Raw genomic sequence first — 57,671 nt, 5'->3', positions numbered from 1 at the left:
ACCTGGGTCACCTGGTCGTAGTAGAGCTCGGGCGGGTCAGGGCAGCGCGACAGCACGTCGGGCAGGATCCAGCCGAGGTGGCCGTAGTGGCGGCGCAGCGCCGCGGCAGGGTCCGCAGGGAGTGCCGGGTCCGGCTCGCGGCGCAGGAACAGCAGGGCGATCCTGCCGCCGCGCAGCGCATACGCGCCGGCCATGAGGCCGGGCTCGGTGAGCATCCGGTATCGGGTGCCGAGCCGGGCGCTGAGCTCCGCGTCGTCCACGACGTACGCCGCCACCTGGTGCCCGAGATAACGCGGCGCCACGTCGCCGAACACCAGCTCGCGCACCCGCGAACGCGTCCCGTCCGCGCCCGCCAGCAGGTCCACGCGGCGTGAGGTGCCGTCGGTGAGCCGCAAGGACACCCCTTCCGCGTCCTGCTCGACGGACTCGACGGTGGCGCCGTACGTGATGGGCGCCCGCACCTCGTCGGCGACGGCCCGCGCCAGGTCGCCGCGCGGCAGGCTGACCACCCGCTCCAGGCCGGACGTCAGCTTCAGCCGGCTGGTCCGCCGCCCGGAGCGGTCGACGTAGCTGAGCTCGTCGACCTGATAGCGGGCCGCTTCGAGCCGGGCCGACAGCCCCATCTGCTCGGCGACATCGAATCCGGGCCCATAGAAGTCGATCATGTATCCGCCGTCGCGGAACGCCGGCGCGCGCTCGACCAGCTCCACCTCCCAGCCGGCGCTCTCCAGGTGCCAGGCCAGCGTGAGACCGGCGATGCCGGCGCCGCAGACGAGAGCCTTCACGGTTGCGTCCTTTCGCTCGTCGTGCCTTCAGTCGTCGTGCCTTCGCGGGTCGTACCGAACATCGCCCGCAGCGGCCCCGCCAGCGCGGCCGGGTCGAGATCGGGGTCCAACGCACGGTGCAGCATGACCCCGTCCAGGGCCGCCGCCAGCGCCGCGGCCGCGACCGCCGCGTCGCCCTGGTAGCCGCGCTCGGCCAGCCACGACGCGACGCACGACCGGAACCCGGCGATCTGCTCACCCAGCCGCTCGCGCAGCTCGGGCAGCCGCGTCGAGGCCAGGAACATCTCCATCACCAGGAGCGAGGCGGGATCCGCCCCGCTGTAGCGGCTCAGCTCGCCCAGCAGCCAGTCCACCCCCTCGCCGACGGTGGGCCGCGCCGTGAGCTCCTTGGCCAGCTGGTCGAGGAGCGCGCCGCTGAACCCGGTCCCGGCCGCGACGAGCAGGTCCGTCACCGACGCGAAGTGGTAGTGCACCACGCCGGGCGCCACCCCGGCCCGCTCGGCGACCAGCCGGGTGGTGACGCCGCCCCAGCCGAGCTCGGGCACGAGCGCGACGGCCGCGTCGAGCAGCCGCTGCCGGGTCTCCTGGCCGCGGGACGCGGAGGTGGTCGCCATGATCTCTCTCCTGTTTGGACGATCGACTTGGTCAAGTGTCCAAATACTACATGATGGCAGCCCGGGGCCGGTGCCGTGATCCGTGATGCGCGCGGCTAGTCGTACGGATGCGACCGTGTGACACCGACCAGGCGACTCGGAGGCAGGCCGCGGACGCGTTTGAAGGCGTTGCTGAAGGCGAAGCCGTCGGCGTAGCCGACGCGCCGGGCCACCGAGGCGACCGTGGCGCCCGGCGTGCGCAGGAGGTCGGCGGCGATCGCCATCCGCCACTCCGTCAGGTAGACCAGCGGCGGCTGTCCGACCAGTTCGGCGAAGCGCCGCGCGAACACCGCCCGCGACATCCCCACCTCGGCGCCCAGGGCCGCGACCGTCCACGGGTGGCCGGGGCGTTCGTGCATCAGGCGCAGCGCCCGCCCGATCCGCGGGTCGGCCAGCGCCCGGTAGCCGGGCGGCGGCTCGGCGTCGGGCCGCGCGAACCACGACCGCAGGGCCCGCACCAGCAGCAGGTCCAGCAGCCGGTCGAGGATGACCTGCTGACCTGGCTCCTCGCGGTCGATCTCTACGGCCAGCAGGTCGAGCAGCGGCGCGAACTCGGGCTCCGACGGGATCACCGCCACCTCGGGCAGGGCCTTGAGCAGGCGCTCGGACACGTCGCCCCGCAACGGGTACTCGGCGGTGACGAACAGGTCGGAGCCGTCCGCACTGAACCCGTACGTACGAGGCCCGAGCACGAGGTCGTCCCGGGGGCCGTCGGCCGTCGTCCAGCAGCTGTCCGCGCCGTCGATCACGACCTGCGGCGCGGTGTCCGGCCGGTCGGCCACGGTGAACAAGCGCAGGCCCCGGACCAGCACCACGCCGCCCTCCCGCACGTGGACGGGCTCCGCTTCGTCACGGACGATCCAGGACTCACCGCGCAGCATCGCGCCCAGCGCCAGCGGGGCGGGGTCGCTGAACCGCACCGCCCACGGCGGCTCGGCGACCGACTGGCAAAAGACCGCGCCACGCGCCCGCACTCCCGCGAGGTAGTCCTCCAACAGATCCATGCCGAGACGATCTCACATGCGAGAAAGACACTTGGCCATGGATCGTCTCCAGTAGCACCTGATGTGCTGGCCACATGTCCGTTTCACCCATTCTCGTGCTCGGCGCCCGGGGCAAGACCGGCCGCCGTGTCGTCGCCAGACTCGACCACCTCGGCCACCCCTTCCGCGCGGCCTCCCGTTCCGGCGGGACGAGGCTCGACTTCGCCGACCGTGACACCTGGGGTCCGGCCCTGGCCGGCGCAGGCGCGATCTACCTCATCCCGATGAACGAGTCCGTGCCCGCCGCCACCGTGGTCGAGTTCCTGGGCGCCGCGTCGGAGGCCGGTGTCCACAGGGTGGTGCTGCTGTCGGCCCGTGGAGCAGGCGGAGCGGCGGACCCGTACCAGGAGCCGGTCGAGCTGGCGCTGCGCGCCACGGACCTGGAGTGGACGATTCTGCGGGCGGCCTGGTTCGCGCAGAACTTCAGCGAGGACATGTTCCTGGAGTCGCTGCTCTCCGGCGAGCTGGCGTTGCCGGCCGGCGAGGGCCGGGAGGCGTTCGTCGACGCCGAGGACATCGCGGACGTCGCGACCGCGGCGCTCACCCGGGACGGCCACGCGGGCGAGATCTACGAGTTGTCCGGCCCCGAACCGCTGTCCTTCCGCGCCGCCGTCGAGATGATCGCCGAGGCGAGCGGGCGGTCGATCCGCTACACGCCGCTCGAAAGATCCCAGTTCACCGCCGCGCTGGAGGCTCAGGGAGTGCCGGCGGAGGCGGCCGATCTGGTGGCCGAACTGCTGGGCAGGATCCGCGACGGCGTCGGCGACCACGTCAGCGACGGCGTACGCCGCGCCCTGGGCCGTGACCCCCGCCCGTTCGCCGCGTACGTGAAGACGGCCGCCGCGTCGCGAGCGTGGTCTGTCCGGTAATTCGGTTGCTCTCGCGGCGGGCGCTCTGGTGTGCTGGCCACGCCAGACGAGGGCGAAGAGGAGCGGAAATGCTGACGACTTTCATGTCCCCCCAGCGAAAGGACAGGTCTATCCGAGAGGGACATGACGTTCGTTGCGTACGCTCAATTTGGGGATCCTGGCGCATGTAGACGCCGGCAAGACCAGCCTGACCGAGCGGCTGCTGCACGCCGCCGGCGTCATCGACGAGATCGGCAGCGTCGATGACGGCAACACCCAGACCGACTCGCTCGCCCTGGAACGCCGGCGCGGCATCACCATCAAATCCGCCGTCGTCTCCTTCGCCGTCGGCGACACCACGGTCAATCTCATCGACACACCCGGCCACCCTGACTTCATCGCCGAGGTGGAGCGGGTCCTCAGCGTGCTCGACGGCGCCGTTCTGCTCGTCTCGGCCGTCGAGGGCGTGCAGGCGCAGACCCGCGTGCTCATGCGCACACTGCGCCGGCTCGGCATCCCTGCGCTCGTCTTCGTGAACAAGATCGACCGCCGCGGCGCGCGGTACGACGGCCTGCTGGATGACCTGGCCGCCAAGCTCTCCGTCCCGGTCGTCGCCATGGGGTCGGTCGCCGGGCTGGGGACGGCCGGGGCCTCGTTCACCCCCTTCGGAGGCGGCCAGGGGTTCGTCTCGCGGCTGGTCGACGTGCTCGCCGACCACGGCGACGAGCTGGTGGAGGCGTACGTCGAGGACGAGGACTCGATCACGTACGCCAGGCTCCGCGCCGAGCTCGCGGCCCAGACCGGTCAAGCGCTGGTGCACCCGGTGTTCTTCGGCTCGGCCATCACGGGCGCCGGCGTGGAGGCGCTGATCGCGGGCGTCCGGGAGCTGCTCCCCGCCGCCCAGGGCGACCCTGCCGAGCCGGTCTCGGGGACCGTCTTCAAGGTCGAGCGCGGCCCGGCGGGCGAGAAGATCGCGTACGTGCGGATGTTCTCCGGCGCGATCCGCACCCGCGACCGGCTGCGTTTCTCGGACGGACGTGACGGCAGGGTCACCGCGATCGGCGTGTTCGAGCAGGGCTCGGACGTCCGCCGCCAGGAGGTCGCGGCAGGCCGGATCGCGCGCCTGTGGGGCCTGGCCGACGTCCGCATCGGCGACGCGATCGGCGAGCCGGTGAAGGGCGCCTGCGAGGGGTACTTCGCGCCGCCGACCCTGGAGACGGTCGTGGTCCCCGCCCGGCCCGCCGACCGGGGCGCGCTGCACCTCGCCCTCGCCCAGCTGGCCGAGCAGGACCCGCTGATCAACGTGCGCCAGGACGACGTGCGCCAGGAGATCTCCGTCTCGCTCTACGGCGAGGTGCAGAAGGAGGTCGTCCAGGCGACGCTGCACGACGACTTCGGCCTCGACGTCACCTTCCGCGAGACCACCACGATCTGCGTGGAGCGGCCCGCGGGCACCGGCGCCGCGTTCGAGCTCATCGGCAAGGACCCCAACCCGTTCCTGGCGACCGTCGGCCTGCGCGTCGAGCCGGGGCCGCCCGGCGGCGGAGTGGATTTCCGGCTGGAGGTGGAGCTGGGCTCGCTGCCGTACGCGTTCATGCGGACCATCGAGGAGACCGTGCACGAGACGCTGCTGCAGGGCCTGCACGGCTGGCAGGTGATCGACTGCGTGGTCACCCTGACGCACACCGGCTACTACGCGCGGCAGAGCCACATGGGCGGCGGCTTCGACAAGAGCATGTCGAGCACGGCAGGCGACTTCCGCAACCTGACGCCGCTGGTGCTGATGAACGCGCTGAAGCGGGCCGGGACCAGAGTGTACGAGCCGATGCACCGCTTCCGGCTCGAGCTGCCCGCCGACACGCTCAGCGACGTGCTCCCCGTGCTGGCCCGGCTCGGCGCGGTCCCGCGCGCCCAGACGTCGTCCCTGGTCGAAGGGATGATCCCGGCGGCCAGGGTGCACGAGCTCGGACAGCGCCTGCCGGGGCTGACCCGCGGCGAGGGCGTCCTGGAGACCGCCTTCGACCGCTACCAGCAGGTACGCGGCCCGGTCCCGGAGCGGCCGCGCACCGACCACAATCCGCTCGACCGGAAGGAGTACCTGCTGCACGTCGTACGGCGCGTCTAGGATCCGTCCTTGTCGGAGTCGGCGGCGAAGACGATGGCGCCCAGGTAGCCGTCGCCGTCCTCGGTCACCTTCATGAGCATGCTGTCCTCGTAGATGTTGTCGTTGTCGTTGAACGTGTCCCGTCCCTCGTGCTCCGAGTACGGCGCCATCGCCATGATCTTGCTGTTCGCCGTTTCGTCGAACATGATCTGCGTGGTCAGCACGCGCTCGTTGCTGAAGTGGACCATGGCGTGGATGTGGATCGTGCGCCCGCGGTACCAACCCGGCCAGATGGTCGTGAACTCGACGATGCCGTCGCTGTTCGTGACCTGGGCGCCGCGCAGGTAGCGCTTGTCGTCGGTGGGCGTCAGGTCGGCCATGTCGCCGCCCCCGCCCGTCCCGCGGCTCGGCGGGGCGCCGGTGGGGGGATTGCCGCTCGGCGGATTGCCGGCGCTTCCGCCGCCCTGGCCCTGCGACGCCGCCTCCGCTCCGGAGTAGAGCCCGGCCGCGTCGCAGTGCCAGATCTCCACCACCGCGTTGGGCAGCGGCTTGCACGTCTCGCTGTCCTGCACCTTGATGGCGACCCGCAGCCGCGTGCCCTGCCTGTCCTCGCGGATGTCGCTGCGGACCTTGTCGGCGTCGAAGTAGTAGGGGCCCTGCGTCGTGGTGGCGGTCAGCGTGCAGGTGTTGGCGTCGGCGAAAAGGGCGGTGAGGTCCTTGGCCGTGGTGGCCTCCGGCGTGACGGTGGCCCCGGTGGAGGTGGTGACGGCCTGCGTCGTGCCGGAGTCGCCGCTGCAGGCGGCCAGGAGGCTGCCGAGCCCGATGGAGCTGATGCCTGCGAACAGCCGGCGCCGGCTGACGCGCTGCCCTTCGTGATCGTGTCCCACTGCGTCCTCTTCGGTGTGGTCGGGGGATGTTGTGCTCCACACCGTAGGGGTTGCTTCTTTGGTGTCTCCTTTGTCCTGGATGAAGTTCTCATGAGTGCGTGTCCGCCACCATGTGACATCAGTCGCTCGGGAGGCGCGGCCCGTGCCACTCGAACAGCAGGACCGTCGCGTCGTCCTCCAGCCGATCCTCGTGGTAGGCGAGGATGTCCTTGATCAGCCGGCGCAGCGTCTCGGGCACCGGAAGCCCGGCCGTGGAGTGCCGGATGATGAAGTCCACGAACCGCGCGACGCCGAACTCCGTGCCCTGGCGGCCGCCCGCCTCGATGATCCCGTCGGTGTAGAGCAGCAGCCGGTCGCCGCATTGGAGCTGCTCCTGGCAGGTGGTGACCGGCAGGTCCAGGCCGAACCCCAGCGGATGGGCGGGCGGGCACTCCAGTGTGGTGACCCACCGTCCGCCGCGGATCAGCACCGGGGGGTGGTGGCCGCGGTTGACCCAGGTCAGCATCCCCGTACGCAGGTCGAAGTCGGCCAGGATCGCGGTGAGGAAGCGCGCGCTGTCGCCGAACTCGCCGAGCAGCAGCGTCTCGATCGCCTGGCTGTTGCCGGCCAGGTCCATGCCCTGGCGGCGGTGGTTGCGGCAGGCCGTCATCGCGAGGTTTGCCGCGAGCCCGGCCGCCAGGTCGTGGCCCATCGCGTCGAAGATCGACAGGTGGACGAGGTGCTCGGCCACCGAGTAGTCGAAGGCGTCCCCGCCGATCTCGTACGCGGGCTCCATCACGCCGCTGATCGTCACCTCTGCGTTGGCGAACGTCAGCGGCGGCATCAGGTGCCAGAGCATCTCGGCGGCGACGTTCATCGGCCGGCTGCGGACGAGCCGGGCGTAGCAGTCGCTGTACGAACGCCGGCTGACGACGATGAGCGCCAGGAGCGAGGCGAGCCGGCGAATGGCGGCCTCCGTTTCGTCCTCGCGGGGAAACCTGGTGTGAATGCGCAGGGCTCCGAGGCGCTCGGTCCCGTCCATCAACGGAACCCACCAGCAGCTCATCCCGGATTCATTGCGTTTATGCAGGATGCGCACTTCTCGGAAGGCGCGCCCGCCATAGGTGGAGTCGATGCGCAGCTCGGCCGGCGGGTCGTCGGGGCCCACTGCCGCGCCCGGCGCCGCCAGCCGCCGCAGCATGTTCTGCTGCAGGTCGGCCAGGTAGATCGTCACCTCGTCCAAGCCCGCCTCGGGGGCGAACTCGGCCACTTTGCGAGGCAGTTGTTCGAGGGTGGCGCTGCGAATGGTCTCCAGCAGGCCGGTCATCATGCGTTGGAAGTCGTAGGGGCTGTCCATCGAGATTCATCGCCCAATTCGCCGTTTCTTGAGGCGATTATCCGCACCGTCCGTTATCGGGCGCTTCAAACGGTGGCATGGGCCCGGTTAAAGACTGAATCCAAGCCCGGCGGGAGGGCTCGGCGGGGTGACAGGTCCGTGACGGACAAGGGCCACTCCTGTCGAAAGCCTTTTCGGTGATATGAAACCGTGACCAAACGCTCGCTTGCTGATCAGCGGCGGTGCTCGACTGGAGATGCAGGTCAGCGCTTATGTACATGGTTGCAGTGCGCGATTGACAGGCCCCGTCCTCCCGATTTACGTTCCCGAAAACCTTTCAGGTTGACCGAGTCGTTCCGGATCAGTGATGTTAGCGCTAACACACCAAGGGGCACCCTCATGAGACGACGATGGGCAGCGGCCCTCGCCGCGGCACTCCTCGCCCTCCTCACCACCGCGCATCCCGCGCTCGCGGGCCCGCCGATCACCACCGCGATCTACACGGCCGACCCGGCCGCACTGGTCGTGGGCGACACCCTGTACGTCTACACCGGCCACGACGAGGCCCCGCCCGGCGGCACCAACTTCGTCATGCGCGACTGGCACGTCTTCAGCTCGACGGACGCCACCACCTTCACCGACCAGGGCGCCAAGCTCTCGATCTCCAGCTTCCCCTGGGCGGGCGCCGACGCCTGGGCGAGCGAGGTCGAGCGCGGCGCGGACGGCAAGTACTACTGGTACGTCTCCATCAACGGCAACGGCCCCGGCTGGATGAACATCGGCGTGGCCGTCGGCGACAGCCCGACCGGCCCGTTCCGTGACGCCATCGGCGGCCCGCTGATCAGCGACAGCACCCCCAACTCCTCGCCGCTCAACATCGACCCGACCGTGTTCAGGGACGACGACGGCCAGGTCTACATGTACTGGGGCTCCTACTGGGGCCTGCGGGCCGCCCGCCTCAACGCCAACATGACCTCGATCAACGGCTCGGTGATCACCCCGAGTGGCGTGTCGAACTTCTGGGAGGCGCCCTGGATGTTCAAGCGCAACGGGATCTACTACCTCGCCTACGCGGCCAACGACTCCGGCTGCTCGCAGCCCAACTACGCCTGCATCCGCTACGCCACCGCCAGCAACCCGCTCGGCCCGTGGACGCACCGCGGCGTCGTGCTCGACCAGGTGAGCTCGACCACGAACCACCCGGCGATCATCGAGTTCAAGGGCCAGTGGTACATGGTCTACCACAACGCCGGCGCTCCGGGCGGAGGCAACTTCCGCCGATCGGTGACGCTCGACAAGCTGTACTTCAACGCCGACGGCACCATGCAGAAGGTCGTCCAGACCGGCGGCCCGACCACGCCGGGCAACCTGGCGGCCAGTGCCACCCCGTCCACCTCGTACGTCTCGCCGTGGGAGACGCTCGCCGCGATCAACGACGGCTACACCCCGGCGAACTCGGCCGACCACAGCCACGGCGCCTACGGCAACTGGGACCACCGGGGCACCGAGTGGCTCGAATACCGCTGGCCCACCGCGCAGACCATCTCCAGGTCCGAGGTCTACTGGTTCGACGACGATCTCGGCATCGACCTGCCGGCCTCCTGCCAGCTGCAGTACTGGAACGGCAGCGCCTACGTCAACGTGCCCGGCTCCTCGGGCTGCGGCGTGGCCGCCAACACCTTCAACACCACGACGTTCACCCCCGTCAGCACGACCCGGCTGCGGCTGAACATCACCTCCAAGTCGACCCATTCAACCGGCGTGCTCGAATGGAGGGCCTTCTCATGAGACGTGCCTTAGCAGCCCTGTCACTCCTGGCGGCCATGGTCGTCGCCGGCCCGCCCGCGCAGGCCGACCAGACCATCGGCTACCCCACCTTCGGCGGCCCTGCCGTCCCCGCCGCCCCCGGCACGTACACGACCGGCAACATGATGCAGGCCATCTACGACGCCGAGAGCTCGGGCACCGACTTCTGGATGGACCGGCTGCTGGCCCGCCCCGGCAACGACCCCGCCGGCACCTGGCTCATGACGCGCGGGCGGGCGCTGTTCATGAAGACCCACACACCCGGCACGCTCGGATTCGCCGGGCAGGCGGCGTACTGGGAGAGCATCAGCAACAACAACGCCTTCACCGTCTCCGTCAGCCCCGGCACCTTCACCGAGCAGGTGAGCTCCCGCTGGCAGGCGCCCAGCCACTGGAAGAGCCGCCACACCAGCGGCTCGATCACCGTCAACCAGACGAAGTTCATCACCGAGAACAACGTCGCCGTGGCCAACCTGGCGATCACCAACGGCGGTTCCGCCTCGACGACGCTGCAGCTCAGGGCCACCTCGCCGTACGCCACCACAGGCAGCGGCAGTGAGCTGACCGGCCAGGTCAACGCCTACAACAACCTCACCACGATCTTCCCCCGGCTGACCGGCGACGGGTTCACGGTCTCCAGCGGCGGGCTCAACAGGTCCGTCACCGTCGCCGCCGGGGCCACCGTGACGGTCAAGGTCGTCATGGGCTTCGTCACCAACGAGATCCCGGCCTCCCGCACCGAGTACGACGCCTACGCCGGCTACACGCCCGCCACGGCGTTCGCCACCCACGTGCGCGCGTACAACAAGTGGTGGGCCGACAACGTGCCCTACACCGACGTGCCCGAGCCGGGCATCAAGAAGAACATCTACTACCGCTGGTGGCTGATGCGCTACAACCACCTCGACGCGGACATCCCCGGCCAGACCTTCCAGTTCCCCACCTCCATGGAGGGCGTGCTGGGCTACAACAACGCGATCGCGCTGACGCAGCCCATGCACATCGACGACCTCAAGTACCTGCGCAACCCGATCTACGCCTACGGTGACTGGCTGAGCGTCGGCCAGATCTCCAAGAACGGCCGCTTCCTGGACAATCCCGGCGACCCCGAGAACTGGTCCAACAGCTACACCCAGTACATCGGCGAGGCGGCCTGGAAGAGCTACCAGATCCACGGCGGCCAGCCCGCCATCGCCGCCAACCTGGCCCGCTACGCCGAGCAGGACGTCAAGGGCCAACTCGATTTTTACGACACTGACGACAACAAGCTCATCGAGTACGACTGGGGCGCCCTGACCGGCAACGACGCCGACGCCGTCTCCTTCCACTGGAAGCCGGGGCGCATGGACCGAGCCGAGGCCGCCTACCAGTACAGCGGGGCGCTGGCCGCAGCGCAGGCGTACGAGGCCATCGGCAACACCGCCAAGGCGAACGAGATGCGCACGCTCGCCACGCAGATCCAGAACGCCATCGTCAACGTGCTGTGGAACCCCGGCAGGCAGCTGTTCGAGCACCGGCTGAAGTCCACCAACGAATGGGTGCCGTGGAAGGAGATCAACAACTACTACCCGTTCGCCGTCGGCGCGATTCCCAACACCGCCACCTACAAGCAGGCCCTGCGCCTCTTCGACGACCCGGCGCAGTATCCGATCTTCCCCTTCTACACCGCCAACCAGGCCGACAAGGCGGCCTCGGGCACCGGCAGCAACAACTTCTCCACGATCAACTCCACCGTGCAGTTCCGACTGCTCTCCTCGGTGCTGCGGAACTACTCCAACGAGTGGATCGACACGACCTGGTACAAGAAGCTGCTCTACTGGAACGCCTGGGCGCAGTACGTCAACGGCAACACGCAGTGGCCGGACGCCAACGAGTTCTGGGCCGACTGGAACGGCTCCTCGATCACCTACCGCTCCTGGATCCACCACAACATCCTGGGCAGCAGCAACTGGACGGTCATCGAGGACGTCGCCGGGCTGCGACCGCGCAACGACGCCAAGGTGGAGCTCTCGCCGATCAACATCGGCTGGACCCACTTCACCGTCAACAACCTGCGCTACCGCAACGCCGACCTGACCATCGTCTGGGACGACCCCGCCGACGGCGTCGTCCGCTACCCCGGCGTGCCCGAGGGCTACTCGATCTACATCAACGGCAACCGGGCGGCCACCGTGTCGTCGCTGGTGCCGTTCACGTGGGACCCGGCCACCGGCGCCGTCACCACCAGCGGCACCGTCACGCACAACGTCGCCGTCCCCGGCCTCCAGTCGCCCACGCAGGTGAACCACAGCAGCGCCCGCATGGTCGACCTGCTCGCCAAGGCCGGCGTCGACCTGACCGCCAACCTGACGAACCTCGCCGCCGACGCCACCCCCACCGCCTCCACCACCGCCTCCGGCAGCTCCACGGCGGGGGCGAAGGACGGGTTCCCGATCAATGAGCCGTTCTGGGGCGGCACCACCGCCGGCCAGGACTGGTACGAGCTGAACTTCGGCGCGTCCCGCACGTTCAACGAGGTTCGGCTCTACTTCAAGGACAGCCGCCCGGCCAGCTCCACCTACCGGGCCCCGGCCTCCTACACCATCCAGTACCACAACGGCAGCGCCTGGGTGGACGTGCCCGGCCAGGCCAAGACCCCGGCCGCGCCGCGGGCCAACTACAACGTGGTGCAGTTCTCCGCCGTCAGCGCGCAGCGGATGCGGGTGCTGACCACCGCCGCCTCAGGGGCCAGGACCGGGCTCACCGAGATCAAGGTCTTCAACCGGGGCGGGGTCCAGCCGGAACCCAACCCCAACCTCGCGCTGCAGGCCACGCCGTCGGCGTCGTACACCTCGTCGTGGGAGAGCGTCGCGGCCGTCAACGACGGGATCGACCCGCCGTCGTCGAACGACACCGTGAACCCGCGCTGGGGCTGCTGGCCGGAGACCGGGCAGCAGTGGGTGGACCTGACCTGGTCCTCGGCCCGCACGCTCAACCGGGCCGAGGTGTACTTCTTCGACGACGACCAGGGGATCGACATGCCGGCGTCGTGGAAGCTGCAGTACTGGAACGGCAGCGCGTACGTGGACGTGCCGGGCGCGTCGGCGTACACGCTGACGAAGAACGCCTACAACAACGTCACCTTCACCGCCACGAACACCACCCGCCTGCGGGTGCTGCTCACCGGCAACGGCAGCAGCTCCGTCGGCCTTCTTGAGGTCAAGGCCTACGGGACGTGAGCCGCGGGGGCGCGTCCACGGGGCGCGCCCCTTTCCCCGGTATCGAGTAGGCACTTTCTCACTTCCCGTGATGTACCCCGGCGGAATCCGGCAAGCTGCTCTCGGAACCGGGTTCGATCGGGTGAGGATCACGATGGCAGGTAAGTGGCAGGCGGGGAACCTCCCCTCGGAGCTGACGAGCCTGGTGGGCCGCCGCACCGAGCTGGACGAGATCCGGCGGGCCTGCCGCCGCTCCCGCCTGGTGACCCTCACCGGCGTCGGCGGCGTCGGCAAGACCCGGCTGGCGCTGCGCACCGCGGCCGACCTGCGGCCCGAGTTCTCCGGCGGGGCCTGGCTGGTCGAGCTGTCGCCGCTGGACGACGGCGTGCTCCTGCCGCACGCCATCGCTGGGGCGCTCCGGCTCACCGACCAGACCACCCGGCCGATGACCGACGTGCTGGCCGAGCACCTGTCCGGCCGCGAGGTGCTGCTCGTGCTCGACACCTGTGAGCACCTCGTCGACGCCTGCGCGCACACCGTCGAGACGCTGCTCGCGGCCGTTCCCGGGCTGCGCGTCCTCGCCACGAGCCGCCGCCCGCTGGAGGCCGCCGGCGAGCTGGTGTACGTCGTCGACCCGCTGCCCGTGCCCACCGAGGACGCCAGGGACGTCGCCGGACTGGACGCGGTCGCCCTGCTCGCCGCGCGCGCCGCCGACAACGTGCCCGGCTTCACGGTCGCCGAGCACAACCAGGCCGCCGTGGCCCGCCTGTGCCGCCGCCTGGAAGGCATCCCCCTCGCCATCGAACTGGCCGCGGCCCGGCTGCGCGACCTGCCCGTCGAGGCCCTGGCCGACCGGCTCGACGACCGGTTCGCCACGCTGGAGACCGGCGCGGGCGCGGCCGCCCCGCCGTGGCACCGGGCGCTGCGCACGGCCGTCGGATGGAGCCACGAGCTGTGCGAGCCCGCCGAGCGGCTGCTGTGGGCGCGGATCTCGGTGTTCGCCGGCGACTTCGATGCCGAGGCCGTCCGGCAGGTGTGCGCCGACGAGCGGCTGCCGGAGGCCGACGTCGGGCTGCTGCTCGACTCGCTGGCCGACGAGTCGATCCTGACCTGGCTGCCGACCGGCGCGGGAGAGCGCTACCGCATGCTCGACACGCTGCGCGAGTACGGCGCCGGCTGGCTGCGCGTTCTGGGCGAGGAGCAGGAGCTGCGGCGGCGGCATCGCGACCACTACGTGGCGCTGGCCGCCCGCGGCGCCGCCGGCTGGCTCGGCCCGGGCCAGGCGTCCTGGTACGACCGCATGATCGCCGAGCACGACAACCTGCGGGCCGCGCTGGAGACCGCGCTGGCCGAGAAGGACGCCCGGACGGCCGTTTACCTGGCCGGGACCCTGGTGTTCTTCTGGTTCGGCTGCGGCCACGTCAAGGAGGGCCGCCACTACCTGGGGCAGGCGCTGGCCCTCGACCACGAGCCCGGCCCCGCCCTCGTCCAGGCGCTGTGGGCCGACGGCCTGCTGGCGGCCACCCAGGGGGACGCGGACCTCGCCGAGGCCAGGGCCGCTCAGTGCGAGGCCGCCGCCGACCCCGGGGGCGCTTACGCCGAGACGTGCGCCAGGGCGCTCAGGGCGTCCGCCGGCGTCATCCGCGGCGACGTGCCGCAGGCGATGAGGGAGTCGGAGCACGCCTACCGCACGCGCTGGAGCGATGAGGGCCCCACGCTGGCCGGGCTGCAGGGGCTGCTGTGCCGCGCCCACGCGCTGACCGTGGACGGCCGCGTGGAGGAGGCCATCGGTGTGCTCGACGACCTGCGCGCGCTGTGCGACCAGTGCGGCGAGCAGTCGATGCGCTCCCACGGCGACCTGCTGCGCGGGCAGGCCGAGCTGGCCCGCGGCCACCTCGACGCCGCCGTCGCCTACGGCCAGGCGGCCCTGCGGGCCAAGCGGCGGCTGCACGACAGCTTCGGCATCGGCCTGACCGTGGACCTGCTGGCCGTCGCGGCGAGCGCGGCGGGGCGGGCCGAGCGCGCCGCGCGGCTGCTCGGCCTGGCCAAGCGGATCTGGAGCACGCACGGGCGGGCGCAGGCAGACGTGCCCGCCTGGGTGGCCGCGCGGGCGGAGTGCGAGCGGCAGGCCCGCGGCACACTCGGCGACGACGCCTACCGCGAGGCCTTCCGCACCGGCTTCAACAGCGACATCGAGGCCGGACTCGCGTTCGCACTGGAGCCCGAGGGCCTGACGAACGGCCGCTGACCGCAGCGCTGCGGCGGATGACGACCTCGTCGCCTCCGCCCCTTCCCGGCCTCCCCTCAAGGGACCCGCACGAAGTGCGGCTTTCCCCAAGGAAGAGCTCCGCCGAGGACGGCGGTGGCGGGCAGCCAGGGCCAGGCGTGGTGAGGTGCGGGAATGGGGGCTAATCGGCGGCGACGGCCTCGATCTCCAGGAGCCAGCGGCTGTCGTAGATCTCGGCGATGATCACCGTCAGGGCGGGGCGGTGGCCGCCCAGGATCTCCCTGCGCACCGCTCCGTTGACGTCCGCGTAGCGGCGATCGGACAGATACGTGGTCACCTTGACGAGGTTGGACACGTCCATGTCCGCGGCCCGCAGGGCGGCCAGGATGTTGCTCCAGACGAGCCGGCACTGGGACTCGAAGTCGTCCGGCACCTTGCCGTCCCGGGTCTCGGGGATCTGGCCGCTCACGAACAGCAGCTTCGACGCGCCCTCGACCGCGAGGGCCTGGGTGTAGCCGCCCTGGGGCTCGGGCGCGTCGAGCGGATCGATGCGGGTGTACGTCGTCATGCGATCTTTCTACCAGCCCCCGCGCCCGCCGGGACCAGGGCCTTCAGAGCCTTGGCCGGGTGGATGCGCGTGTGCGGGGACGGGGTCCAGCCGGCGTCGGCGCCGAGCGTCGTGCCGTTGGCGGCGTTGTACGCGCCCACCAGGTCGGTGGGCACGCCGTCCACGAGGTTGTCCTCAGCGGTGATCGCCGTGCCGCCGAACACCGTCAGCACCTTCGCCGCCGCGATGCCGTCGAAGGCGTTGCTCTCGGCGTAGACCTTCGAGCCGAAGCCCACGCCGATGCTGTATCCGTGCGTGGCGCCGCCCGTGTAGTAGTTGTTGTACACGTGGACCTGGCCGAAGCGGACCCGGGGAGCGCGTTGTCCCAGGCCCTCGAAGTAGTTGTGGTGCAGCGTGACCTTGAGCTTGTCCGCCTCGCCGTAGCGGGCCGGGTTGTCGGTGTTGCCGATCAGCGTCACCTTGTCGTGGCCGCTCAGGTGGTTCCAGGAGAGCGTCACGTAGTTGGAGCCGCGGACGACGTCGAGGAGCCCGTCGTGCACCTGGAACGGGCGGCCGAAGTACGACGGCTGGCCGGAGTCCGGGTTGTCGCCGTCGTTGAGCGTGTTGTGGTCGAGCCAGACGTGGGTGGAGCCGGAGACCTCGACGTTGTCGAACGACGCGTTCCAGTTGCCCTCCGCGCCGTCGGTCGGGTCCCACTGCGGGAAGCAGTCGGAGGTGTCGGTGATGGTGAGGTTGCGGACGATCACGTTGTCGGCGTTGCTGATCCGCAGGCCGAAGCTCTTCAGGGCGGCGTCGCGGCCCAGGCCGACGATGGTGACGTTGGAGCCGATCGCGACCGTGACATGCTGGGCCATCTTGTTGTACGACGCCCGCCGCGCGTCCTCCAGCGGGCCCGACGGCACGCTGGTCCTGCCCCATACGGCCGGGTCGTACGCGGCCAGGTAGGCGGGCAGGCTGTAGCCGTTGACGGCGTAGTCGGCGCAGGTCAGCGGGGCGCCCGAGTCGGAGGTGTCGGCGTCGATCCCGCCCTTCAGGTAGATGATCTTGGGGGTGTTGTCGGCGGGGTCGCCGAGCGCCGCCCGCAGCTGCGCCCTGGTCGACACGACGTGCACGTTCTCGGGACGGGCCGCCGAGCCGCCCGTCGTGCCGGTCGTGGCCGCCGCCCAGCCGTCGTCGCGGAGGAGGACCTCGCGGCCCAGCCGGTTCGGCTCGGGGCGTGGGTGGTGGCGGCGGACGGGGTTCCAGCCGTCGCTTCCCGCCAGGTACCTCTCCGGCGTGAAGGCGGCGGCCTGCTCGGCGGTGAGCTGCGGCCGGTCGTCGTTGACGGTGGCGCCGGGGCCGTGGTTCCGGTATTCGGACAGGCGGGCCTCCCGCCAGTTCAAGCCGGACATGTCGGTCCAGGGCGCGTCCTTGATCTGCTGCCCCAGCCATGACTCGCGCACCAGCACCTGCCCGCGGGCCGTCGCCGAGCCGCCGGCCGGCCACGGGCGGCCCAGATGGACCGTGCGGGCCGGGGCGTTGCTGGTCAGGTGGCTGCGGTAGATCAGGAAGCCGTACGGGTTGCTCAGCTCCGTGCTCGCCGCGGTGACGTAGCCGTTGTTGTCCGCGCTGCCGCGGTTGAGCGCCTTGATCACGCAGTTGTCGAAGACGGCCGTGGCGCGGCCGAAGATGAAGTCGACGTCGCCCTCCACATAGCAGTCGCGGAAGTACTGGCGGGCGACCGTGGTGGCGGAGGGCGTGTTGGCGTAGAGCGTGTCCTGGTTGCCGATGAACCTCACGTTCTCGTACACCTGCCGGTCGCCGGTGGTGCGCACCGCCACGGCCTGGCTGTTGCCGTGCGCGGCCTCGTCGTAGGCGTTCTCGAAGGTGAGGTTGCGGGCGGTGAAGTCGGGGGCGCTGATCACGTACGAGGCGCTGCCCGACGTGCCGTAGGTGCCGGAGCCGTCCGGTTTGGGGGTGGAGGCGGAGACGTCGAACGTGAGCACCACCTCGCGCGGGTCACGCGTGTCCCCGACCAGCGAGATGTGCGGCTTGTCGGCGGGGATCACCACCTGCTGCCTGTACGTGCCCTTGCGGACGAGGATGGTGACCGGTCGCTTGTTGCCGGAGGGCACCGCGTCCACCGCGGCCTGCACGGTGGCGTGGTCGCCGGTGCCGTCGGCCGCGACCACGATCGTGGCGGCGTGATGATCGGCCACCGCGGGGGTCGCCATCAACGAGAGGAGTAAAAGAAGTCTCATATGCGACCTCGCCCAGTGGTGCGGCAATCGGTTGCATGAAACGGTGACGTAATGGCGCTGGCACGTCAACGGATGCAGTAAAACTGCACCACTTCTGCAACAAACGGTTGCAGCGCTCATTGACGGGCGAACCACGCGGGCTCTACAGTCCGCCTGATATTTATCGGCATGTTTCTGAAACTTTCATTGGGAGCACCGTGCGCACCCTTCGAGCCCTGGTGGCCGCCGCCCTGTTATGCCTCGTGCCGGTGCTTCCCGCGCACGCGGCGCCCGACATCACCTACGACTTCGAGGACGGGACGACGCAGGGCTGGGGCCCACGCGGCGACGGCGTCTCCGTCGCTGTCACCACGGACGCGGCCCACGGCGGGACGAGCGCCCTCCTCACGACAGGCAGGACCGCGAACTGGCACGGTGCCTCGATCGCCCCGCCGTTCGTCAAGGGCGTCACCTACCGGGTGACCGCGTACGCCCGGCTCGTCACCGGACAGCCGGCCAGCACGATCGCGCTCACCGTGCAGCGCACGCCCACCGGAGGCGAGACCACGTACGAGCGGGTCGCTGCGGCCACCGTGACCGACGGCGAGTGGGTGCGGCTCGCGGGCACGTATCTCTTCAGCGCCGACTCCACCGACCTCCAGCTCTACGCCGAGAGCTCCGACCCCACCTCGCAGTACTACCTCGACGACATCGTCATCAGCCCGCAGGGCGACCCCACCCGCGAGCCGATCAGCACCGACTTCGAGGACGGCACCACGCAGGACTGGTCGCCGCGCGCCGCCGCCACGCTCGAGTCCAGCACCGCCGCCGCCCACGGGGGCGCCCGCAGCCTCGCGGTGACCGGCCGGTCGGCCTCCTGGGACGGGCCCGCGATCAACGTGCTCGGCAGGATGGGCAAGGGCGACAAGTACGCCCTGTCCGTGTGGGTGCGCCTCGGCCCCGACACCGCGTCGGGCCGGCTGGGCCTGTCGATGGAGCGGCGGAGCGCCGGAACGCCCACCTATGAGCGCATCGTCCCGCCCAAGGACGTGCCGGCGGGGCAGTGGGTGCAGCTCGCGGGCACGTACACGCTCGCCTACGACGTGGACTTCCTCAGCGTGTACGTCGAGTCCGACAGCGGGGCCTTCCCCTTCCACCTGGACGACTTCACGATGACGTACGTCGCGCCGAAGCCCATCCAGACCGACATCCCCGCGGTCAAGGACAAGGTGCCGTTCGTCATGGGCTCGGCGCTCACCAGACCCGACACGCTCGGCGTGCACGGCGAGCTGCTGGCCAGGCACTTCAACGGCATCACCCCCGGCAACGAGCTGAAGTGGGACGCCACCGAGCCCCGGGAGGGCGAGTTCGCCTTCGCCGACGGCGACCACCTCGTGGACTTCGGCGTCGAGCACGACATGACCATCCGCGGGCACACGCTCGTCTGGCACAGCCAGACCCCCGCCTGGGTGTTCGAGGGCGCCGACAAGGAGACGCTGCTGCGCCGCGTGGAGAACCACGTTCGCACGCTGGTGACCCGCTACAAGGGCAAGATCTCGGCCTGGGACGTCGTCAACGAGGTCATCGACGAGAACCAGCCGGACGGGCTGCGCCGCTCCAAGTGGTACGAGATCGCCGGTCTCGACTACATCCGCACCGCCTTCCGCGTCGCCCGCGAGGCCGACCCGGACGCCAAGCTGTTCATCAACGACTACAACACCGAGTTCCCGCGCAAGCGAGAGGCCCTGTACGCCCTGGTCAAGCGGCTGAAGGACGAGGGTGTGCCGATCGACGGCGTCGGCCACCAGCTGCACCTCAACATCGAGCAGCCGCCGGCCTCGTACGTCGAGGACACCATCGAGCGCTTCGCCACGCTCGGCGTGGACCAGCAGGTCACCGAGCTGGACGTGAGCATCTACACCGACTTCGTCTCCTCCTACCCGTCGATCCCGCCGGAGCTCCTGGCCGAGCAGGGACACCGGTACAAGGAGCTGTTCGACGTCTTCCGGCGGCAGGCGGGCAAGCTGAGCTCGGTCACCGTGTGGGGCGGGTCCGACGACGTCAGCTGGCTCAACACCTGGCCGATCCCGCGGCTGAACGCGCCGCTGCTCTTCGACCACGACCTGCAGGCCAAGCCCGCCTACTGGGGCGTCGTGGACCCGTCCAAGCTGCCGCCGCTCGTGCGGAAGCTGGAGGCGCCCGCCGGGACGGTCAAGGTGGACGGCAGGCGGGACCTGCAGTGGGACCTGCTGCCGGACGCGCCGATCGCCCGCGTGGGAAACGTGTCCGCCGCCTTCCAGGCCCGCTCCGCCTCCGCCGGCCTGTACGTGCTCGCGGAGGTCACCGACCCGACCGTCAACGCGACGGACCGGGTGACGTTCACCGTGGACGGCACCTCGCACACCGTCACGCGGTCCGGCGGGCCCAAGGCCGCGGTGAAGCGGACGGCGACCGGCTACCGCGTCGAGGCGCTGGTCAAGAAGGGCACGGACGTCGACGTGACCGTGCGCGACGGGTCCACGACGACCTCGTGGACCGGCAAGGTGACCGCCGTCCCCGCCGTCAAGCTCACCGCCGCCGCCCACCGCACCCCCGTGCTCGACGGCGTCGCCGACCCCGTGTGGCGGGCCGCGCCGGAGATCATCACCGCGACCTGGATCCAGGGCAGCACGGGCGCGACCGCCCGGGTCAGATCCTTGTGGAGCGGCTCCACGCTGTACGTGCTCGCCCAGGTCGCGGACCCTGACCTGAGTGAGCAGTCGGCCAACCCCTGGGAGCAGGACTCCGTCGAGATCTTCGTGGACCCGGGCAACGGCAAGACGAAGGGATACACGGACGACGACGGGCAATACCGGGTCAGCTTCTCCGGCCGCCTCACCGTCGGCGGGACCTTCGACGCGGCCGGGGTGAAGGACAATCTGTCGGCCGTCGCCAAGGTCGTGCCGGGCGGCTACGTCGTCGAGGCGGCGATCAAGCTGCCGACTCTTCCGTTGGCGGAGGGGACGTTGCTCGGCTTCGACGTGCAGGTCAACGACGCCACGGGCGCGGCTCGCACCGCCGCGGTGACCTGGAACGACAGCACCGGCCGCAGCTACGTGGACACCAGCCACTGGGGCGTGCTCCGCCTGGCCTCGTAACGCCCCTGAAAGATGGTGCTCCTGGCAGGTGGTCGAAGGGGCAGAGGTGACGCCGGAGGCTTCGGACGACCGTTGGTTCAGGGCCGGGTGGAGATCCGGTCCTGAACTCTCCCTGCCCGACTACCATGTGATCGTGAACGCGAGCCCCCGACATGCCCGTAAAGGGGCCGCCCCGAGCATCCGTGACGTCGCCGCCGAGGCCGGCGTCTCGCACCAGACCGTCTCGCGCGTGCTGAACGAGTCACCCAGGGTGCGGCCCGCGACCCGCGCCGCCGTGCTGGCCGCCATCGACCGGCTCGGCTTCCGGCCCAACAGGGCGGCGCGGACGCTCGGCTTCGGCCGCGCCAGCGGCGTCACCGTGGTGACCTCCAACACCACGCTGTACGGCTACGCCTGCACGCTGCAGGGCATCGAGGAGGCCGCCAGGACGGACGGCGTGGCCCTGGGCATCAGGGTCGTGGAGTCGGCCGAGGTGCGGCAGACCGTCGACTACGTGAGCGACCCGAGCGCGGGCGGGCTGATCGTGATCGCGTTCGACCCGCTCGGGACCGCCGTGCTGGAGGCGCTGCCGGGCCACATCCCGGCCATCGTCGCCGCCGAGCCGGGCGCACCCGATCTGGGCCGGGTGGCGATCGCCCTGGACGAGCGGCGCGCCGCCGCCGACGCCACCCGCCACCTGCTGGAGCTGGGCCACCGGACCGTGCATCACGTGGCCATCCCGTCCGAGGGCCGCTCCGGGGGCCGGCAGGCGGGCTGGCGCGACGCGCTCACCGAGGCGCGGGCCGAGATCCCCGAGGTGCTGGGATGCGGGTGGGACGTCGCGTCGGCGTACGTGGCCGGCCGGCAACTCGCCGCCCGGCCGGACGTGACGGCGATCCTGTGCGGCAACGACGACATCGCCCAGGGCGTGCGGCGGGCCCTCTACGACGCGGGCAAGGACGTGCCGGGGGACGTGAGCATCGTCGGCTTCGACGACATCCCGGGCTCGGCGTTCTGGACGCCCGCGCTGACCACGGTGCGGATGGATTTCGCGGGGTTGGGCCGGGCGTGCTTCCACGCTGCGGTGGCCGAACTGACCGGCCGGCCTCAACCCGAGATCTCCCTGGTGCCACCCCGCCTGATCGTCCGAGAGTCGACGGCCCCTCCGCGTCATCGGTAGGCGGACCTCAAGGCACGGGAACTCGTCGCCTGTTTCTAGACCTTGAGCCACTGGATCTGCCGTGCTCCCAGATCCGAGAGAGCTCGTACTCATCGACGATCTCGCCTGTCTTCGTCAAAGCGAGCCAGTGTTGGGCGGCTTCAACCATGGAAGCGGAGAATTCACCGCGGCCGACGCGCGCGTCGATCTCGGCGGCGAGCTGTTCCGGCCCGCTGATGGCCTTTTTGACCTTCGGGCCGGGTATCTCATGGGCGCTATAAAGCGCGGCCGGGTTGACTCCGAACAGTCGGGCATGGCGCCTTTCGCGGTGTGACGGAAGCTCTACCGCACCATGTTCCGGCCGGGTGGGCGGACGGAGTCGCGGACGACGATGTGGGTGCCGAGGACCACGTGCTGGCGCTCCTCGCGGTTGAGCGCCAGGCGCACCGCCGTGCGTCCCAGCTCCTCCGTCGGCACGTGGACCGTGGTGAGCGCCGGAGTCAGGTCGGCGGCGAACGGGATGTCGTCGTAGCCGGCCAGCGACACGTCCTCCGGCACCCGGATCCCGGCTTCCCGCAGCGCCGCCAGCACGCCGATGGCCACCATGTCCGTGGCGGCGAAGACCGCGGTGAACTCGGCACCGAGCGCGATGAGCCGGCGCGTGGCCGCGTAGCCGTCGGCGCGGCCGAAATAGGCGGGGATGACCAGGTCTGGGTCGTAGGGCACGCCGAACGACTCGTGCGCCCGCTCGAATCCGCGGACCCGGTCGAGCTTTGTGGTGCTGAGGTCGTCGGGGGTGGAGGCGCCCACCAGGGCGATGCGCCGGTGCCCCTGCGACAGCAGGTGGCTGGTCATCGCGTACGCGCCGCCCTCGTTGTCGTATTCGACCACGGTGGTCGGCACGTCGTCGCCGAGCGGCGGCCGGCCGCACAGCACGAGCCTGGAGCCAGCCTTGTCGAGGGCGTGCGCGAAGTGCGACATGCGCTCGCGGTAGGTGTCGTCGAGCGAGCCGCCGCCGACCAGGATGACCGCGTCGGCCCGCTGCTCGCGCATGGCCTCGACGACGGCCAGCTCGCGGGCCGGGTCGCCGTGGGTGGTGCACACCATGCACAGCCGCCCCTCGGCGGTGGCCTGCTGCTCGACGCCCTTGGCGACGTACGCGAAGGACGGCCCGGTGACGTCGTCGAGCACGAACGCCACCATCTTGGTGCTGGCCCCGGACAGGGCGCGGGCGTGCACGTTGAGGACGTAGTCGAGCTCGCGCATGGCGCGCAGCACGCGGGTGCGGGTGGACTGGGCCACCGGGTAGTCACCCTTGATCACCCTGGAGACGGTGGTGGCCGACACCCCGGCGCGCGCGGCCACGTCGCGGATGGTGACGCGCTCGTCGTCCGCGCCCGCTTCTCTCGGGCTTACTCTTCGCGACAAGTCAGGCCCCTCACGGTGGTCGACGGGGGAAAGCATGAGAGGTTCGCGACCTCACCGCAGTCTATGGCCAGCGAGATCCGCTCGGCATCCCCAACGGCGCCGGTCATCGCCGTTGCCCGCGCTCGCGTGGCGAACGGCGTCGGGCATCCGGCGGACGACGCTGCATGGCGTTGGGGCACGGGCGGAAAGTCTCCGTTCGGGAGCGCAGGTGTAGAAACCGGTGTCTACGGTATGAGCATGGCGGACTCCGGGTCAACGGCCTACGCCAGAAACGCGTCCTGGCAGGGAGATGGCGTGGCGCCGGACGGCTAGGTAACGTATTCGTAACACGTTCTTGTGGTCATGGCCACGCGGCCGTAGCGTTCACGGCGATCGGTTTCTGTAACTGCGCCGTCGAGTTGAGGTCATGATCCGCAACCCCGTCCTACCCGGCTTCCACCCCGACCCGTCGATCCTGCGCGTCGGCGACGACTACTACATCGCCACCTCGACGTTCGAGTGGTATCCGGGCGTGCGCGTGCATCACTCGCGCGACCTCGTCCACTGGCGGCCCCTCGGCGGCATCCTCACCGACCGCCGGCTGCTCGACCTCAGCGGCGTGCCGGACTCCGGCGGTGTCTGGGCGCCCGACCTCACCTACGCGAACGGCCTGTTCCACCTGGTCTATGGGGTGATGGACAACTACGGGCACGGCTTCAAGGACATCGCCAACTACCTCGTCACCGCACCCTCCATCGACGGCCCCTGGTCGGACCCCGTGCCGCTGCCCGGCCGCGGATTCGACGCCGCGCTGTTCCACGACGACGACCGATCGTACCTGCTCAGCATGATCTTCGACTCCCGGCCGGGCCACGGATTCGCCGGGATCGAGATGCGGCCGCTCGACGGCGGCGAGGCGAAGCTCATCCTCGAGAACCGCAACGTCACCGAGGGGCCGCACATCTACAAGATCGACGGCTGGTACTACCTGATGGTGGCCGAGGGCGGCACCGGCTACGAGCACGGCGCCTCCGTGCTCAGGTCCCGCTCGCTGGAGGGCCCGTACGAGCCGGACCCGGCCGGGCCGATGCTCACCTCCCGCCACGACCCCGGCCTGGAGCTGCAGAAGGCCGGGCACGGCTGCCTCGTCCAGACCCAGGACGGCGACTGGTACGTCGCCCACCTCGCCGCCCGCCCCTACACCACGCGCGGCCCCTGCGTGCTGGGCAGGGAGACCGCGATCCAGCACGTCGAGTGGGTGGACGGCTGGCCGCGGGTGGCCGGGGGAGTGCCCGCCGTCGAGGTGCCCGCGCCCGCCCTGCCGCCGCACCCGTGGCCGCCCGCGCAGGAGGAGTGGAGCACCCTGCGCCGGCCCGCCTCGCCCGACTGGGTGACCTTCGACGGCGACAGCGTGACGATCACGGGCGGGCAGTCCCCGTACGGGCTGCGCACCCCCAGCCTGATCGCCCGCCGCGTCACCAGCACGAGCTGCGTCTTCGAGGCGAGCGTGACGGCCGAGCCCCGCACCGTGCACCAGTCCGCCGGCATCACGGCCTACTACAACTCCCGCAACTGGTACCACCTCGCGATCACCACCGACGGCCTGGTCCTGACCGGCAGCGACCGGGGCGCGCGCACGATCCACTACAACGGGGGGCCGGCGACCCGGCTCGGCCTCGAGTTCGACGGCCCCGTGCTGCGCTTCACCTGCGACGGCAAGCCCATCCCCGTGGAGCTCGACGCCACGATCCTGTCCGACGAGCACGCCGACGACATCGTCGACGGCCAGATCCGCGCCTTCGGCTTCACCGGCGCCTTCGTCGGCCTGTGGGTGCAGGACCTCGCGGGCGAGGGCGGCCAGGCGACCTTCCACGACGTTCGCTACGAGGCGCGTTAACGCTCACACACCCCGAGGAGAGCACATGAAGACCCCGGGCGTCCGCACCCCGATCTCACCGGCCGCCGGCCACTCGCCGTCCCGCTTCTCCTTCCGCGACCGTGGCGCCGGGCCGGGCTCCTCGCCGACCCCCGGCGACGGCCCGCCCGGGGCGCGGGAGTACGGCGCCGGGGGTCTCCGATGAGCTCGCCGAAGCTGACCATGATCGCCCGCGAGGCCGGGGTGTCGCCGTCCACCGTGTCCAAGGTGCTCAACGGGCGGACGGACGTCTCGACGCCCACCCGGGCCCGCGTCATGGACGTGCTGCGCCGCCGCGGCTACCAGCGGCGCACCCCGCCCAACCACTGGCTGTTCGACCTGCTCATCGACGACCTGGCCGCGCCGCACGCGCTCCAGGTCGTCGCGGCCTCCGAGCGGGCGGCCCGGCAGGCCGGCGGCGACCTGGTGGTCTCCGTCGCCGACGGCACGCCGGGCGAGAGCTGGCTGGGCCGGCTCGCCGGGCGGGGGAGCGCCGGGGTGCTGCTGGCGGGCACCGGGCTCACGCCCCTCCAGGAGGCGTGGCTGCGCGACCGCCGCCTGCCGGTGGCCACGGTGGACGTGTCCGGGCGGCCGCTGGAGGACCTCTGCGCGGCCGCGCTGGACTCCCTCGTCACACGCACCCCGGTCCGCAATCCCGCCCTGGAGCTCGAGCTCTAGCGGCCGGTGGCGCCGCCCTCCCGTTCGGAGAGCCACTGCGCGAGGAGCGCGGCGTAGGCCGCCGGGCGTTCCAGGTGCAGGAAGTGGCTCGTGCCCGGCCAGGTCTCCACCCGTGAGCCGGGCGGCGCAGGGATGGCCGACTCCCAGGCCGCGGGCTCCGCGCGGGCGTGCAGGGACAGCACCGGGCAGGGCCGCCGGGCCAGGTACTTCTCGGCCGCGCGGCGGGTGCCGAACGCCTCGTCGGTGAGGTACATGCCTTCGTAGCAGGCGGCGAGCACGTGGCCGGGGGTGGCGAGGAGCTGGTCGCGCACGTCCGGGGGCAGGGCGTCGGCGCCGAGCTGGCGTACGGCCGCCGCCGCTCCGCCGGCCCGCAGCGCCGCCAGCCGGGCGGCGAAGAGGCGCTCCTCGTCCTCGTCCGCGCCGTAGGCCGGGTCGATCACGGCCAGCGCCCGCACGCGGCCGGGATGCTCGACCGCCAGCGCGGTCGCGACCTGGGCGCCCATCGAGTGACCCACCGGGACCGCCGCCTCGACGCCGAGCCGGTCCATGAGCGCCACCAGGTCGGCGGCCAGCTCGGCGGGGCGGTAGCCGGACGGGGGCGCGGGGGAGCGGCCGTGGCCGCGCAGATCCGGCGCCACGACGCGGAAGCGCGGCGGGAGCGCGGCGGTCACCGGCGCCCAGGCCCGCCCGTCCCCGCCCCAGCCGTGCACGAGCAGCAGGACCGGGGCGTCCCGCGGGCCCTCGTCGGTGTGGTGCAGCATCGGGGCGCTCCAGAATCGCATAGAAACCGTTGGCTACCGATGCTAGGCGAACCTTCCCGCGCCCGGTCCGGGTGGTGGTCAGTTCTGGGCGGGGCAGGGGAGGGAGTAGGGGCGGCCGGGGATGTATTGGGCCCACTCGGCGCGGGTGATCGACATCCCGGACGTCTCGCACGTGGTGGCGGTCGCCTGCTCCACGTCCAGCCCCCACAGCTGGGCGGCCGTGTCGGAGGTGGCGGCCAGGAAGGTGCCGTCGGCGCCGAACTCCACGTCGTCCACCGCGTACGGGCTCGCGAACACCGCCCACAGCGACGGCTGGGCCCGGTTCGCGATGTTCCACACCCGGATGGTGCGATCCCGCGACGCGGTGGCCAGCGAGCGGCCGTCCGCGCTGAAGGCGACCGCGGCCACGTCCGACAGGTGGCCCTGCAGGATCGACAGCCGCTTGGGCTGCTCCGGCCTGGTGACGTCCCACAGCCGCGCCGTCCCGTCCGAGGCCGTCGTGGCCAGGGCCTTGCCGTCCCGGCTGAACTGCAGGTCGAGCACGCCCGCCGCGTGCGCGGAGAAGTCGGCCGCAAGACGCGGCTTCGCCCGGTCGGACAGGTCCCACAGCCGTACGGAGGCCGTGCCCGAGCCGGTCGCGAGCATCCGCCCGTCCGGCCGGAACGCGGCCGCGGTCAGCCGGTCGTCGGCCGCGTCCGGCAGCGCGAGCCGCTTCGGGCTGCTGGCCGCGGAGACGTCCCACACCAGGGTCCTGCCGTCCTGCCCGGTCGTCGCCACGAGCGCGCCGCTGCCGCTGTACACCGCCGACCGCAGCCCGCCCGTGTGCCCCTGGAGGGTGGACACCAGCTTCGGGCTGGCGGGCGTGGAGACGTCCCACATCCGGGCGGTCCGGTCGAGCGAGGCGGACACCAGGTGGCGGCCGTCGGGGCTGAACGCCGCCGACACGACGGCCGCGGTGTGCCCGCGCAGCGTGGCCACCGGCGTGGCCGCCGCCGGATCGGCGACGTCCCACAGCTTGATGGTCTTGTCGCCCGAGACGGTGGCCAGCGTGCGGCCGCTCTTGGCGATCGTGAGGCCGTTGACGAGCGCGGTGTGCCCGGTGAGCCGGGCGCGGGCGGCGACCTCGGCCGGATCGGCGACGTTCCACATCCGGGCCGTGCCGTCCGCCGACGACGTGGCGAGGTTCTGGCCGTTCGCGCCGAACGCCACCCCGGTCACCGCGCCCGCGAAACCGTTCAGTATGCCTGCCGCCCGGGGCGAGTTCGGGCTGGTGACGTCCCACAGCCGCGCGGTGCCGTCGGCGGAGGCGCTGGCCAGCACGTTGCCGTCGGGGCTGAACGCCACGTCCCGGACCGCCGAGGCGTGCCCGGTGGCCGTGCCGATGACTCTCGCCGTGGCGATGTTCCACACGTGCAGGGCGCCGGTGGTGGAGGCCGTGACGAGGTTCTGGCCGTTCGCGCTGAACGCCACGCCGGTGACGCCGCCGCCGTCCGTCGGCTTCAGCGACGCCAGGCTGGCGGGCTTGGCGGGGGTGAGGACGTCCAGGAGGGCGACGCCGCCGGCCGAGGTGACCGCCAGCATGCGGCCGTCGGGGCTGAAGGCCACGTCCGTGGGGGTGGTGTCCTGCTTGAGCACGGCGACCGCCTGCGGTTTGGCGGTGTCGGCGATGTTCCAGAGGCGTACGGACTCATCGGCGCCCGCGGTCGCCAGGAGGTCGCCCTTGGGGTTGAACGCCACCGCGCCCACCGGCTGCTCGTGGCCCTTGACCGTGGACAGGGCGCGCGGCTGCCCGGTGTCGGAGACCTCCCAGAGGCGCGCGGTCTCGTCGGCGGAGCCGGTCGCGAGGACGCGGCCGTTCGCGCTGAACGCCGCCGCCGTCAGACCCTTCGTGTGGCCCTTGACGACGCCCGCGCTCTTGGGGCGGAGCGGGTCGGCGACGTTCCACAGCCGGGCGGTGTTGTCGCCGGAGACGGTGGCGACGACCCGGCCGTCGGGCCGGTAGGCGACCCGTTCGACGGGCGCGGTGTGGCCGATCATGCGGGCGCCGACCGGGCGGGAGAGCGTGCCGAGCAGCGCCCCCCGGGCCTCGGCGGTGGGGGAGATCCGGTACGCGCTCAGCGCCAGCTGGGCGGCGAGCGACGTGTCGGGAAGGGTGGCGGCCGCCATGGCGAGCTGGCGGGACAATGCCTGGTCGCGTTGCGTGGCCGCCGCGCCGGCCCGCGTGTTCGACTGCGCCGACTGCCACAGCGCGAGCCCGCCGCCGCTCAGCGCCGCCAGCAGGAGCACAGAGAGGGCGGCGATGACGGCGCGGCTGATCGTCGAGCGCCGCCGCTGCCGCCGCCGCGACGCCGCCAGGAACGCCCGCTCGACGTCGGTGATCGCGCCGTCTCCCGGGCCGCGCTGCACGGGCGCGCCCGGGCGTGCCGGACCCCGCGCGCCGGCCGGGCCGCCCGTCGCCGGACGCGGGCCGCCGGGCGCCGGCAGGGCGGCGACCATGGCCTGGGCGGTCGCCAGGCGGCTGTCGGTGTAGAGGAGCGCCGGGTCCTCGCCCTCTCGCCGCCACGCCGCCGCGTCCTCGGCCAGGCGGTGGCGTACGAGCAGTCCGGCGCGCCGGGCGTCGATCCACCCGCCGAGCCGGGGCCAGGCCCGGATGAGGGCCTCGTGCGACAGCTCGGCCTCGCCGCCGGCCACCACGACCAGCCGCGACCTGACCAGCTCCGCCATGACCTGCCCGCCCACGGACGGCGCCTCGGGCGCCAGCTCGGCCAGCGTGACCCGCTGCGAGGTGCCGCCGAGCTGGTCGTCCACGCGTACCAGCCGCAGCAGCAGGTCCCGCGCCAGCGGCTCGAACTCCGCGCCGAGCCCGCGCAGCGTGTCCTCGGCGCTCATCGCCACGGCCCCGGTGACGCCGCCCGCCGACCGATAGCCCGCCATGGTCAGCACGCCGCCGGAGCGCCGCTGCCAGGTCGCCAGCAGGGCGTGCGACAGCAGCGGCAGCAGGCCGCCCGCCCGCTCCAGCGCCGCCTCCTCCGCCCGCAGGTCCTCCAGGATCAGGTCCGTGAGCCCCGGCTCCAGGCTGAGCCCCGACCTGATCGCCGGCTGCTCGATCACCTCGCGCAGCTCGGCCTCGGTCATGGGCATGACGATCTCGGGCCGCCGCATCGTCTCCACCAGCCCCGGGTACGCCGCGCAGCGCCCGAAGAACTCGGCGCGTACGGCGATCACCACGGCCGCCGACCGGGACAGCTCGGTCAGCGCCTCCGTGAAGCGCCGCCGCGCCACCGCGTCCGCGCAGGCGGTGAACACCTCCTCGAACTGGTCGACCACCAGCAGCAGCCGGCCGGGGACCAGGCGCCGCGCCGCCGCGGGATCGGACTGGAGTATCGCGCGGAACCGGGCCGGGTCGCCGCCGCCGAGCGCGGCCAGCTCGCGGGCCAGCGTCCCCAGCGGGTCGACGCCGGGCGCCAACACGACGCACGACGCCTCGTCGCCCGCCTGCCGGAGGGCGGGGATGAGCCCGGCACGCAGCACCGACGACTTCCCGCAGCCCGACGGGCCGGTGAGGACGAGCGGGCCGCCGGTCTCGAACGCCTGCGATCCGATGACGACGGGCGGCCCGCCCGCTCTGAGCGCCTGCCGCACCCGCCTGGTCAGCGACCCCGTCAGCTCGTCCCGCCCGAAGAACAGCTCGGCGTGCTCGGGCCCGTACGCGGCCAGGCCGCGGTAGGGGCTGGACAGGTCGCCGGGGGATCTCATCGGCGGGTTCGAGCGCTTGACCGGCTCCTTGTGCGCGGGGTTGGCGGCCAGCGGCGGCCGGTCGCCCACGTCGGTGGCCTGCCGCCGCGGCTTGGGGAACCCGGCGCCGGGCAGCGTCTGGGCCAGACGGTGGTAGGCCTGGTCGAGCGTGAAGGCCGGCGGCCCGTCCGCCTCGCCCTCGTTCAGCAGCCTGAGCAGGGCTCCGCTGAGCGCCGTGTGGCGGACGCCGGGCAGCGCCCATCCGTTCTCGTCCTTGCACGAGGAGGCCAGCACGTACGCGCTGCGGCCCAGGCCCTCGAAGACCCGGTCCATCGCCTTCGTCGGCATCGGCCGGCCGCCCCCGGTGAAGCAGCAGTCCAGAACGACGACGACCAGCTCGGCGGGCGACTTCGACAGGATGCCGCGGACCACGCTGTAGGGGAGCGCCTGGTAGCCGGGCACCCCCTGGGCGAGGTCCACGGTGGCGCGCGTGGCCAGGTGCAGCTCGCCGTCGGGGGTGAAGACGCCGTGACCGACGTAGTAGAACACCAGGACCGACGTGGCCTCGCGGGCCGCCTTCTCCAGCGCCTCGCCCAGGTTGGCCGGGGTCGCCGGGTCCAGCAGCACGGTCAGGCCGGCCTGGGGCAGGCCTGCTCGCTCGACCAGGGCCTGGGCGACGTCGTTGACGGTCGACGGGACCGCGGGGACCTCTGGCAGCCGCGAGGAGGGACGATGCGCGCCGGTGCCCGCCACCAACACGCGGGCGCCGTCGGACGACAACAGCAGCGGCGGAATGTCCCGCCGGGGCCGCACGACCCTGGTCGTCTCCAGCGTCGTAGATTCGTCCTCGGTCATCCGGAGCTCCCCCGGCGTGGTCGGCCGCAGTTGTCGGGGTTGTTAGGGTACGGAAGTCTCCGCGCCCCGTCGAGTTGGGCTCTCGTCACCTCACCGCCACGGTTCACGCGCACCGCGCCCTCCAAGGGCGGTCCATGAATATGCCTGAGTCCCGTGCTGCCCGAGAACGACGGAGACCGGCGGCGCACCGGCGACCGGTGGCCGGGGCGGGTGCGCCTGGTGACCGGCCGGGGGACCGGCCTGGCCATGAGCGCGGTCGGCGCGCCGCCACCGGCCCGCGGGAGGGTGGGCTCACCAGTTGGCCGGCAGGCCCGGGGTCGTGGCGGGCAGGGGGTGGCCCGGCGGGTGGATGACGTACGTGATGCCGCCGCTGCTGGAGCTGCGCAGCCAGACGTTCTCGAAGTCGGCGCGCGGATAGACGCGCCGCACGGCGTCGTTGCTCGGCGACGCCGGATCGTTGGCGATCACATCGCCGGTCGCGGTGAAGCCGACGACCGCCATGAGGTGGCCGTTGGTGCCGTATCCCGCACCGGGCAGTTCGCTCTTCTTGAAGGACTGCGAAGTGATGACCGGAACGCCCGCCTTGATCAGCTGCTCCAGCTCGGTCAGCGACCGCAGCCTGGTGACGAACCCGTCCATGCCGTAGCGGCCCGCGTAGGCGGTGTTGAACGGCCAGTTCCCCGCGCCCTGGTAGGCATGGTCGTAGGTGTAGCGGGCGGCGTAGTCGACCTCCGGGTTGGGGTCGGACGGATCGACCCACGCGGTGTCCTGCGCGCTCGGCCACTTGCCCCAGTAACCCAGCACCATCGTGGTCGAGGTCGGGCTGCACCACGCCTCGCCGCCGCCGTCCCATTCGGGGTAGTGACCCTCGTGCACGTTCTGGGAGCGGCGCGGCACGTTCAGCTCGATGCCCCAGGCGCCGCCGCCCGGGCTGACCGGCACCGTCTTGCGCTCGGGCACGTTGGAGGCCATGGCGCCGGACGTACGCACCCGCGGTGTGATCGACGAGCCCGGCGTGCGGTAGAGCGTGAGGCGCAGCTGGTAGGCGCTGAACGGCTTGCCGGCCGCCGCCACCAGCGTGTCCACGGCCACGGTGGCGTCCGCGTCGCCCTGCCCCGGCACCGACGTCCGGCGGATGTCGCCCTCGGCGTACGCCCAGCGGCCCAGCGAGTACCACTTCGTCAGCCCCTCGGCGTTCCTGGCACGGGCCTCGACCTGCAGCCAGCTGCCCGCGGGCAGGTCCGCGGTCCAGGAGGCGACCAGCTCGGTCGCGGAGAAGCCGACGGCCCGCTCGGGGCCGGTCCAGCGGGCGTACTCCCAGGTCTTGGTGCCCAGGGCGTCGGTGTAGGAGGTGGTGCCGGCGGGCGAGCCGAACGACAGGCCGTCACCGGCCGTCGTGCCCTCCGCCGTGCCGGTCGTGAAGTCGGCCCGCTGGAAGACCACGTCCGCCGGCGCGGCGGGCGCCGGTCTCGCGGTCGCGGACGGGGAGAGGGTCGTGATCACGAGGAGGGACGACAGGATCACGGTCAGCGCACGCATGTACCCACCTTCTCGCCAGGGCGCTCGATGGGCCACAGAGTAGGCACGCCGGGCAGGCGGAGCATCGGGAAATATACGTATCCGTCGGCGCAGCCATTCCCCTCCGTTCATCGATCGAGGCTATTCCGGCGACGCGCGGAAAATCCCGTCCCCACGCCGGGCGAAATCAGGCGCATGGACGGCGAGAACACCGAGAACGCATATGCGGTGGCAACGCGCGGCTTCCCAGGGTGGAGCCTGGATGGGATGGTGACGATGCTCGAAGATGACATGACCGCGAGAGTGATGAGACATGCGGAAATACGTGATCATGGGTGTGCAGGGGAGCGGCAAGGGCACGCAGAGCCAGTTGCTCGCGGCCGACCTCGATCTGGTCCACATCAGCGTCGGCGACATCTTCCGCTGGCACGTCAAGAACCACACCAAGCTCGGCGCCCAGGTCCGCCGCCTGGTCGCGGCGGGCGAACTGGTGGGCGACGACCTCGTCGAGGACGTCGTCAGGGACCGGCTCCAGCTGCACGACTGGAACTACGGGTTCGTCATCGACGGCTTCCCGCGCAACCGGCGGCAGGCCGAGTTCTTCCTGGAAAGCTACGACATCGACGGGGTGATCCATCTCGACCTGCCGGACGACGAGGTACGCCGGCGCGTCCTGGCCCGGCGGCTGTGCTCGCGCTGCGGCATGGACTACAACCTGATCGCGCACCGTCCGGAGGTCGAGGGCCGATGCGACGTGTGCGGCGGGGAGCTGGTCACGCGGGCGGACGACACCCCGGAGGCGCTGGCCAGGCGGCTGCGCGAGTACCACAGCAAGATCGATCCGGTGATCGAGCTGTTCCGGCGCAAGGAATATGTGATGACCGTGGACGCGCGGGCCGACAAGGTCACCGTCCAGCAGACCATTCGCGCCCGCTTCAACCTGCCGCCCTACGACCCGGCGCGGACCGACGACCCAGCGGAGGCCCGGCCGTTTTCCTAGTGCGTCGCGCTTTTATGAAGCGCGCGAAAATGGCCGCCAGTGGACGAATATGATTGTCGGGCGTCAATTGCTGTTACGGTTTCCTCAACGGAGAAATGTCGCTCTTGACGCATCTCAGCACCAGATACACCGGGAACTTCGCCGCGTCCGCCCGGGTGGCGGCCCATTCCGGGGCTGGCTCCGGCTCGGCCATTTCGTCCAGCCAGAGGCCGTGGCGGCGCAGCGTGTTGAGGTAGGTCGAGAGGGTGCGATGGTTCGCGCCGACCTGGCGGCGCAGGGACGACAGCTCGCCGTCGGCCCGCCACCAGCCCTCCGCGTGGTAGCGCGCGTCCCCGGGCCAGGAACCGGAGACGCCCAGGCCGCCCGGGAAGCACGGGTGGAGGATCGAACACGCGAACACGCCCCCGGGCCGGAGGGCGCGGACGGCCCCGGCGACGGCGCCGTCGAGGTCGTCGATGTCGGACAGGCCGAAACTGCACACCACGGCGTCGAACACGGCGGGGCCCGGCGCGGTCGCAGGGATCCCGGTGCCGCTCGCGCCCGAGCCCTCCGGCCCGGGCGCACTCCCTTCGAGGAAGCCGGGCCTCGTCACGTCGGCGTGGACGTAGTGGACGCCGAGCGGGGAGTCGCGTTCGGCGGCGCGGGCCTTTTCGATCAGGGCGGAGGAGAGGTCGACGCCCACGACCTGGGCGCCCCGGCGGGCCAGCGCGCGGCTGATCCGGCCGTGGCCGCAGGCGAGCTCCAGGACCCGGCGGCCCGCGACCGGCTCCAGCAGGCCGAGCAGGCGGACGGAGGCGGGGTCGTCGACGGCGTCGGTCCAGCGGGCCGCGTAGAAGTCGGCGATGTCGTCGTAACGGGCGGCACCTGGCATGGTCCCGACACTACGCCCGCCGGAACGCCGCGTTCGGCGATGTTCGTCGAGCGCGGAACGATCCGGTCGCGTGCCCCACGGCAAGGACTCGGTCATGGAAGCGTCTGGCTCCGGTCTGATCGCCCCTGCGCGTGGGCCGGGGGAAGGAGGATCGCTCCGGGGTCGAGCAGGTACGGCACGTTCACGCGGGGGGACGAAATGCGCATGCCGGGAATCGCGGCGGTCGCCGCGCTCGCGGCGCTGGCCGGTGGCGGCTGGAGCGGCGGCCATCCCGAGGGGGCCGCCCCCGGACCCGAGCTCCGGATCACCACGACCGTCACCCCGGACCCGTTGACCGCCGGCGGCGAGTCCATCCACACGGTCACCGTCACGAACACGGGCGGCCGGGACGCCGAGGGCGCCACGATCACCGACACCCTGGCACCCGGCACGGCCGCGGGTCTCCTCCCGGGCGGCTGCTCCCTCGCCGACCGGACCGTCACCTGCGGCGGACCGGACCTGACGATCCCGGCCGGACGGAGCGTGACCTACGAGATCCCGGTCATGGTGGACCCGTCGCTCCCCGACGGCACGACGGTCTCCACCCGCGCCCACGTCACCGCCCCGCACACGCCGGGCGACACGACGCAGGTGATCAGCCGGATCCGATCCATGGCCGACGTGGAGATCGCCACGACCGGCCCGGCCGCCGTACAGGAGGGCGACGGCATCGCGTACACGGTGACCGTCACCAACAAGGGCCCCTCCCCGGCGGTGGACGTCACCGTGCAGCACCCCGTCGAGCGGACCACGGTCACCGGCCGCCCAGCCGAATGCCCGGGCGGCGGCCCCACCCTGACCTGCCCGCTCGGCACCCTCGCCCCTCGTGAACGCAGGACGCTCACCTTCACCGCCGCCCCCGCCGCCACAGGCCCGATCGGCAACTGCGCCACCGTCGTCACCGGCACCCGCGAGGAGAACACCGCGAACAACCGCTCCTGCACGTCCACGGCCGTCGAACCGATCCGGCCGACCCCGGAGCCGAGCCCTTCCCGCGTCCACACGCACACGGTCACGCCGACGGAGGAGCCCGCCCCCGTGCGGGCGTCCGGCCAACCCGGGCAGGCCGGCGACGGCCCGCGGGAGCCGCGCCCCGCCTCCGCCACCGAGGGGCCGGGCGAAGGGCCAGGCGGAGGGGAAGCCCCGGTCGAGCACGAACCGCTCGACCCGGCCGAGCCCGTCGCGGCCCCGGCGAAGGCCGGGGCGCCGCCTCCCCAGCCCGTCCGCGAGACCATCCCCATGGCCGGCGTGTCGCAGTGGCTGATCGGACTCGGCGTTCCGGTGCTGCTCGCCGTCGGCCTGCTCGTCCGCTACCTCTCGCGCCGCGAGCAGGAGGAAACAACCCCCTGACGGCCTCAGCCGGCGCCGGGCGCCAGCGCCTCCCGGGTCCACGACCCGAGCACCAGCAACGTCTTCGTGCCGGTCACGTCCCCGGCCCGGCGCAGCCGGTCGATGACCTGCTGCAGGTGCCCGAGGTCCCGCACCCGTACGTGGATCAGCGCGTCGGGATCACCGGCGATCGTGAACACCGCCTGCACCTCGGGCACCTCCGTCGCGGTGCGCACGATCTCGCTGACCGGCGTCGTCCCCGGATAACGCAGCTCGGTGAACGCCTCGATGCCCCACCCGAGCTTGCCGTAGTCGATCTGCACGGTGAACCCCTTGATCACGCCGATCTGCCTGAGCCGGTCCACCCGCCGCTTGACCGCGGCCACCGACAGCCCGACCAGCTCGGCCATCTCCGAGAACGTCCTGCGCCCGTCCTCACGCAGCAGCCGCAGCACGTGGTGATCGATCTCGTCCACGTCAGGCACGGCGGAACCCTCCTTCAGGCGCAAAGAACATCAACCAGGAAGTTGAACTCCTCATATTGTTTGCGTCTTCTACGCGCTTTCTCATCTAATACTTGCGAATGTCCTGCCCACGTTGCTGTGCTGGGAATCACACGTACGACGCCAGGAGGTCAGCGTGAGCGAGACGCCCGTGTCGCTCGACGACAAGTACACAGCCCTGGACGGCCGGGTGCTCATCTCGGGCATCCAGGCGCTGGTCCGCCTGACGCTGGAACAGCGCCGCCTGGACCGGGAGCGCGGGCTGGACACGCGGGCCTTCGTCTCCGGCTACCAGGGCTCGCCGCTCGCCGGCGTGGACCTGGAGATGGGGCGGGCGGCGCGGTTCCTGGACGGGGCGGGCGTGGTCTTCCAGCCCGGGCTGAACGAGGAGCTCGCGGCCACGTCCGTGGCCGGGACCCAGCTGCTCGGCCAGGTGCCCGGACGCCGCCACGAGGGCGTGACGGGCTTCTGGTACGGCAAGAACCCCGGCCTCGACCGGGCCGCCGACGCCATCAGGCACGCCAACGTGGCCGGCACCGCACCGCTCGGCGGCGCCGTGGCCTGGATCGGCGACGACCCCGGCTGCAAGTCCTCGACGCTGCCCAGCTCGTGCGAGCCGATGTGCCAGAGCCTGTCGATGCCGCTGCTGGCGCCGGGCTCGGTCGCGGAGATCATCGAGTTCGGGCTGCACGCGGTGGCCATGTCCCGCGCCACCGGCCTGTGGACCGCGCTGAAGATCGTCGCGGACATCGCCGACGCCGCCGCCACCGTGGACCTCGGCCCTCTGCGCGCCGGCATCCCCGTCCCCGGGCGCCGCCCGGTCGAGGCGCCCCCCATCCTGCTGGGCGCGGCCGCGCTCGACGCCGAGCACGACATGCTCACCCGCCGGCTCGACCTGGCCCGCGACTACGCCCGCACGCACGGGCTCAACCGGGTGATGTCCGGGGCGGGCAACACCGCCCTCGGCATCGTGGCCTCCGGCACCACGTACGCGGTGGTCCTGCGGGCGCTGGCGGACCTCGGCCTGGACGAGACCGCCATGGACGACCTGGGGCTGCGGCTGATCAGGCTGGCGATGCCGTTCCCGCTGGCCTACGACGACCTGGCCGCCATGACCGCCGACCTGGACCGGGTGCTCGTGGTCGAGGACAAGGTGCCGTTCCTGGAAGGACAGGTCAAGCAGGCGTTGTACGGCCGCGAGCGCGTCCCGGCCGTCTCCGGCAGGGACCTGCTGACCGCGCGCGGCACGCTGGGCGCCGAGGACGTGGCCAAGGCCGTCGCCGCCTGCCTGGGCCCCGACCGGCTCCCCCGCAAGCCCGTCCTGGTGACCGGGCGCCGCTCGCTGCCGCTCGTGGCCGCGCGCACGCCCTATTTCTGCTCGGGCTGCCCGCACAACACCTCCACCCGCACGGCCGACGACACGCTGGTCGGCGTCGGCATCGGCTGCCACGCCATGATCGCGCTGGACGGGCACGGGCGCGGCACACAGGTCGGCATCACGCAGATGGGCGGCGAGGGCGCCCAGTGGATCGGACTGGCGCCGTTCACCGACGACCGGCACTTCGTGCAGAACCTCGGCGACGGCACCTTCCACCACTCCGGCTCCCTGGCGATCAGGGCCGCCGTCGCTGCCGGGGTGACGATGACGTACAAGCTGCTCTACAACGACGCCGTCGCCATGACCGGCGGGCAGCGCGCCGAGGGCCGCCTCGACGTGCCCGCGCTCACGCACGAGCTGGCCATGGAGGGCGTGCGCCGCATCGTGGTCACGACACCCGAGCCGGAGACGTACCGGGGCGTGCGGCTGGCCCCGATCGCGTCCGTACGCCACCGCGACGACCTGGCCGAGGCCGAGAAGGAGCTGGCCGCGCTCGACGGCGTGACCGTGCTCATCCACGACGACCGGTGCGCGGCCGAGGAGCGGCGGCTCCGCAAGCGCGGCAAGCTGCCCACGCCGGTCGAGAAGGTCGTGGTGAACGAGCGGGTCTGCGAGGGCTGCGGCGACTGCGGCGACGTCTCGACGTGCCTGTCCGTGCAGCCGGTCGAGACGGAGTACGGCCGCAAGACCCACATCCACCAGGCCTCCTGCAACTCCGACCTCAGTTGCCTCAAGGGCGACTGCCCGTCGTTCCTGCTGGTCGAGCCGGGCACCAAGCCCGCCCGCCGGACACCACCCCTGCCCCTGGACCCGCCGGAACCCGGCAGCAGGCCGGGGGAGGCGCTGATCAGGATGCCCGGCATCGGCGGCACCGGCGTCGTCACCGTCTCGCAGATCCTCCAGATGGCCGCCCACCTCGACGGGCTGCACGCGGCCGGGCTGGAGCAGACGGGCCTGGCGCAGAAGGGCGGGCCCGTGGTCAGCGACGTGCGGATCTCACCGCACCCCATCACGGGCGCGGTCCGCGCCTCGCACGGGCACGCGGACGTGCTGATCGGGTTCGACCTGCTCGGCGCGGCCTCCGACGCCAACCTGGCCGTCGCCGCGCGCGATCGCACCGCGGCCGTGCTCAACACCGCCGTCGTGCCCACCGCCGCCATGGTGACCGGCCGCATGCCCGTGCCGGGGCACGCCGCCGCGGTCGCCCGCGTCGAGTCCGCCACCCGGAGCGTCGCGTGCCTGGACGCCCACGAACTCGCCGAGGCGCTGTTCGGCGACCACATGCCGGCCAACCTGCTGCTCGTCGGCGCCGCCTACCAGCACGGCCTGCTGCCGGTGTCGGCCGCCGCCATCGAGCAGGCGATCACCCTCAACAGGGCCGCCGTCGAGCAGAACCTCGCCGCCTTCCGCTGGGGCCGCGCCGCCGTGGCCGACCCCGAGGCCGTACGCCGGGCCGCTCTGGGGGTGGCCGAGGAGCCGGCCGAGAAGCTGGACGAGGTCGTGGCCATCCGCGTCGCCGACCTGACCGGGTACCAGAACGCGGACTACGCCCGTACGTACGAGGAGGACGTGCGGCGGGTGACGGAACTCGCGGTCGAGCGCGCGGGCGAGGAGGCCGGCGCGGCCATCGCCCTCGCCTACGCCCGCGGCCTGCACAAGCTCATGGCGTACAAGGACGAGTACGAGGTCGCCCGCCTCCACCTCGACCCCGCCGAGCAGGCCAGGCGGGAACGCGAGTTCGGCGCGGACGCGGTCGTCACCGTGCTGCTGCACCCTCCGGTGCTGCGCGCGCTGGGCATGAAGCGCAAGATCAAGCTGCGTCGCTCGGCCCCCGTGTTGTTCCGCGGGCTGCGGGCCGCCCGGGTGCTGCGGGGGACCGCGTTCGACGTGTTCGGCCGGGCCCGGGTGCGCCGCGTCGAGCGGGAGCTCGTCGGCGAGTACCGCGACCTCGTGCGCGCCGCCCTCGCCCGGCTCACGCCCGCCACCGCCGACGCCGTCGCCGAGATCGCCGGGCTGCCCGAGCTGATCCGGGGGTACGAGGACATCAAGCTCGCCCGCGTCGCCGACTTCCGCGAACGCGCCAGGACCGCCCTGACGCGGCTGGACGAGCCCTTGGAGGTGCCGTGACCGTCGACCGTCTGCTGCCCGACCAGGACGCCAGGGACCTCGTCGAGCTGACCCGCGAGATCGCCGACAAGGAGCTCGCGCGGCGGGCCGACGAGCACGAGCGCGCCGAGACGTACCCCACCGGGTTGTTCCGGCTGCTGGGCGAGGCCGGGCTGCTCGGGCTGCCGTACCCGGAGGAGTACGGGGGCGGCGCGCAGCCGTACGAGGTGTACCTGCAGGTCATCGAGGAGCTGGCGATGCGCTGGGCGGCCGTCGCGGTGGCCACCAGCGTGCACACCCTGGCCTGCTTCCCGGTCTTCACCTACGGCACGGAGGAGCAGCGGGCGCGCTGGCTGCCCGACATGCTGGCCGGGCGCCTGATCGGCGGCTACAGCCTGTCCGAGCCGCAGGCCGGCTCCGACGCCGGGGCGCTGACGTGCAAGGCGGAGCGGGTCGCGGACGGCTACCGGATCACCGGCAGCAAGGCGTGGATCACCCACGGCGGCATCGCCGACTTCTACGCCCTGTTCGCCCGGACCGGGGAGGGCTCGCGCGGCATCTCCTGCTTCCTGGCGCCGGGCGCGGCCGAGGGCCTGTCGTTCGGCCGCCCGGAGGAGAAGATGGGCCTTCACGCCGTCCCCACCACCAGCGCCCATTGGGACGGCGCCGTCCTGGGGGCCGACCGGCTGATCGGCGACGAAGGCCAGGGTCTCCAGATCGCCTTCAGCGCGCTCGACTCCGGCCGCCTCGGGATCGCCGCCTGCGCGACGGGTTTGGCCCAGGCCGCGCTCGACGAGGCGGTGGCCTACGCAAAGGAGCGGAAGACGTTCGGCAAGCGCATCATCGACCATCAGGGGCTCGGGTTCCTGCTGGCGGACATGGCGGCCGGGGTGGACAGCGCGCGGGCCACGTACCTGGACGCCGCCCGCCGCCGCGACGCCGGCCTGCCGTACAGCCGCCAGGCGAGCGTCGCCAAGCTCGTGGCCACCGACACGGCCATGAAGGTGACGACGGACGCGGTGCAGGTGTTCGGCGGATACGGGTACACGCGGGAGTTCCGCGTCGAGCGCTACATGCGCGAGGCCAAGATCATGCAGATCTTCGAGGGGACCAACCAGATCCAGCGCCTGGTCATCAGCCGTCACCTCGCCGGGTGAAGAAATGCGACACAAGGTGTCGGGTTTTGGGTCGAGCATGGGTTCAACCGGTCGGCGTCGTTGGCGGACGTGGACCGGGCCCCTCCGGATGGAAAGGACCTCCATGCGCGAAACGCCACAAGATCTCAAAGAGCTCCAGGCCCTGCTCGACGCCTCACTGTCCCGCTCCACCACCCACCTCCGCTCGATCGTCGCCGAGCGCACGCTGACCGCGGAGCAGCTCACGCAGGTCCTCACCGGCATGTGCACCCTCGCCCTGTCCACCGTGACGGCGAAGGGCGAGCCGCGGATCAGCGGCGTGGACGGTCATTTCCTGCACGGGAAGTGGCACTTCGGCACGGCGCCCGGCGCCGCCAAGGCCCGCCACCTGGCCGCCCGCCCCGCCGCCAGCGTCGCGCACATGCGCGGTGAGGACCTGGGCGTGTTCACGCACGGCACGGTGGAGATCCTCAACCCCCTGGACGGGGAGCCGGCCGCGGACTGGCCGGACCTGCTGGCGTACTTCAAGGATTTCTACGGCGACTTCTCCGACTGGGAAAAGGACGTGGTCTACTACCGGCTGCATCCGCACTGGATGACCGTCTACGCCCCCGACCTCGCGAAGCTCACGTGACCCGCCTGATCCGGCCACTCAGGTAGTCCCGAGCGGCGGGGTGATCCGCCGAGTGCCGTCTCGCCGTCCCCATGTGCCGATCCTGTAACTTGTACCACTCTGCTGAGAAAGGGTGGGCATGGTCGGGACGTTGGGTGCGCCGCGCACCGACGCCATCGACGCGGGCTCCCGCGCGCCGTTCGGCTGGGCGCCGCTGGTCGTCCTGTTCATCGTCGGGTTCGTGGACCGGATCGAGTACAACCTGCTCACCGGCGTGCTCCCGGCCGTCCAGGACGAGTGGGGCTTCAGCGACACCGCCGCCGGCTCAATACCGACGGCCGCCGCCCTGGCCGCGGCGGTCGTGGCCCTGCCCGCCGGGTATCTGGCCGACCGGCTCAGCCGCACCCGGATCATCGCGGTGGTGGTCCTCGTCTGGGCCATCGCCACGCTGGGCTCCGGCCTGGCCACGGGCTTCCTGATGTTCTACCTGATGCGCGTGCTGCTGGCCGCGGCCGAGAACATCGACAACCCCGCCTCCGGCAGCCTCCTCGCCGACTACTACCCGCCGGTCAGCCGGGCGAAGGCGTACGGGCTCACGCGTGTCACCACGCACCTCGGGGGCGTCGGGACGCTGCTCGGCGGGGTGCTGGCCGAGGCGTTCTCGTGGCGCATCGCGTTCCTCGTGATGGTCGTGCCGGGTGTGCTCACGGCCCTGCTCGTCTGGCTGCTGCGCGAGCCGCGACGCGGCGAACTGGACCGCCTGGTGGCCGCAGGCGGCACTGCAGGCGGCACTGCCCCGCTCTCCGTAGGCGGCACTGTCCCGGCCTCCGCCGGATCCGCAGGCGGGGGATCCGTGGCGAAGCCGCCGTTCTGGCGGCAGTTCCGGGAGGTTCTCGCCATCCCCACCCTGGTGTTCGTCTGCACCGGCCTGTCGCTCCTCACCCTGGGCCTGGCCGGGATCTTCTACTGGCTGCCCACGTTCATGGTGCGCGCCTTCGGTGTCGGCACGGGCACGGCAGGCTCGCTGAGCGGACTGATCACGATAGCGGGCACGTTGATCGGCACCCTGGTCGGCTCGTGGCTGGGCAGGAAGTGGCACGGCACACGCAAGGGCGGCCGCCTGCTGGCCGGCGGCAGCGGCATCACCGCCGGCTCGCTGGTCCTGGCCGGGGCGCTGTCGATGGAGTCGATCGGCGCCATGGCGGCGCTGGTCCTGCTGGCCTCCTCGCTGATGGCCATCGCGATCCCCAACATGACGGCGTGCCTGGCGGACGCGGTCCCGGCCGCCTCGCGCGGGCTCGGCTTCGCCATCCTGCAGCTGCTCATCACAGGAGGCGGCGCCTTCGGCTCCCTGGTCGTCGGCATCGCCTCGGACCGGCTCGGGTCGCTGCTCGCCGGGATGTACATCCTGGTGGTCCCGGCGGTCGCGGGCGGCCTGCTCACGCTCGGGGCACGGGCGTCGTTCGAGCGCGACGCCCGCAAGGTCATGGAGGGGGCCGCCCGCGGCTGAGATGTGGTCCAGCGGGTGCCAGACCAGGGAGCGGGGGTAGACGTCATCGGCGTAGCCCAGTCTCCTCAGGGGTGATGCGCGATGACAGAACCTCCTGCACCGCGGCGTCCGGAGGAGCATCCGGCCGCCATGCGACCGCGCACCCCGGGCTCGCTGGTGGACGCGGCTTCCCGGCAGGGCCGCTCCGTGGTGCTCCCGGTGCCGGTGGAGCCGGCGCGGCAGTTCCGGCCGCGCTCCGCCGGCATGTGCCGCCGGCCCCGCGCGGAGAGCGGTGAGTCACCCTGATGAGCGCCGTGGCGGTGCGATGGGGCAGCCGGTTGTTCGCTCTGGTGGCCGGGGCGGGTCTGGCGCTGGCCTTTCCCGCTGTCAACGCCTGGTGGTGGGCCTGGATGGGGCTGGTGCCCGTCCTGGTCTCGCTCAGCGTCGCCGGGTCGGCTCGCGAGGCGGCCTGGCGGAGCTGGTTCGCGGCGGTGGGCTTCTTCGCCATGCTGCACCATTGGGTGCTGCCCTCCTTGGGCGTGTTCTCAGTGCTGGTGGTGGGGGTCGCCGGCCTGGCCTGGATACCGTTCGGCCTCGTCGCGCACGGGCTGCTGCGCCGGATCACGCCGGCCAGGCTGCTCGCGGCGATGCTGGTGCTGCCCTCGATGTGGGTGGTCGTCGAGGCCCTGCGGTCATGGAAGCACCTGGGCGGGGCATGGGGGCTGCTCGGCCTGAGCCAGTGGCAGGTACGGCCGGTGCTGGCGGTCGCCGCCGTCGGCGGAGTCTGGCTGCTGAGCTTTCTCCTGGTCGCCGTCAACGTCGGACTGACCACCACCGTTTTGCCCCGCGTCCGGCTCCGGACACGGCTGACCGGCGCAGGCGTGGCCGCCGTCCTGGTCGTGGCCGCCGCCGGATTCGGTCTCGTACGGCACGAGCCGACGATGACGGGCACGCTGCGGGTGGCGGGCGTGCAGCCGGGTGACGTCCCCGGCCCCGAGCGGCGTCTGGCCGAACATCTGCGGTTGACCCGCGAACTCGCGGGCCGCGACCACGACGTCATCGTGTGGGGGCAGAGCAGCGTCGCGTTCGATCCCGCGCAACGCCCCGACGTGGACCTCCGGCTGCGTCACGCCGCCGCCACGTCGGGGAGCGACCTCCTGGTCAACGTCGACGCCGCGGATCCGTCCGGCCGGATCACCAAGTCGACCTACCACTACTCCGCCGGCGGGGTCACCGGCACCTACGTCAAGCAGCGCCTGGTGCCGTTCGGCGAGTACATCCCTCTCCGGCCGGTGCTGGGGTGGCTGTCCGAGGTCACCGAGGCGGCCGAGGAGGACCGGTTCACGGGCGACACGCCGACCACGCTGGCGGTGTCCGGCTACACGGTCGGCCCGCTCATCTCCTATGAGTCGACCTTCCCGGACATGCGCCGCCAGCTTGCCCGTATGGGGGTGGACGTCACGATCGTGCAGGGCTCGCTCGCCACGTTCCACGGCAGCTGGGCGCACGCGCAGCAGGCGAGCTTCGAGGCCGTCCGCGCGGTCGAATCCGGTCGCCCGGCGGTTTTGGTGGAGGTCGACGGCACCTCGGCGGCCTTTGACGCGCGCGGGCGGCCGCTGGCCTGGGTGCCGCCCGACTACCGTGGCACCTTCGTCATCGACGTGCCGCTGTCCCGGGAGACGACGCCGTACGTGCGGCTGGGCGACTGGGTGCCCGTCCTGTCCGCCGTCATCGTCGTCGCAGCCGGGGTCGTCGCCGGTGTCCGGAGACGCGGACTCGCCAAGCCGCCGTACGTCTCGTAACCGTTCGAGCCGATCTGAGTAAGGGCTACTCATGCAACCGAGCCGGCCCTCGGCCCATCCTGCCGTAAAGCACCCAGGAGAGGCCCAAGATGAACCTTCGATGGTTGACACCGCTGGTCGTGGTCTTACTCGTGTCGCTGAACGCGGTGCCGATCACCTCGGCGCACGCGGCGGCGGACACCGACGTCACCCTGACCCTCACCATCAACAAGATCCAGCAGCACGAGAGCCCGGACAACGGCTCGACCGGCGACTACTTCCCCGAGATCCGCATCGGAGACCGGGCCGAGGACCCGGTGATGCGCAAGCCGCCCGTCACGGACGACGTCTTCGACCCGAGCACGTTCCCGGATCCGTGGCGGTTCACCCACACGACGAAGGTGCCCCAGGACAGGACCACGGTGCCGGTGCTCATCCGGATCTGGGACGACGACGACGGCACCAACTTCGGCGGCGACCGGATGGACATCAGTCCGCAAGACCGCGACGTCGAGCTCAATCTGCTCTTCGACATCGGCACCGGCACGTGGACCGGCGTCGAGGACGAGATCTTCCCCGGCCAGGTCGAGATCACCGGGGACCAGGACGAGGACTTCCCGGAGGTCAACGACGGGCTGAAGATGACGGTCGGGATCAACATCCGGCTCGAGAGCAAGCTGCCTGACCTCGACGGCGACGGCATCCACGACGTGATCGAGCGCTTCGGCATCCGTGACAAGACCGGGAAGATGGTCTACGACCTCAAGGCCATGGGCGCCCACCCGTGCCGCAAGACGATCATCCTGACGATCGACTACATGAAGAGCCCCGCGCAGGACCACAAGCCGAAGGACAAGGCGATCGAGGAGCTCAAGGCCGCCTTCGGCGCCGCTCCGGTCAATCCGGTCAGGCCGTGTCCGTACGACGTGGCCGACCCGGCGGTCGGAGTCGACTTCCTCTACATCGAGGGCAAGCAGATCGCGCACAGGCAGGAGATGCACCTGGACGACTACTTCCGCGAGGTGCGCGAGGACAATCTCAACCCACTCCTGCGGCCCTACGCCCACTACGCCGTCTTCGCGCACTTGCTGGCGGGTGGCGCCCTTGACGACTCCGGCTACTGCTGCGAATCGGACAAGGACTTCATCGTGACGCTGGGCAACTGGCGCACGTTGTGCATCGCGCCGGGGACGGACGGCACTCTCGAGTCCAAAGAGGCCGGCGACGACACCGTGATCGGCAATCAGATCGACGTCGGGACCAACGGCGACTGCGAGACCCAGGCGGCCACGACCGACGAGCAGTTCCTGCCCAAGGGCACGGGCAAGGAGAACGCCAGGGTGGGCACCGTACGGGACCAGTCGAGCACGATCATGCACGAGCTGGGCCACTCACTGGGCCTCAACCACGGCGGCGGCGACCGCACCAACAACAAGCCCAACTACCTCAGCGTCATGAACTACTCCTTCCTGCCGGGAGGCATCCCGACCGGTCCGGGCAGGGACCCGGTCCGCCGCCTCGACTACTCCAGCGAGGATCTCCCCGACCTGCATCGGGAACAACTCGACGAGTCGCGCGGCATCCAGGACGGAACGGACCACACCCACTGGAAGGACCCGAAGGGCACGCTTCAGACCGGTCCCGGCCGCGGCCCGCTCAACTGGAACTGGAACTTCGACGCGACGAGCAAGCCGATCATCGACCCTCCCACGGTCAACGTGGACATCAACGCCGACGACGACGTCTGCGTGCTGCCGGGTCCGAACGGGAAGCTCGAATCGGACGTGAAGTCCGACGACCAGGCGGTCGACGCCGTCATCCTCGACGGCAACGACAACATGTGCCAGTCGACGCCCAAGGCCGGGACCGACGACACCGGGCGCGACCCGATCCTCAAGGGCCACGACGACTGGGAGAACCTGAACTTCCAGGCCGTCGGCGTGAAGGGCTCGGGCGGTGAGATCGGCTTCCGCCAGGTGGTCAGCCAGGAGCTGGCCCATCGGCGCTTCTACTCGCCCGACGTGGCGGCCGCCAAGACGGTCGACAAGGAGACGGCGCTTCCCGGCGACGCGCTCACCTATCAGGTCAAGGTCGACAACGTCGGCCCAGGCCGGGCGACCGCGGTGACGCTCTCCGACACCCTCCCGGACGGTACGGTGGCCACGCGCACGCTCCCCGACCTGGCACCGGCCGGCTCGCACACCGAGACCTTCACCCATCTCGTCCACTGCACGACGCCGGACGGGACCGAACTCACCAACCGCGCATCGGTCGCCGCCAAGAACCTGGCCGAGGAGGCCGAGGAGAACACCGCCAACAACACCGGCACCGCCACCACCAAGATCAAGGCTCCGGTGGTCGCACTGGCGGCGAGCACGACCCCGTCCGCGGACGCGGCCGAGGCCGTCACCACGACGCTGAAGGTCACCAACACCGGCAGCGCCGCGGCCACCGGCGTCACCCTCACCTACACCCTGCCCTCCGGCGTCTACTACAGCACCGCGCTCGACCAGGGCCAGGGCCCGAAACCCAGCACGGTCACACCGACCACGCTCACCTGGCAGCTGGGCTCCGTCGAGGACACGACCTCCGTGAACTTCACCACCCGCTCCAGCCTGCTCACTCCGGGCGGGACCGTCCTCACGGGACAGGCGAAGGTGTCGTACGGCAACGCCAACGGCTGCACGTACGACCCGGTGAACGCCACCACGACCTCGACGGTCACCGAGGCCACCCCCACCCGCGATCCCCGGATCGCCACGATCTGGGCCACCCTCACGGGGCTGCGGACCCCTGAACTCCTGGCCAGGGTCCAGGCCACCGACACCCGATACGACTCCTCGGGAGACGGCCGGCTCTCCCAAGACGAGGCGTCGGCCGCCTTCAGCCTCCCGCTCCTGCAACCGCGCACGCTGAAGGCCGAGCTCCTCGCCACCTACCTCAACCTGGGCAGCCGCCGGATCAACGCGGCCACCGCAGTGCATACGATCACCCTCGAGCGGCTCGGCCTCCGCACGGTCGCCGACGCCGCCCGTCACGCCCAGGCCACGCTGCCCCTGCCACCACTGGCGAACGTGGTCCGCTACACCGACGCCACCCTCGCCCTCGTCGAGATCAACTCCGGTCTGGCCGAAAGGTACTGACCGGCCATCGGGCGGGCGCCCCGGGGTGCCCGCCCTCGCGGGTCGGCGAAATCACTGAATTCCCCTATCGGCGGCTGCCACAGCGTATGCCGTGACTAGCGTCTCCCATTGGGAACAAAATGGTATATTAATGTGTTTAACCGGACAAACTACTCTTGGAGGCGGTGTGAGCAGACTGGTCACGATGGCCGCGTCGGTCGACGGTAGACCGACGCTCGCCCAGGTGGATGAGATGCTGGCCGAACTGAGGTTGATGCCCCGCGATCAGGCCGTCACCGACCTGATCGACGATCTGCTGGACTACCGGTCGATGCTGCCCGCCTGATCACAACCGTGCCTCGGCGGCTGAGGCCCGACCGCCTCGCCGCCGGCAGGCGCCCGGACGGTGCGCCGGCCAGGCGCGCTCGCGGCAACCGCCGCGTCCTCTCCTGGCCGGCGCACCTTCTCCATTTCGGGCGAGCCCGCGGCGTTATTGGCCGCCCCCGAACGGTTGGCCGCCCGGGAACGGTTGGCCGCCCAGCTGTTGCTGCGTGCCCTGCTGGCCGCCGGCCATCGTCGAGCCGAACGGCTGCCCCTGCTGGGCGCCGCCGACGCCGACGAGCTCAAGCAGTCGCGTCTCGACGTACCGCGTGGTGTGATGGGACTTGTCCGCGATCCGTTCGATCAGATCGTTGACATTGCGGGCGAAGTCGAGGTCCACTCGGCTGACTTCCGCGAACTGGTCCAGAATGCGATACCTGATCTGCTGCCAGTTCTGCCGCAACTGCTGCTCGACCTGCTGGGCCTGCTGCTGCTCCATGAGCCGTCCTTTCTAATCGGAACCGCCGAGAACCTACCCTTCGCAACCAGTCGATTACTCCTTGAGCTGCTAAGGACCTCTTAGATCATTTCGAGGAGTTCGACGATGGTCGCCGGATGTCTGACCTGGGGGTTTTCCCGTGCCCGGGCCCAGGTGGGCGTGCGGCCCGGGCACGGAGGGTCAGGCCTCGCAGCTGGTCCTGGTCTCGGCGCTGCAGCGGTCGAAGCCCGCACCGCCGTTCGCGGTGTCGGTGCCGCCGTTGCCGGTCAGGAAGTCGTCGCCGGAGCCGCCCAGCAGAGTGTCGTTGCCGTTGCCTCCGGAGAGCCGGTCGGAGCCGGTGCTGCCGCTGAGGCTCGCCCGGATGCCGCCGGTGAGGCGCACGACGTCATCGCCCGCCCCGAGGCTGGCGCTGATTCTGGTGACGCCGGTGCACCTGACGACGGCCCCGAGCTGCGTGCAGCCCGTGCTCGCGGTGACCCCGTGCAGGACGGAGGAGACGGTGATCACCGAGCCCGAGCCGGTGATGTCGACGCTGTCGTTGCCGCTGGTGCCCACGACAAGCGCGACGCCATTGCTCACCGAGATGGTGGCGCCGGCGGCGTGGGCGGGCGAGGCGAGCGCCGCGGACGTGGCCAGCGCGGCGCCGGCCAGCGCGATCGCAGCCAAGGAACGGCGGATACGGAACATGGTGGAATCCCCTTCAATGGTGGGTTGGTCGCCCGGCAGTACGCGGCCGCCCACCCGTTCACACCACGAATGTGGAAAAGTACGGCTAAAACTCGCCTGACATGAGCTCGATCAGCCCGCCGGCCCCCAGTTCCGCCGCCGTGCGCAGCGCGTGCTCCGCATGCCGGTCGGCCGCCTCCCGCAGGCCGAGGACCCGGGCCAGCAGACTCAGCGGCCGGGTCATCGGCCACAGCAGCGGCGTGTTGTTCCCGGTCGCCATGCGGTCGGCGTACGGCAGCAGCTCCTCGTACAGCTCCGCGCATGCCGTACGGTCGCCCAGGTAGGCCCAGGCGACGCCGCGCACGCCCGCGTGCGCGAGCCACAGGAACGTCCGCCGGACTGGCGGCTGCCCGCGCCAGGGCCCCAGCAGCCGCCGCGCCTCCGCCACCCGGCCGTCCATGATCAGCAGGAGCGCCCGCACGTCGCGCACCGCCGCTCCGAGCGCCCCCGCCGAGGCCGTGTCCGCCTGGCGGGCCAGCTCCTCGTCCAGGTCACCCGCCCCGCCCAGCCGCAGTTGCAGCAGCCCGGCCAGCCGCGCCTCCTCCAGCCCCCACATCGACGTTGTCCGCTGCAACGCCGCCGTCTCCTCGAACAGCGCCCGCGCGGCCGGCAGGTCTCCGGTCAGCGCCACGACGCCGAGCCGCAGCCAGCCCAGGAACACTCGTGCGTACGGGACCGCGCGCCGGGCCACGGCGGTCGCCTGGTCGATGCGTTCGCGGGCCTCCTTGAAGCGCAGGCACTCCAGTAGCGTGGCCCCGGCCAGCCCGAGGCCGAGCACGCGCAGCTCGTCGTCGCCCGCCATGCCGCCGACCTCCGCCAGCTCGGTCGCGATCGCCAGCCGTTCCGCGGGCAGATCGGGACCGCGGATGGACAGGTAGCGCGTGTGCAGGGCCCAGCCGAGGAGCCTGCGGTCGCCGGACTTACGGGCCAGCGCCACCGCCTCGGCGCTCAGCGCGCTCCGGTGGGCGAGGGAGCCGTCCGGCAGGTAGTAGCTCTCCGCGGCGAGGCCGCCGAGGACGCGGCAGCGGTCCTGGAGGTCGAGCCCCGGCAGGGCGGCCAGTTCGGTGAGCGTGCCGATGAGCTCGGCGTCCCAGGCGCCGAACGGCATCATCGACGCCGGGTTGCGGTTCTCCGTGCCGGTGGCGGCGGTGAGCAGGCCGCGCCGGTAACCCGCGGCGGAGGCCAGGCGGCGGGCCTCGGCCAGCACGGCACGCCGCCCGAGCGCGTCGCCGACGCCGTGCAGGGCCTCGGCCAGCGCGAGCAGCAGGTCCACGCGGTCGGCCGCCGTGGCGTCGGGGTCGGCCTCGATCATGGGGCGGGCGCGTTCCAGCAGCTCGGCCGCCATGTCGTAGGCGCCCAGGCCGCCTGCCGCGCCCGCCGCCCGGCGCGCTGCCCGCCAGGCCCGGCCGGCGAACCCGGCCGGGGCCGCCAGGAACCAGTGATGCGCCACGGTGGCCAGGCGTTCCGGGGTGGCGCTGCCGGGCATTCGTTCGGTGGCCCGCGCGGCGGCGGCGTGCAGGGTGGCCCGGCGCAGGACGGGGAGCGCCTCGGCGAGGGCTTCCTGCACCAGCGCGTGGGCGAACCGGAAATGTCCGTACAGACCTGCCTCCACGAGGCCCGCCTCGATGGCCGGATCGAGCCGTTCGACCGCCGTGCGCAACTCGAGCCCGGCCATGGCCGCCACCACCGACCCCTCGAACTCCCGCCCGGCAACGGCCGCCCGTTCCAGCAGCCCGGCGGTGGGACGGGGGAGCGCGCCCACCCGGGTCCGCACGATGTCCCGCACGCCGAGCGGCAGCGCCGACCGCAGATCGCCGGACCTGATCAGCTCGGTCAGGAAGAACGGGTTGCCCCCGGTGCGGTCCCGCAGCGCCGCCGCGGATCCGGCGTCAGGGGCGAGCCGGGCGATCTCCCCGGTGTCCAGCCCCCGCAGGGGGAGCTGGACGGCGTGACGGCGGGCGAAGGACTCGCGCACCTGGTCGAGCGGCGCGTCGGTACGGGCGGTGCACAGGATCGCCATGGGCCGGCGGTCGAGCACGGCGGCCAGGTAGCGGAGGAGGCTGAGGGAGGAGGCGTCGGCCCAGTGCAGGTCGTCGAGCACGATCACCAGCGGGCGGCGGGCGGCCGCGGCCGTGAGCGCCCGCTCGGCAGCCCGATAGGCCCGGAACCGCTCCCCTTCCGGATCCCGCCCGGAGCCGGGACCGCGCCCGGCTCCGCGGAATTCCGGGTCCTCTTGGAGTTCCTCGGGGACCAGGCCGGCGAGTCGTTCCAGCACCGTGGCCCACGGCCAGAACGCCGGCGCGCCCTCGACCCCCGCACACCGTCCCACCGCGACCTGGAACCCCGCCGCCTGGGCGTGCGCGACGGCCTCGTCCACCAGCCGCGTCTTGCCGATCCCCGGCTCCCCGGTCACCAGCGCGAACCGCGTCTCGCCCCGCGCCGCCTCGGCCAGCAGCTCCCGCAGCGCGCCGAGCTCGGCATCCCGCCCCACGAACGGCAACGGCCCCCGCTCCGGCACGACGCCCCCGCGCCCCGACGACCTCCCGGGCGGACGCAGGGCCGGGGCCTGGGTGAGGATGTCGCGTTCCAGCCGCCACAGATCCTCACCCGGATCGAGGCCCAGCTCCTCCCGGAGCACCCGGCGGGCCGAGCGCAGCGTGTCCAGCGCGTCGGCCCGGCGTCCCGACCGGTACAGCGCCAGAGCCCGCAACAGCCACAACCGCTCGCGCAGCGGATGGTCGCGGGTCAGCGCTTCCAGGTCGCCCAGGATCTCGGCGTGCCGGTCCTGGTCGAGGATCGCGGTGACGCGTAACTCCCTGGCGCGGTCGCGGTGCTCCAGCAAGTGCGCCTGGGCAGGCATGGCGACGTCGCGCCCGTCCAGTTCGCCGTACGGGTCGCCGCGCCACATCGCCAGCGCCCGCGCGGCCAGCTCCTCCGCCGACGCCGCCGCGCCGTCGTTCAGCGCGCGTTGTGCCCGGGCGACGAGGTCGGCGAACCGGTTGGCGTCCACCGCCTCGGCGGGGAGGCGTAACTGGTAGCCGTTGGGCCCGAGGACCACCCGGCCGGAGCCCAGCACGCGGCGCAGTTTGCCCACGTACACGTGCAGCGCCGCCGCGGCCGAGGCCGGGCGCGCCTCGCCCCAGATCCGCTCGATCAGCGCGTCCGGCCGTACGGGATGCGGGTGAGCGAGGACGAGCGCCGCGAGCAGTGTGCGGACCTTGAGCGGTCCCAGGTCCAGCGGCTGCCCATCCTCGAAGGCAGCGATGGGCCCAAGAACGCAGATCTTCACAAATCTCCCGATTTAGGTTGAATTTAGAGCTGCTTTAGGGCGGATGGTGAGGCTGCTCCGCATGGCTTCCTTCGAGAGCTTGCATCAGGGCTCGCCGACATGACAACGCACTTATCCCTGGCGCACCGGTTCAGCCGTGGCAACGACGCCGCATTGGCGGAGATCTACCGCACCTACTCGCGCCCCCTGTTCTCCCTGGCCCTGAGCCTGCTGGGCGACCGGGAGCTGGCCGCCGAGGCGGTGCAGGTGGCGTTCATCCGCGCCTGGCGGGCGGCCGTCACCTTCGACCCGGGACGCGAGTTGCAGCCGTGGCTCTACGCCATCGCCCGCCGCGCCGCGACCGACGTGTGGCGCCGCGAACGCCGCCACCTGGACACCACGCCCCTCGACGACGCGCACCCCGCCCCGGAGCCGTCGTCCGACCACTCGTCACGGGTCCGGCAGGCGTTGAAGGAGCTTCCGCGCGAGGAGCGGGAGGTGCTCCTGCTGTCGTACTTCGAGGGCCTCACGCACCGGCAGATCGCCGACCGGTTGCGCATCCCGCCTGGAACGGTCCACAGCCGTGCCGCCCGCGCCCGCCGCCTGCTCGCCGCCGCACTGACGGAACACGGCCGCGCCGCCGATTGAGTGCCCGACGCGCCGTGGCGAGGTTTCGGCCCGGGTCGCGGAGGATGGTGGCATGAAGCACTACTTGCTGAGCATCCAGCAGCCCGACGGCGGCCCGCCCCCGCCTGAGGTCATCGAGCCGATCATGCGGAACGTCGCCGCCTTCAACGAGGAGCTGAGGGCCTCGGGAGCGTGGGTCTTCGCCGGCGGCCTGCACGAGGCGAGCGGGGCCGCGGTCGCCCGGCCCCGGAAGGATGACGTGCTCGTCACCGACGGGCCGTACGCGGAGGGGAAGGAGCACGTCGGCGGGCTCTCGATCATCCGGGCCGAGGACTTCGAGTCGGCACTCGAGTGGGGCCGCAAACTCGCCCGCGCGACCACGCTTCCGGTCGAGGTACGGGAGTTCCAGGGCGTCATGGACGATCACGTCGGCTGCGCGCCGGACTGAGCCACGGATCCTTCGCCCCGATGTCGATCCGGCTCGGCGCCGTTCGTCTAGGCGTTGAGAGACCGGCCACATGCCGGTGAAGACTTGAGGCAAAGGGGGAGTCCCATGACAGGACCGCACACGCTGGCGACCGGACTCGTGATCGGTGAGTCGCCGCGGTGGCACGACGGCCGCCTGTGGTTCGCGCACTGGGGCACACAGGAGATCCTGGCGGTCGGTCTCGACGGCAAGGCCGAGGTCGTGGGGCGGGGACGGCCCGGACTCGGCTGGTCGATCGACTGGCTGCCCGACGGGCGGCTGCTCATGACCGGCGAGGAGCTCACCCGGCGGGAGCCCGACGGGTCCATGGTCACCCACGCCGACCTGAACGGGCTGGCGGACGGGTGGAACGAGATCGTCGTCGACGGCCGCGGCAACGTCTACGTCAACGGCGGATGCGACTTCCACCCCGGCGAGGGCATCGCGCCGGGAGTCATCGCCCTCGTCACCCCCGACGGCTCCGTACGCAAGGTCGCCGACGACCTCGCCTTCCCCAACGGCATGGTGGTGACGCCCGACGACTCGACGCTGGTCGTCGCCGAGTCGTTCGCGGGCAGGCTCACGGCCTTCGACATCGCCGCCGACGGCACGCTGTCCCGTCGCCGGGTTTGGGCCGACGTCCCGGGTGACGGGATCTGCATGGACGCCGAAGGCGCCATCTGGTGTTCGGCCATGGACGGCGACAAGCACAGCGTCGTCCGCGTCCGAGAAGGAGGGGAGATCCTGCAGCGGATCGAGGTCGACCTGCCGTGCTTCGCCTGCATGCTCGGCGGTGAAGACGGCAGGACGCTCTTCATGCTGGTCGCGGCTTGGCGCGGGCAAGAAGGCTTCGAGGAGAACATCCACCGGCTGACCACGGGACCGCGCACCGGCAAGCTCCTCACCGCCCCAGCGCCCGCCCCGGGCGCCGGCCGACGAGGGTCACGGGCCCGCCGGCCACCGCCGGGTGCCGGAGCGGGAAGGCCATGGCGGCTTCGGGCAGTGTCACGCCGTGGGCCTCGCAATGTCGGCGATGCTGCCGGCACACGGCCACCCGACACAAGCCCGAATCGCTGCCGAGGCGGCGCGCTGGGCGGGACACTGGATGCCGGGGCGGGCGGCCTGCTTGGAGACCGCCCTGGCCGCTGAACCAGCTCCCTATCAGAGGGGAACCATCGTGGCCATCGCGATGACCTTCAGCTCACCCGTCCAGCACGCCCTGGACCACGTCTGCGAAACCCACTACACCCTGCAGAGCGATGGCTCCAAGCTGCCGCAGACCTCCGCGCCCGAGATCATCGCTACCATGCTGGACCTGCTTCAGGTCGCTCCCGGGCAGCGCGTCCTGGAGATCGGCACCGGATCCGGCTACTCCACCGCACTGCTGTCCCACCTGGTCGGCGACACCGGCCACGTCACTTCCATCGACATCGACGCCGACCTCATCCACCGCGCCGAGCAGCGACTGCGGGCCGACGGGTACACCAATGTCACCCTCCACCCCGGCGACGGCGCCACCAGCGCCGTCGACCGGCCGTTGGACCGCATCATCGCCTGGGCCAGCCTGGAGCACATCCCCGACGCCTGGGCGAGACAAGCCGTACCGGGCGCGATCATGGTGACTCCTGTCTTCGTCACGGAGCTGGCCAAGACGTTCCTCGTCGTCCGCGTCCACCGCGGCGAGCACGACCGGGCGCTCACCGCAGACCGGTTCCTGCAGGCGGGCTTCGTCGAGGCGTCCTCGTACGTCCTGGACCAGTGGATCGTCCCACCCCGCAGGGTGGACGCCCTGACCCACCGCGCCGACGGCAGGCCGTGGTGGCTGTCGGCGCCGTGGCTGCGCTCGGGCGGCGGCGACAACGGTCGTGAACTCCTCCACCAGCTCCAGACGGTCGGTCGCCAGGCCACAGGACCACTGGGAGACCAGGACGACGCGGCGGACTTCTATGCCTACCTTCTCGCCACCCGGCCCGACGGGCTGACCACCGCAGCCCTCGGCGAACCGCTCTGGCGCATCGGCGCCTCCACCCCCGCCGGCATCGCCCTGATCACCCCCCGCCAGGCGCACCACCAGCTGGCCGCCGGCGACCACAGCGCTACCGAACTGCTGACCACCTGGGCTCGTCAATGGCGCGACCAGGGCAAGCCCGGCCTCGACCGCATGCGTGCCGTCCTCCGGCACGGCCGCGACGGCTGGACGGTCCGCCCGGCCCTGACCATGGACCGCCCAGCTTGTCGCTCGCGGCCGACTGGCTGACCATCCGCCGCGGACGCTGAACGGCCACAGGGTCAGCGGGTTTCCACGGGCGGGTCGTTCCGCTGCCTGGACAGGCGGCCGGCGATGGCGGGGACCAGGCCGTGTGGCAGGAAGAGCACGACCACGATCAGGACCAGCGCGTACACCGCGTACGACAGCACGCTGGGCGCGTACGACGGCATCCCCGGCAGGCTGGCCAACTGGTCCAGCCCCTGCACCAGCAGGGTGATGGCCCCCGCCCCCACCACGGCGCCCCAGATCGTGCCCAGCCCGCCGACCACGGCCATGACGATGTACTGGATCGAGATCAGCACGGGGAACGACCCCGGCGCCACATACCCGGTGTAGAAGCAGTAGATGCCCCCGGCGAGACCGGCGAAGGCCGCCGACAGGGCGAAGACGACCAGCTTGTAGGGGCCCACCGGGATCCCCGACGACGCGGCGGCGGTCTCGCTGGTGGCCAGCGCGCGCAAAGCGCGGCCGGGGCGGGAGGTGATGACGTTGTGCGTCACCAGCATCACCAGCGCCAGCCCCGCCCAGGTCATGTACGCGTACGCGGCCGCGCTCCCGAACTCGAACGACCCCACCCCGAACTGCGGGATGCCCTGCAGCCCGATGTCCCCGCCGGTGAACTCCAGTTGCCCGGCCAGCGAGAGCAGGATGAGCTGCATGGCGAGGGTCGCGAAGGCCAGGTGGTGACCGCGCAGCCGCAGCAGCGGTACGCCGATCACGAGGGCGAAGACCGCGGCCACCACAGGGGCGGCCACCAGTCCGGCGATCGGCGGGACGCCGTTCAAAGCGAGCAACGCGGCCGTGTAGGCGCCGACGGCGTAGAAGGCGCCCTGTCCCAAGGACACCTGGCCGGCGTAGCCCATGAGCAGCGACACCCCGACCGTGACCATGGCGGCCAGGCCGAGCAGGATGTACACGGCCAGCGCGCTGTCGTCCAGCACCGCCGGCAGGGCGAGGGTGACGGCCGCGACCAGGGCACCGGCCACGAGCTTGATCATGTCGACTCCTGCCCGTACCCGTTCATGGACGACTCCTGTAGGGCCTCGTCACGTCGACTCCTGGGAGATGGCCGTGCGGCGGCTCGCTTGGACGATCATGACGACGATCATGAGGCCGAGCGCGATCTCCAACTGGTGGGAGCCGTAGCCGTACCCGGCCGCCATGGTCTCGGCCACGCCGAGCACCAGCGCCCCGGCCAGCGTGACCACCGGCCGGGTCAGCGCGCCGAAGACGGCCGCGGCGAAGGCGTTCACGATGAGCGTGACGTCGGTGTCGAACGAGATCGGCCGCATCGGCGTCACCAGCACCCCGGCGATGCCGCCGAGCAGCCCG

The 57,671-nt window shown here is 71.7% G+C and carries 43 protein-coding genes (2 of these 43 running past the window's edge); 25 read left to right on the top strand and 18 right to left on the bottom strand.

Going from position 1 to position 57,671, the window contains the following annotated elements:
• The 3 genes from ID574_RS18505 to ID574_RS18495 all read right to left on the bottom strand — a co-directional run.
• On the bottom strand, positions 1–785 hold the 5' portion of the coding sequence (locus ID574_RS18505) for an FAD-dependent monooxygenase (RefSeq protein WP_188190115.1). 391 nt of this gene lie to the left of the window's left edge; 785 of the gene's 1,176 nt are visible here — the first part of the coding sequence; it begins with the start codon at positions 783–785; the stop codon falls past the left edge of the window.
• Complete coding sequence (locus ID574_RS18500) at positions 782–1,399, bottom strand: TetR/AcrR family transcriptional regulator (protein WP_188190114.1); 618 nt, start codon at positions 1,397–1,399, stop codon at positions 782–784. The genes ID574_RS18505 and ID574_RS18500 overlap by 4 nt, the downstream gene beginning before the upstream one ends.
• A 95-nt stretch (positions 1,400–1,494) precedes the next feature.
• Positions 1,495–2,442 (bottom strand): AraC family transcriptional regulator, encoded by a 948-nt coding sequence (locus ID574_RS18495; protein WP_188190113.1) that lies wholly within the window; start codon positions 2,440–2,442, stop codon positions 1,495–1,497.
• Positions 2,443–2,516: 74 nt separating this feature from the next.
• On the opposite strand from ID574_RS18495, the gene ID574_RS18490 reads away from it, so the two are divergent.
• Entirely contained in the window at positions 2,517–3,350 is an 834-nt protein-coding gene (locus ID574_RS18490; protein WP_188190112.1) for an NAD(P)H-binding protein, read from the top strand.
• Positions 3,351–3,483: 133 nt separating this feature from the next.
• A complete protein-coding gene (locus tag ID574_RS18485; RefSeq protein WP_188190111.1) occupies positions 3,484–5,454 on the top strand; it encodes an elongation factor G in 1,971 nt (656 codons plus the stop codon).
• Here ID574_RS18485 and ID574_RS18480 read toward each other — a convergent pair.
• Both ID574_RS18480 and ID574_RS18475 read right to left on the bottom strand, forming a co-directional pair.
• Complete coding sequence (locus ID574_RS18480; RefSeq protein ID WP_188190110.1) at positions 5,451–6,320, bottom strand: dioxygenase family protein; 870 nt, start codon at positions 6,318–6,320, stop codon at positions 5,451–5,453. The genes ID574_RS18485 and ID574_RS18480 overlap by 4 nt on opposite strands.
• A gap of 118 nt (positions 6,321–6,438) precedes the next feature.
• On the bottom strand, positions 6,439–7,656 hold the full coding sequence (locus tag ID574_RS18475) for a PP2C family protein-serine/threonine phosphatase (RefSeq protein WP_223166825.1): 1,218 nt from the start codon (positions 7,654–7,656) through the stop codon (positions 6,439–6,441).
• A 378-nt stretch (positions 7,657–8,034) separates the two neighbouring features.
• Here ID574_RS18475 and ID574_RS18470 point away from each other — a divergent pair, with 378 nt between their 5' ends.
• The 3 genes from ID574_RS18470 to ID574_RS18460 all read left to right on the top strand — a co-directional run bounded on the left by ID574_RS18470 (position 8,035) and on the right by ID574_RS18460 (position 14,886).
• Positions 8,035–9,423 carry a glycoside hydrolase family 43 protein gene (locus ID574_RS18470; protein ID WP_188190109.1) on the top strand — a complete coding sequence of 463 codons (1,389 nt, stop codon included), beginning with the start codon at positions 8,035–8,037 and terminating at the stop codon, positions 9,421–9,423.
• Complete coding sequence (locus ID574_RS18465; RefSeq protein WP_188190108.1) at positions 9,420–12,659, top strand: MGH1-like glycoside hydrolase domain-containing protein; 3,240 nt, start codon at positions 9,420–9,422, stop codon at positions 12,657–12,659. The genes ID574_RS18470 and ID574_RS18465 overlap by 4 nt, the downstream gene beginning before the upstream one ends.
• A 133-nt stretch (positions 12,660–12,792) precedes the next feature.
• Complete coding sequence (locus tag ID574_RS18460) at positions 12,793–14,886, top strand: ATP-binding protein (protein ID WP_188190107.1); 2,094 nt, start codon at positions 12,793–12,795, stop codon at positions 14,884–14,886.
• Between the two features lie 160 nt (positions 14,887–15,046).
• Here ID574_RS18460 and ID574_RS18455 read toward each other — a convergent pair whose 3' ends face one another.
• On the bottom strand, positions 15,047–15,433 hold the full coding sequence (locus ID574_RS18455) for a RidA family protein (protein ID WP_188190106.1): 387 nt from the start codon (positions 15,431–15,433) through the stop codon (positions 15,047–15,049).
• On the bottom strand, positions 15,430–17,646 hold the full coding sequence (locus ID574_RS18450) for a pectinesterase family protein (protein WP_188190105.1): 2,217 nt from the start codon (positions 17,644–17,646) through the stop codon (positions 15,430–15,432). Before ID574_RS18450 ends, ID574_RS18455 begins: the two co-directional genes overlap by 4 nt.
• Positions 17,647–17,870: 224 nt before the next feature.
• Here ID574_RS18450 and ID574_RS18445 point away from each other — a divergent pair, with 224 nt between their 5' ends.
• The 3 genes from ID574_RS18445 to ID574_RS18435 all read left to right on the top strand — a co-directional run bounded on the left by ID574_RS18445 (position 17,871) and on the right by ID574_RS18435 (position 22,261).
• Entirely contained in the window at positions 17,871–20,789 is a 2,919-nt protein-coding gene (locus ID574_RS18445) for an endo-1,4-beta-xylanase (RefSeq protein WP_188190104.1), read from the top strand.
• 133 nt (positions 20,790–20,922) lie between these two features.
• A complete protein-coding gene (locus ID574_RS18440) occupies positions 20,923–21,948 on the top strand; it encodes a LacI family DNA-binding transcriptional regulator (protein ID WP_223166824.1) in 1,026 nt (341 codons plus the stop codon).
• A 61-nt stretch (positions 21,949–22,009) separates the two neighbouring features.
• Entirely contained in the window at positions 22,010–22,261 is a 252-nt protein-coding gene (locus tag ID574_RS18435; protein ID WP_188190103.1) for a hypothetical protein, read from the top strand.
• 8 nt (positions 22,262–22,269) lie between these two features.
• Here ID574_RS18435 and ID574_RS18430 read toward each other — a convergent pair whose 3' ends face one another.
• The gene (locus ID574_RS18430; protein ID WP_223166823.1) at positions 22,270–23,355 is read right to left on the bottom strand and encodes a LacI family DNA-binding transcriptional regulator; all 1,086 of its coding nucleotides are present in this window, start codon (positions 23,353–23,355) and stop codon (positions 22,270–22,272) included.
• Positions 23,356–23,761: 406 nt separating this feature from the next.
• Here ID574_RS18430 and ID574_RS18425 point away from each other — a divergent pair, with 406 nt between their 5' ends.
• Genes ID574_RS18425 through ID574_RS18415 form a run of 3 tightly spaced genes read left to right on the top strand, consistent with a single transcriptional unit; the run spans position 23,762 to position 25,927 of the window.
• Complete coding sequence (locus tag ID574_RS18425) at positions 23,762–25,231, top strand: glycoside hydrolase family 43 protein (protein ID WP_188190101.1); 1,470 nt, start codon at positions 23,762–23,764, stop codon at positions 25,229–25,231.
• Positions 25,232–25,256: 25 nt separating this feature from the next.
• On the top strand, positions 25,257–25,415 hold the full coding sequence (locus ID574_RS18420) for a hypothetical protein (protein ID WP_188190100.1): 159 nt from the start codon (positions 25,257–25,259) through the stop codon (positions 25,413–25,415).
• Positions 25,412–25,927 (top strand): LacI family DNA-binding transcriptional regulator, encoded by a 516-nt coding sequence (locus ID574_RS18415; protein WP_188190099.1) that lies wholly within the window; start codon positions 25,412–25,414, stop codon positions 25,925–25,927. Before ID574_RS18420 ends, ID574_RS18415 begins: the two co-directional genes overlap by 4 nt.
• On the opposite strand, the gene ID574_RS18410 is transcribed toward ID574_RS18415, so the two are convergent.
• The 3 genes from ID574_RS18410 to ID574_RS18400 all read right to left on the bottom strand — a co-directional run bounded on the left by ID574_RS18410 (position 25,924) and on the right by ID574_RS18400 (position 32,817).
• Positions 25,924–26,688, bottom strand: coding sequence for an alpha/beta fold hydrolase (locus ID574_RS18410; RefSeq protein ID WP_223166822.1), 765 nt, complete (start codon positions 26,686–26,688; stop codon positions 25,924–25,926). The genes ID574_RS18415 and ID574_RS18410 overlap by 4 nt on opposite strands.
• 78 nt (positions 26,689–26,766) lie before the next feature.
• A complete protein-coding gene (locus ID574_RS18405; protein ID WP_188190097.1) occupies positions 26,767–31,278 on the bottom strand; it encodes a caspase, EACC1-associated type in 4,512 nt (1,503 codons plus the stop codon).
• A gap of 291 nt (positions 31,279–31,569) precedes the next feature.
• Positions 31,570–32,817, bottom strand: coding sequence for a C39 family peptidase (locus ID574_RS18400; RefSeq protein ID WP_188190096.1), 1,248 nt, complete (start codon positions 32,815–32,817; stop codon positions 31,570–31,572).
• Between the two features lie 292 nt (positions 32,818–33,109).
• Between ID574_RS18400 and ID574_RS18395 the strand changes: the two genes are divergently transcribed.
• Positions 33,110–33,796, top strand: coding sequence for an adenylate kinase family protein (locus tag ID574_RS18395; protein WP_188190095.1), 687 nt, complete (start codon positions 33,110–33,112; stop codon positions 33,794–33,796).
• A 73-nt stretch (positions 33,797–33,869) separates the two neighbouring features.
• On the opposite strand, the gene ID574_RS18390 is transcribed toward ID574_RS18395, so the two are convergent.
• Positions 33,870–34,667 (bottom strand): class I SAM-dependent methyltransferase, encoded by a 798-nt coding sequence (locus ID574_RS18390; protein WP_188190094.1) that lies wholly within the window; start codon positions 34,665–34,667, stop codon positions 33,870–33,872.
• Positions 34,668–34,865: 198 nt separating this feature from the next.
• Here ID574_RS18390 and ID574_RS18385 point away from each other — a divergent pair, with 198 nt between their 5' ends.
• The gene (locus ID574_RS18385; protein WP_223166821.1) at positions 34,866–36,056 is read left to right on the top strand and encodes a DUF11 domain-containing protein; all 1,191 of its coding nucleotides are present in this window, start codon (positions 34,866–34,868) and stop codon (positions 36,054–36,056) included.
• A 5-nt stretch (positions 36,057–36,061) separates the two neighbouring features.
• On the opposite strand, the gene ID574_RS18380 is transcribed toward ID574_RS18385, so the two are convergent.
• Positions 36,062–36,520 carry an Lrp/AsnC family transcriptional regulator gene (locus ID574_RS18380; protein WP_188190092.1) on the bottom strand — a complete coding sequence of 153 codons (459 nt, stop codon included), beginning with the start codon at positions 36,518–36,520 and terminating at the stop codon, positions 36,062–36,064.
• A 154-nt stretch (positions 36,521–36,674) separates the two neighbouring features.
• Between ID574_RS18380 and ID574_RS18375 the strand changes: the two genes are divergently transcribed.
• The 8 genes from ID574_RS18375 (at position 36,675) to ID574_RS18340 (ending at position 48,509) form a co-directional block, all read left to right on the top strand.
• A complete protein-coding gene (locus tag ID574_RS18375) occupies positions 36,675–40,043 on the top strand; it encodes an indolepyruvate ferredoxin oxidoreductase family protein (protein ID WP_223166820.1) in 3,369 nt (1,122 codons plus the stop codon).
• On the top strand, positions 40,040–41,179 hold the full coding sequence (locus ID574_RS18370) for an acyl-CoA dehydrogenase family protein (RefSeq protein WP_188190091.1): 1,140 nt from the start codon (positions 40,040–40,042) through the stop codon (positions 41,177–41,179). The genes ID574_RS18375 and ID574_RS18370 overlap by 4 nt, the downstream gene beginning before the upstream one ends.
• Before the next feature lie 103 nt (positions 41,180–41,282).
• Positions 41,283–41,792: a pyridoxamine 5'-phosphate oxidase family protein gene (locus ID574_RS18365; RefSeq protein WP_188190090.1), complete on the top strand. Its 510-nt coding sequence runs from the start codon at positions 41,283–41,285 to the stop codon at positions 41,790–41,792.
• A 118-nt stretch (positions 41,793–41,910) separates the two neighbouring features.
• Entirely contained in the window at positions 41,911–43,281 is a 1,371-nt protein-coding gene (locus tag ID574_RS18360) for an MFS transporter (RefSeq protein ID WP_188190089.1), read from the top strand.
• A gap of 129 nt (positions 43,282–43,410) precedes the next feature.
• A complete protein-coding gene (locus tag ID574_RS18355; protein WP_188190088.1) occupies positions 43,411–43,566 on the top strand; it encodes a hypothetical protein in 156 nt (51 codons plus the stop codon).
• Positions 43,566–45,062 (top strand): apolipoprotein N-acyltransferase, encoded by a 1,497-nt coding sequence (lnt, locus tag ID574_RS18350; protein ID WP_188190087.1) that lies wholly within the window; start codon positions 43,566–43,568, stop codon positions 45,060–45,062. The genes ID574_RS18355 and lnt overlap by 1 nt, the downstream gene beginning before the upstream one ends.
• A gap of 89 nt (positions 45,063–45,151) precedes the next feature.
• Positions 45,152–48,184, top strand: coding sequence for a CARDB domain-containing protein (locus ID574_RS18345; protein ID WP_188190086.1), 3,033 nt, complete (start codon positions 45,152–45,154; stop codon positions 48,182–48,184).
• A gap of 166 nt (positions 48,185–48,350) precedes the next feature.
• On the top strand, positions 48,351–48,509 hold the full coding sequence (locus ID574_RS18340) for a hypothetical protein (RefSeq protein WP_188190085.1): 159 nt from the start codon (positions 48,351–48,353) through the stop codon (positions 48,507–48,509).
• Positions 48,510–48,653: 144 nt separating this feature from the next.
• Here ID574_RS18340 and ID574_RS18335 read toward each other — a convergent pair whose 3' ends face one another.
• From ID574_RS18335 to ID574_RS18325, 3 genes are all read right to left on the bottom strand, one after another.
• On the bottom strand, positions 48,654–48,983 hold the full coding sequence (locus ID574_RS18335) for a hypothetical protein (RefSeq protein ID WP_188190084.1): 330 nt from the start codon (positions 48,981–48,983) through the stop codon (positions 48,654–48,656).
• Positions 48,984–49,163: 180 nt separating this feature from the next.
• On the bottom strand, positions 49,164–49,649 hold the full coding sequence (locus tag ID574_RS18330; RefSeq protein WP_223166819.1) for a calcium-binding protein: 486 nt from the start codon (positions 49,647–49,649) through the stop codon (positions 49,164–49,166).
• Positions 49,650–49,755: 106 nt separating this feature from the next.
• On the bottom strand, positions 49,756–52,998 hold the full coding sequence (locus ID574_RS18325) for an ATP-binding protein (RefSeq protein WP_188190082.1): 3,243 nt from the start codon (positions 52,996–52,998) through the stop codon (positions 49,756–49,758).
• A gap of 99 nt (positions 52,999–53,097) precedes the next feature.
• Between ID574_RS18325 and ID574_RS18320 the strand changes: the two genes are divergently transcribed.
• From ID574_RS18320 to ID574_RS18305, 4 genes are all read left to right on the top strand, one after another.
• Positions 53,098–53,625: an RNA polymerase sigma factor gene (locus ID574_RS18320; RefSeq protein WP_188190081.1), complete on the top strand. Its 528-nt coding sequence runs from the start codon at positions 53,098–53,100 to the stop codon at positions 53,623–53,625.
• A gap of 52 nt (positions 53,626–53,677) precedes the next feature.
• Positions 53,678–54,052, top strand: coding sequence for a YciI family protein (locus ID574_RS18315; protein WP_188190080.1), 375 nt, complete (start codon positions 53,678–53,680; stop codon positions 54,050–54,052).
• Positions 54,053–54,157: 105 nt separating this feature from the next.
• A complete protein-coding gene (locus ID574_RS18310; RefSeq protein ID WP_223166818.1) occupies positions 54,158–55,219 on the top strand; it encodes an SMP-30/gluconolactonase/LRE family protein in 1,062 nt (353 codons plus the stop codon).
• 28 nt (positions 55,220–55,247) lie between these two features.
• Positions 55,248–56,327: a protein-L-isoaspartate O-methyltransferase family protein gene (locus tag ID574_RS18305; RefSeq protein WP_188190079.1), complete on the top strand. Its 1,080-nt coding sequence runs from the start codon at positions 55,248–55,250 to the stop codon at positions 56,325–56,327.
• A 32-nt stretch (positions 56,328–56,359) separates the two neighbouring features.
• Here ID574_RS18305 and ID574_RS18300 read toward each other — a convergent pair whose 3' ends face one another.
• On the bottom strand, positions 56,360–57,337 hold the full coding sequence (locus ID574_RS18300) for a branched-chain amino acid ABC transporter permease (protein ID WP_188190078.1): 978 nt from the start codon (positions 57,335–57,337) through the stop codon (positions 56,360–56,362).
• Between the two features lie 48 nt (positions 57,338–57,385).
• Positions 57,386–57,671, bottom strand: the end of a protein-coding gene (locus ID574_RS18295) for a branched-chain amino acid ABC transporter permease (RefSeq protein ID WP_223166817.1). The gene runs 620 nt beyond the window's last position; the window shows 286 of its 906 coding nt (coding positions 621–906); its start codon lies beyond the right edge, outside the window; it ends in the stop codon at positions 57,386–57,388.

This window comes from Nonomuraea sp. SYSU D8015 (assembly GCF_008065375.1).
In the GTDB taxonomy this organism is placed as follows: Bacteria; Actinomycetota; Actinomycetes; order Streptosporangiales; family Streptosporangiaceae; genus Nonomuraea.
Note: the sequence above shows the minus strand (reverse complement) of the source record. Positions and strands in the feature narration are given on the sequence as shown.

Coding starts and splice junctions, on each gene's coding strand:
- ID574_RS18500 (WP_188190114.1), bottom strand. CDS start 1,399: ATGGCGACCACCTCCGCGTCCCGCGGCCAGGAGACCCGGCAGCGGCTG.
- ID574_RS18495 (WP_188190113.1), bottom strand. CDS start 2,442: ATGGATCTGTTGGAGGACTACCTCGCGGGAGTGCGGGCGCGTGGCGCG.
- ID574_RS18490 (WP_188190112.1), top strand. CDS start 2,517: ATGTCCGTTTCACCCATTCTCGTGCTCGGCGCCCGGGGCAAGACCGGC.
- ID574_RS18475 (WP_223166825.1), bottom strand. CDS start 7,656: ATGGACAGCCCCTACGACTTCCAACGCATGATGACCGGCCTGCTGGAG.
- ID574_RS18470 (WP_188190109.1), top strand. CDS start 8,035: ATGAGACGACGATGGGCAGCGGCCCTCGCCGCGGCACTCCTCGCCCTC.
- ID574_RS18465 (WP_188190108.1), top strand. CDS start 9,420: ATGAGACGTGCCTTAGCAGCCCTGTCACTCCTGGCGGCCATGGTCGTC.
- ID574_RS18460 (WP_188190107.1), top strand. CDS start 12,793: ATGGCAGGTAAGTGGCAGGCGGGGAACCTCCCCTCGGAGCTGACGAGC.
- ID574_RS18455 (WP_188190106.1), bottom strand. CDS start 15,433: ATGACGACGTACACCCGCATCGATCCGCTCGACGCGCCCGAGCCCCAG.
- ID574_RS18450 (WP_188190105.1), bottom strand. CDS start 17,646: ATGGCGACCCCCGCGGTGGCCGATCATCACGCCGCCACGATCGTGGTC.
- ID574_RS18425 (WP_188190101.1), top strand. CDS start 23,762: ATGATCCGCAACCCCGTCCTACCCGGCTTCCACCCCGACCCGTCGATC.
- ID574_RS18420 (WP_188190100.1), top strand. CDS start 25,257: ATGAAGACCCCGGGCGTCCGCACCCCGATCTCACCGGCCGCCGGCCAC.
- ID574_RS18415 (WP_188190099.1), top strand. CDS start 25,412: ATGAGCTCGCCGAAGCTGACCATGATCGCCCGCGAGGCCGGGGTGTCG.
- ID574_RS18410 (WP_223166822.1), bottom strand. CDS start 26,688: ATGCTGCACCACACCGACGAGGGCCCGCGGGACGCCCCGGTCCTGCTG.
- ID574_RS18405 (WP_188190097.1), bottom strand. CDS start 31,278: ATGACCGAGGACGAATCTACGACGCTGGAGACGACCAGGGTCGTGCGG.
- ID574_RS18400 (WP_188190096.1), bottom strand. CDS start 32,817: ATGCGTGCGCTGACCGTGATCCTGTCGTCCCTCCTCGTGATCACGACC.
- ID574_RS18395 (WP_188190095.1), top strand. CDS start 33,110: ATGCGGAAATACGTGATCATGGGTGTGCAGGGGAGCGGCAAGGGCACG.
- ID574_RS18390 (WP_188190094.1), bottom strand. CDS start 34,667: ATGCCAGGTGCCGCCCGTTACGACGACATCGCCGACTTCTACGCGGCC.
- ID574_RS18385 (WP_223166821.1), top strand. CDS start 34,866: ATGCGCATGCCGGGAATCGCGGCGGTCGCCGCGCTCGCGGCGCTGGCC.
- ID574_RS18365 (WP_188190090.1), top strand. CDS start 41,283: ATGCGCGAAACGCCACAAGATCTCAAAGAGCTCCAGGCCCTGCTCGAC.
- ID574_RS18360 (WP_188190089.1), top strand. CDS start 41,911: ATGGTCGGGACGTTGGGTGCGCCGCGCACCGACGCCATCGACGCGGGC.
- ID574_RS18355 (WP_188190088.1), top strand. CDS start 43,411: ATGCGACCGCGCACCCCGGGCTCGCTGGTGGACGCGGCTTCCCGGCAG.
- lnt (WP_188190087.1), top strand. CDS start 43,566: ATGAGCGCCGTGGCGGTGCGATGGGGCAGCCGGTTGTTCGCTCTGGTG.
- ID574_RS18345 (WP_188190086.1), top strand. CDS start 45,152: ATGAACCTTCGATGGTTGACACCGCTGGTCGTGGTCTTACTCGTGTCG.
- ID574_RS18335 (WP_188190084.1), bottom strand. CDS start 48,983: ATGGAGCAGCAGCAGGCCCAGCAGGTCGAGCAGCAGTTGCGGCAGAAC.
- ID574_RS18320 (WP_188190081.1), top strand. CDS start 53,098: ATGACAACGCACTTATCCCTGGCGCACCGGTTCAGCCGTGGCAACGAC.
- ID574_RS18315 (WP_188190080.1), top strand. CDS start 53,678: ATGAAGCACTACTTGCTGAGCATCCAGCAGCCCGACGGCGGCCCGCCC.
- ID574_RS18310 (WP_223166818.1), top strand. CDS start 54,158: ATGACAGGACCGCACACGCTGGCGACCGGACTCGTGATCGGTGAGTCG.
- ID574_RS18300 (WP_188190078.1), bottom strand. CDS start 57,337: ATGATCAAGCTCGTGGCCGGTGCCCTGGTCGCGGCCGTCACCCTCGCC.